This is a genomic window from Microcoleus sp. A6-C6, assembly GCF_036705955.1.
In the GTDB taxonomy this organism is placed as follows: Bacteria; Cyanobacteriota; Cyanobacteriia; order Cyanobacteriales; family Microcoleaceae; genus Microcoleus.
The window spans coordinates 1-44709 of sequence record NZ_JAUBVR010000051.1 but is presented as its reverse complement, the minus strand read 5'-3'; the positions used below and the strand labels follow the sequence as shown (position 1 = coordinate 44709).

Here is a 44709-nt window from a genome sequence, read left to right as displayed (position 1 = left end):
CTATCCTTTCTCTTCGCTGTGCTTATCTCAACGGTCAACTTTCAATTTGATGTATTTGCCAAAGTGAGATGCACCCAGCTTATCTAGTGCGAGCTTAAGAGCTCGCGTGCCTTATCTAGCTCGCGAGCTCTTAAGCTCGCACTCCAAAAAAATGCTTTTTGCACTTATTGAGATGCTTCCCTCAAACTCTTCGACTCTCTCATGCCGTGCGATCGGCTAAGCTTTTTCAATAACCGCAAAATGTTTGTCAATAATTGCTGGAATTTCAGCAGGTTTGATGCGACTGTAGCGAGTTTTGTCCGGCATCAAAACCATATTTGGCCCGGCTTTGCACTGTTTGAGACATCCGGTTCCCTGAACAGTCACTTGCCCTTCTAAACCCCGCGCATTCAAAGCAGTTTCTAAAGCTTTACAGACTGCTGCGCTGCCCCGCTTCTGGCAGTCAGATTTTTGACATACTAATATTTTAGTTTTGGTTTTAGCCGGAGTTTGGACAGTTTGAGTTGCTGTGCAAGTGCTGACTTCGGTTTTATCGTTGGCGAAGCCCTGGAAAAGGATCGCGCCATCTAAGGTCAATACCGCAGCAGGTAAACTGGTAGAGTCGAGCTGTTCGGGCGATCGATCGTTGTTACCTTGAGCCAGCTTGAGACTGCGAGCTTTAAGTTTTATTTTACCATTTTTCAAATTGAGTTCTTTCTCACCCGCAACTTGAACTCTCAACCCAGTCGTCAAAACGGGCCCTAAAAATGACCGCAACTCCTTGCAAAGTTTAACCAGAAACTCTACTCCGCGATCCGTACCAATTCGCAAATATTTAAGTTTGTAACCATCTTCAATAATCAGGCTGAGGATTTCTCCCTCTAAGCTAAATTCCGAAAGTTGCTTACCAGATTGATACATTGTCATAACTCCTTTAAATCCGTGACATCCATTAAATCCGTTAAATAATCCGTTCCCGAACTGCCTTTAGGCGATTTGCCAGCAGCACTCCAGCAAATGCACCAGTTCGCCCCGTGAAGCGCTCAATTGCCTCAAAACACTCGCTAATTGAGCAGCTTGTTTAGCCGTGCTAATTTTGGCCCGCAAAGGTTGATCAACTCCGCACCAGCAGGGAATTTCTAGCTCTTGCAAGCGTTGGTAAACTTGCCATCTGTCTAGCCAACTGACTGGCACGATGTCACAGACTTCTAATTCTGGATCTGCTGGATTCATTTTTTTAACAACAATAATGATTTGCATTAATTTTTGCTCTTGATGTACCCCATTTTCAGGAAGCATTCAGAACGAGCATCTTTTTAGAGGATAACGCAACTGCAAATAATTCTCAATAGATTTTGTAAAAAATTTTTCTACTATACAAAGTCTTCCACTATCGAGGCCGACCCTGCTTGACTGGTAAATCTAGGGTGCTAGAGTGAGTCTATTGGCAACAAAACTGCCTATTGAAAGGAGAACACACATGGCTGAGATTCAGAGTGCATTGAGACCGTTTGGTCACATAGCCGAAAACCCAGTTCTACTAGAACATTCAGTCACAGCACCGATTTGTGAAGGGATGAACGCGCTGCTGGCAAGTTTTCAGGCTTTATACCTGCAATATCAAAAACATCATTTTGTGGTGGAAGGGGCAGAATTTTACTCCTTGCACCAATTCTTTCAAGAAAGCTACGGAGAAGCTCAAGATAGTGTCCACGAATTGGGCGAACGCTTGAACGGGTTGGGCGGCATACCGGCGGCTAGCTTTAGCAAATTAGCCGAGATGTGCTGTTTTGAGCCAGAAGCCGACGGCGTATATTCCTGCCGCCAAATGCTGGAACATGATTTGACAGCAGAACAAGCTATTATAGGTTTACTGCGCCGTCAAGCAGGACAAGCAGAAAGTTTGGGCGATCGAGCTACGCGCTACCTCTACGAAAAAATCCTGCTAAAAACAGAAGAGCGAGCTTATCACATTTCCCACTTCCTCGCCCCCGATACCTTAGTGCAATTGAACTTAAACTAACCCGAAAAAAGCAATTTCCCTAAATCGGAAAAAAGCTTAAAATCCCCTCCAAATTCAAAATTTGGGGGGATTTCAGATTTGGCAGCTTATCTGTAGGGACACAGCACTGCTCAATGCGTGTCAACTGAAGCCTGAAAGCCTTGATAAATCTCGCTCATCATCGAGTCTCGATCCCCCTAAATCCCCCTTAAGAAGGGGGACTTTGAGAATATTCCTGTCCCTCCCATCAAAACGGAACTTTCTGAATACTCCTGTCCCCCCCTTCTTAAGGGGGGCTAGGGGGGATCTCCACTTTTTATACAAAGTGCGATAATTTCCCAGAAATTAAGGAGCCAAAGCACTACCGCGCAACAAGCTACCAATGGTTTTCGCGGTAATCTTCATCTGAATGAAGGGATTAGCCGGCACCACGGTCTTATACAAGTAGCTATCAAATGTGAGTTTCTGCACATCGCGATCGGCACACATTTCCACAAAAGCTTCGCGAGTAGCATCAGAACGGTAGAACACGCGCTGCAAAATGTCAAGCACCTTGTAAGTAATACCGTAAGCCTTATCCCACCGCTTCAGATACAGCTTGATTTCTTGTTCCGTTGGAATCCGCGCGCCATTATTGGAAATCTCCACAATAGTTTCAGCGCACATCCGGCCAGACTTAGCGGCAAAATAGATACCTTCGCCCGAAGACTTGGTAACATAACCGGCAGCATCACCGATGAGGGCAACTCGGCCGACAACCCGGCGGGGACGCGGATGTTCTGGGATGGGGTGAGCTTCCACTTTAATGATTTCACCGCCCATGAGTTTTTTGGCAGCGCGGGCCCGGACTCCGGCTTGGAGCTTTTTGATGCTGGCTTGATTGACTTTCATCGTGCCGGTACCGACGGCTACGTGGTCGTATTTGGGGAACACCCAGGCGTAGAAGTCGGTGGAAACGTCGTCGCCGACGTACATTTCGGCTAAGCCTTCGTAGTAAGCCATTTTATCTTCTGGGAGGCGGATGCGCTCTTGGAAGGCGATCGCATAATTGTAGTCACCAGCATCAATCGCCTTGGCTACGCGGGAGTTAGCGCCGTCAGCGCCGATTACCAAATCCACTTTCAGGGTTTTCTGAGTTCCTACGGCGGTGCCGTTGGAGTGGTCGGCGTAGTGGAGAATGTAGGGGTCGGTGTTGTTCGTAGGAATGTCTAAGGTGTGAACGGTACCGTTAATTAGTTTGGCACCTAAGGAAGCAGCCCGATCGCGCAAAAAGCCATCGAGGACTTCGCGGCGGCACATACCGATGTATTCGTGTTCGTTTTCGATATTGATGTCCACCTCTACGTTGGAGGGGGAAATCATTTTCATTTTTCTGACTTGGCGATCGATAATACTTTGTGGCAAGTCAAATTCTTCGACCATGCACAGGGGAATCGCCCCGCCGCAGGGTTTAGCGTTGTCTAATTTGCGCTCAAATAAATAAGTTTCGATGCCTGCTTTTACCAATGTTTCGGCGGCGCAAGAACCGGCTGGCCCTGATCCAACAACTGCAACCCGTAGTGTCAAAGCTTTTCTCCCCAATTTTTTCTATAGTTTTTACCAGTCAGATGTGATGGTATCACGGAGTTTCTTTGCTGTGGGGTGAGAATGGGAGATTTAAATGAAATGAAACAGAGCTTAACAATTGGATACGAAAATCGGGTTTTAGGTGCTGGTTTGGCGGCAAAATCTTAAATCTTTAACGGTAGATGAACGCGGATTGACGCTGATGTGCGATCGAATTAAATACAGTGCGATCAAATTAAATACAGATGCAGACGGCGGTTGAAACCGCTCCTACACAAACGATGTCCGCCTCCGCGGACTGAAGAAAACAACGTATTTTCACCGTCGGTTCTTCAACCCGCGCACCATCCGGGTTTTGTCTGTGTAGACGCGGTTTCAACCGCCGTCTGTATTTTGCCACCGTGTCCTTGGCCCGATATCTCGACTAAAAACTGCTATGCGTGGGTGCGATCGAACTTCGTGCAATTACGTTACATTGAAGTTACGTAAAGTTCCTATATAAAATTTCAAATTGCTATGCTAGGTAATTTTCAACAAAGTCAACTGCGGATTGAGGTTGAAGCTTCGGAAACCGCGATTCGAGACAGTTTGATGCGTCCTGTGCATTTGCAGCAGTGGCTGTGGCCTCAGCAGTTTTCTAAGGGTTTGCCGGAATTGCTCGATCGCGAATTGACTTTCACGAGTTGGATTGGCCCGGTAGCGGTGCAGCACCATGTGGAGATTGCAGAGTCAAATTGTCTGCGACTGTTGTTGAGTCAGGGAATCGACGGGTTTCACGAGTGGTATTGGGGCGACGGTTGGGTGCAGTCTCGGTTAGAGGGTGTGTCGCTGCTACCGCTGAATTTGGGACAAACCGCTAGTTTGTTGCGTTTGCGGGACTTTTTGGGGAAGGGTAAGGGGAAAAACCCAAACTGATGTGAAGGGCGATCGCTTCATTGAGGACTAGGATTAGGTCAATATCCATCAAAGCAGCGATCGCGGGCAAGGAGGGCAAAAGCAAGAGTAACCGAATTTTTCTGGCATTATCTAAACTTATGTCCCTGTGTAAAAACATACCGGAACATATCCTAGACTTTTCGCCCAATTCGGTATGCAACATTGGCTGTAAGTTTTGGACTAGAAAATTTGGCAACATATTTTCCTAAATCTGACTTTTCCTCATCTAAAGGCAAAGTCATTTTAGTTTCGTTACTGCTTAGTATGTCTATTTTATGATTTTCAGCCAACTTGTCAAACCAATTATAAAATTGGGAGCTATTGTTATCAATAAACAAGAAAAGTGAGCCGATTTTTGCCTGATTAAATAAGTGAGCGAAGTATTCCTCGGCTGAGTCCCGTAAACTAAATACTTCTGACATAAAGTAAATCATTGTAAAAAGGTCTGACTGAAAATACTTTTTGTGAGATTCCCAGTCATCACTTTTAGTGACATCTAGTGGCAGATAAAAAGTTGATATGCGAAATTCGAGGTCTTCTACTTTGTCATCAACGTCACTCCAAGATTCTGCCCAGCTTTTCTCCCGATCGCAGAGTTGAAACTTTATTCTCGGTGACTTTTGGTTGGTCATCAAGTATTTGAGGATTCCCAAGAAATCGCTGCCGGGTCCTCCTCCAATACAAGCTACATCGACTTTTTTGTTGTCAAAAAGATTCCCTAAAACATTATTTTGCTGAAGAATACTACACACCAAATTAGAATGGGATGTTACGTAGGCATAAATATAAGCAAACCTAGTCGTCGGGTCGCTATAATTTATGTTACATTCCTGCGAGAGTTGAAGATATTCTTCTCGCAGGTATTCTAGTGCGGCCTTAATTACCTCATCCTTTTCAGCTTCCTCTCCTGGAATTTGGACATAAGCTTCATCAAGAACAGATTTAATTATTTGAAAGCAATTCATAGTAGATAGCTAATTGACACCAGTCTCATCTTAAATGACGATTCAGGATTTGGTTGGTGAATACATAAAAATTTATGTATGTTACAAAAACTAATTATCCTTGTCTTGTTAAAATGCTAAAATTAGCTTTACATGATTAATGGTAAAGCTGGGCAGTGCTTGTGTCAACAACTGTATATTTATAAATTTCAGTAAAACGTCATCAGCGAGCAGATTTATGTATACTCAACTTTCATTGTGGGAAGAGCCAAAAGCAGAAAGCCAAAAACATGGTCAGCAATTATCTCTGCCAGATGCCGAAATAATCATGTACCGCGACTTCTTCAATAACAATGAGAGCAACCAGATATTTGCGGAATTGTACGGCACTATTAATTGGAAGCAAGAGGTGGCTCTGCTTTTTGGCAAGCAAGTCGCTATACCGCGACTTACCGCATGGTACGGAGATGCAGGTAAATCTTACACTTACTCCAAAATAAAAATGGAGCCTAATCTATGGACACCTACACTCATAACAATCAAATCTAAAATAGAAGCAATAGCAGGTACATTGTTTAACAGCGTGTTGCTTAATCTATATCGCGACGGCAAAGATAGTGTAGCTTGGCACAGTGATGATGAACCAGAACTTGGTGAAAACCCAGCGATCGGTTCTGTAAGTTTTGGGGCTACTCGTCGTTTTGTGCTCAGGCACAAATACCGAAAAGAAATGAAATTTGAAATTCAATTAACCCCAGGAAGCTTTCTGTTGATGAAAGGAGTAACACAGCACTTTTGGCAACACCAAATCCCGAAAGTAGCCAAATTTAACGAACCAAGAATCAACCTTACTTTCAGGAAAGTAAGCTCAATGAATTAATGGTAATTTGTAAGAAAATCTCATATTACTGAGAAGTGCTACAAATAATCAGCTCGATTTTTGACAAATATTAACAACATATTTCCGCATCACAAGCTGCAACCTAAACAAATCCTGACCGACTTCTGTTTCAATCATCGATCGCCAATTAGGCAACTTCAAAACATTTATCTCTAACTAACTAGATATATTTTCCGAAAATTCATCTCGCAATCTATTAGTGAAATAAGTATGTTGGTTGAGGTAAACGCGATCGACTCTTTGATTTACCGCCGCTACCTCGATCGCACCACCAACACCGAACAAGGAGCTTCAGCCACAACCTCAGCACTCACCGAACCCTCCAAAATCCGCTTCAAACCAGTCAAACCCCGACAGCCGATCGCAATTAAGTCCGCTTTATAAATATTCGCCAAACGCAAAATCTCCTGGGCCGGTTCCCCCGAAACAATCTCCAACTCACTCTCGCAAGGCAAAGTTTCCTGATAAGATTGCAATAACTTCTCCACTTCTCGGTAAGCAATCTCATTTCCCTGAGCGTGAGGTCGATCGACCACCGCATCAAAATCCGACATCCCAGAACTCACAACATGAACTAAAATCACCTTAGCCGTCGGTTCTAGCTTAAACTGCCCCACAGCTTGCAAAACCTGTGCTGCAAAATCAGAATTGTCGATCGCCACCAAAACAGTATTCAATATAATGCACCTTTAAATCTCAGAATTTAGTTGACAGTTGACAGTTGACAGTTGACAGCGAATTATACCTGGAAGGAAGAGGATTGGAGTAATGAATAGTCTGATTTTAATTTCTCCGTACAAGCGAGAGGCTTTAAACCAATTTTTTCTGGTAATTTAAGCAAGATAAGCTGTTCTACATTTAAATTGTGTGTCAAAAATCGCTTAAACACTCTTGTGGGATGGGCTTCTAGCCCGTCCCGAATATACAATTTAAATGCGCAACAGCTTATTGGAAGAAACCGGGTTTCTTAAGCCCGAAGTGCGTAAATCTCGATCGCCAAACTCAAACCTACCATCTAAAAATCACCCTCACCCTGTGTCTCAGTGCGTAGCCGCACCGAATCAGCGTGAGAAGGCAAACCCTCAGCTTCCGCCAACACATTAATCGCCCTACTAACCTTTTTCAGAGCAGCCGGCGAATATTGAATCAAACTCGAATGCTTCATAAAAGTTTCCACCCCCAGCGGCGAAGCATAGCGCGGAGCACCAGAAGTCGGCAAAGTATGATTCGGGCCAGCCAAATAATCACCCACAGCTTCCGGTGTCGAACAGCCCAAGAAAATCGCCCCAGCGTGCCGAATTTGGTCAAGCAAAGCCCAGGGATCAGCCACTTGCAATTCCAAGTGTTCGGGAGCAAACTCGTTGGAGAGTTCCGCCGCCGCCTTCAGGGACTCCACCACTACAACTAAACCATAATTGGCGATCGCCTTTTCCGTCAAAATCCGGCGCGGGTGATTTACTAATTGTCTTTCTACCTCAGCCACCACCTTCCTAGCCAGCACCGAATCCGCCGTCAGCAAAATTGCCGAGGCCATCGAATCGTGCTCAGCTTGAGCCAACATATCCGCAGCTACGTGTACAGGATTCGCCGAAGCATCAGCAATAATCAGTACCTCCGAGGGCCCCGCCAGAGAATCGATCCCCACAGTGCCGTAAACCAGTTTTTTCGCCAGCGTGACGTAAATATTCCCCGGCCCAGTAATTAAATCTACCTTGGGAATAGTTTCCGTACCATAGGCCAAAGCTGCGATCGCCTGAGCCCCGCCGACCCGATATATCTCATCAACTCCCGCTTCCTGAGCCGCTACCAGCACCGCAGGATTCATTTTCTTCTCTTGTCCGGGGGGAGTACACATCACCAGTCTCGGAACCTTGGCGACCTTCGCAGGAACCGCATTCATGATCACCGAGCTCGGATAGGACGCTTGACCGCCAGGAATGTAAATTCCCGCGCGATCGACTGGCGTATAGCGCTTACCCAAAACAATTTCGTCATCACCAAACTGCACCCAAGATTTGGGGACACGCTGTCGGTGAAACGCTTCTACCTGTTTGCAAGCCAACCGGATGGCATTTAATAATTCTTTCGATATTTGCTGGTAAGCAGCATCCAATTCGGCGCCACTCACGCGCAACTCTTCCGCATTTAGGGTGATGCGGTCAAATTCAGCAGTATATTGCAGCACAGCCTGATCGCCTTTGCGTCTTACAGCTTGCAGCACCTCGCGCACGGTAGCTTCTTTGTGAATAACAAGTTCGTCGTGGGTGCGATCGCAGATTCGTCGCAGTTCAGCTTGTGCCTCAACCCACTGAGTAATAATTCGCAGCATGGAGATTAGGAATGCCGTCAATAATTCACTAACATTTGCTTGACAATTTGGATTTTTTGTGGGGCTGGAGAATTCGGCCACCACCAGTCCACCAGCTTCAACCGCGAGACTCGCGGCAGTTTCAAAGGCTTCGTTTCCCGGCGTCAGTCCAGCGTTTAAATCTCTGTCGAGGATTTTTTTGCCAAACCGAGGACAAGTCACAACCTTCCTTGAGGAATTGCCTGTCAGAGAACCGGGTGCGGAGGGAGAGGGCGGAGGGGGAGAGGGGGAGAGGGGGAGAGGGGAAGAGAGGGAGAGGGGGAGAGGGGGAGAGGGGGGAGAGGGGAAAAATATTCTCTCTCCCTTCTGCCTTCTGCCTTCTGCCTTCTGCCTTCTGCCCTCTGCCTTCTCCCTTCTGCCTTCTGCCCTCTGCCTTCTCCCTTCTTCCTTCTTCCTTCTTCCCTCTTCCTTCCGTCTTCTGCAAGTGCTTCAAAGGCGAAGCCCAAATAACCCGTACTCTTTGTTATAGCTTAACTTGGATTTTTCCGGGAATGGGATTTTGAGCGGAATCCATGCTATATTAGATTTTTTCACACCTAATAATTTTTTATAAAAAAACGCCAAGTTATTGTATACTTGAAAATTGCGCGCAATAAACCGTGACTTTAACTCGTGACGGTGGAAACCCCGCAAAACGCCTGGATAACACCCGTGTCATACCTTTGGGTATCGTCAGGGGTAAAAAAAAGGTCGTTAGATGAGTCAATTAAAAATTATTGCGCGATCGCCCTTGCAAAAGTAACCGCAGACTCAGCTTAAATCTGAGCGCTCGGCTAATCGCTGACTCAGCTTTAAAAAAAATCAAGCTTTTTGCGGATCGCACCCAAAAAGATTGTCCCTCAAAATCTCCGTGTCTTGAGACTATATCGAGACTATGATGTATCAATCAATACCTACTTCCACAAACTGAACTATGGCAAATATTAAGTCCGCCGTCAAACGAGTCAAAATCGCCGAGCGCAACCGCTTGTACAACAAATCTTACAAGTCAGCGGTCAAAACCCTGATGAAGAAGTATTTCACGACCGTTGAGAAGTACGCCGCATCTCCGACACCTGAATTAATGCAAGAAGTGCAGCAACGTATGTCTGAGGCGTACAGCAAAATTGACAAAGCTGTCAAAAAAGGTGTACTGCACCGTAACAACGGCGATCGCAAAAAGTCCCGTTTGGCAAGAACCCTCAAGCCACACGAAACACAAGTAGCATCCTAAGACAGAAGGAAGAAGGAAGACGGAAGAAGGAAGAAGGAAGAGGGAAGAAGGAAGAAAGAAGGAAGAAAGAGAATTTTTCCTACTACTCTCCTACTCTCCCACTCCCGCACTCTCCCACTCTCCCCCTCCTCCAATCTCTCACTCTCCCATTCGCCCATGCAGCTTATCGACACTCACGTTCATATCAACTTTGAGGCTTTCAAGTCTGAGTTAGAAGCCGTTCGAGCACGCTGGCGCGAAGCTGGTGTGGTTCGATTGGTTCATTCTTGTGTAGAGCCAGAAGAGTTTGCCGGAATTCAAGCGATTGCTAATCAATTTGCAGAAGTTTCCTTTGCGGTGGGGCTTCATCCCCTAGATGCCGCCAAGTGGAAAGACGAAACTGCAAGCCTGATTAGAAAATTAGCAATTTCTGACGATCGGGTAGTGGCGATCGGCGAAACCGGACTAGACTTTTTTAAAGCAGACGATCGCGAACACCAGTTTAAAGTGTTTGAGGCACAGCTTGAAATTGCGCAGGAACTTGACAAACCAGTGATTATCCACTGTCGCGACGCCGCCGCCCCAATGGCCGAAATGCTTCGGAACTTTTGGCAAAAACGCGGTCCGGTGCGCGGTGTGATGCACTGCTGGGGAGGCACACCCGAAGAAACCCAGTGGTTTTTAGACCTGGGTTTCTACATCAGTTTTAGCGGAACTGTCACCTTTAAAAAAGCCTTGCAAATACAAGAATCAGCTTGTATGGTAAATAGCGATCGCATCTTAGTCGAGACAGATTGCCCTTTTCTCGCCCCTGCACCCCAGCGGGGAAAACGCAACGAACCAGCTTACGTCTATTACGTAGCCGAGCAAGTTGCTAAATTGAGAGGAGTTTCTCTCTTAACTTTGTCCCAACAGACAACTGAAAATGCCTGTCAGCTATTCGGCTTTTCAGTTTAGCTAGAGCAAAGAAACGAGGAAAACAGATAGAGTTAAGGGCAGAAAATCGGGAAAATCTCATCTATATCCGGCAACCCAAAACCGGATTCATCCTTAATTTCAGATTCTTTGGGAGTTGCCTGTGGCGATCGGATTTGCGTCCTATAATAAAAAGAACCGACTGATCGGGCGTTGGCTCACTATCGGCACCATCGCCCTGCGCCGAACTGCGAGCTTCGGCGAGTGCCCGCTCACCTTCGGGGCAGGCGAAAACTTCAAGCAATACCTCGAATTTACACAACTTACACATCAGAAGAAATTTGGAAACTCGGCAATTTGGCAATAGCTGTCAAGTCAATTTTAGGAGTCAAATGTGTAGGGGATTTACCCTGAAGCACCAAGAGGTCGAAGCTAAAAGCATCTCGATCCAAGCCAAAATCCGCACAAAAACACTGCGAGCAACCAGTGAAAATAGCCGTTGCAGCAGTTGGCAGGCGATCGAAAACATCATATAAATTCTCTCACACAATCCATCAAAAAAACGCAACAAGGTAAAAACGCCCAGCCTTGGCGCCATGTAAAAAGCTAGAGCCACTGCGGAAAAAGGACACCCATGACCACTAAAGATTACACAGAATTCGCCTTCACCTTGCCCGACCTGATCGAAATCCAGCGGGCAAGTTTTCGCTGGTTTCTAGAAGCCGGACTGATCGAAGAACTAGACAGCTTCTCCCCGATTACAGACTACACGGGTAAGCTAGAACTCCACTTCATCGGCAAAGACTTCAAACTCAAGCGCCCGAAATATGACGTAGACGAAGCCAAGCGCCGGGACAGCACCTACTCAGTGCAAATGTACGTCCCCACCCGCTTGATTAACAAAGAAACAGGCGAAATCAAAGAACAAGAAGTCTTCATCGGCGATTTGCCCTTGATGACCGAGCGCGGCACTTTCATCATCAACGGTGCAGAACGAGTCATCGTTAACCAAATCGTGCGATCGCCCGGAGTTTACTACAAATCGGAAACCGACAAAAACGGCCGCCGTTCCTACAACGCGAGCCTGATCCCCAACCGCGGCGCGTGGCTCAAGTTCGAGACCGACAAAAACGATTTAGTCTGGGTGAGAATCGACAAAACCCGCAAACTCTCGGCCCAAGTTCTGCTCAAAGCCCTGGGACTCACCGACGGCGAAATCTACGACTCCCTGCGCCACCCGGAATACTTCCAAAAAACGATCGAAAAAGAAGGACAATTCGGCGAAGAAGAAGCCCTAATGGAGCTGTACCGCAAACTCCGTCCAGGCGAACCCCCCACCGTGGCCGGAGGCGAACAGCTCCTGCACTCCCGCTTTTTCGACCCCAAACGCTACGATTTGGGCAGAGTTGGTCGCTACAAACTCAACAAAAAACTGCGTTTGACAGTTCCCGATACCATGCGGGTACTGACATCCCAAGATATCTTGACGGCGATCGACTATTTGATCAACCTCGAATTCGACATCGGTTCAACCGATGACATCGACCACTTAGGCAACCGTCGCGTCCGCAGTGTCGGAGAATTGCTGCAAAACCAAGTCCGCGTCGGATTGAACCGCTTAGAACGGATTATCCGCGAACGGATGACGGTTTCAGACGCCGACTCCCTCACCCCCGCTTCCCTGGTCAACCCCAAACCGCTGGTAGCAGCAATCAAGGAATTCTTCGGTTCCTCCCAGCTATCCCAGTTCATGGATCAAACCAATCCCCTAGCAGAACTGACCCACAAACGCCGTCTGTCCGCCCTTGGCCCAGGAGGTTTGACTCGCGAACGCGCCGGTTTCGCAGTGCGAGATATTCACCCATCCCACTATGGCCGGATTTGCCCGATCGAAACACCAGAAGGCCCCAACGCCGGACTCATCGGCTCTTTGGCAACCCACGCCCGCGTCAACTCCTACGGCTTCATCGAAACTCCTTTCTATCCAGTAGAAAAAGGACAAGTATTGCGGGACAAAGCCCCCGTATATATGACAGCCGACGAAGAAGATGACCTGCGCGTCGCCCCCGGAGACATCAGCCTCGACGAAAACAACAACCTCTTGGGCGAAACCGTAGCCGTTCGCTACCGCCAAGAGTTCACCACCACCACCCCGATGCAGGTGGACTACATGGCGATATCGCCAGTCCAAATCGTCTCCGTCGCCACATCGCTGATTCCGTTCCTGGAACACGACGACGCCAACCGCGCTCTGATGGGATCGAATATGCAGCGGCAAGCTGTGCCGCTACTCAAACCAGAACGGCCACTCGTAGGTACGGGCTTGGAAGCTCAGGCCGCGCGAGATTCCGGGATGGTAGTAGTTTCCAAGGTTAACGGCGAAGTAATTTACATCGATGCTACCCGGATTATTGTCAAGCCCCTGGCGGTAGATGCTGAGTCGAATTCCAGCGAGGAAAGTTTCCTGATTCGGGAATACGACGACCTCAAAACCAAACAGCCCTCGGTTTGGAAGCAAAAATACTCAGGCTGTATCGAGCACGAACTGCAAAAATATCAGCGCTCTAACCAGGATACCTGTTTAAACCAGCGTCCTTTGATCTATGAGGGCGATCGAGTAGTTGCCGGTCAAGTCCTCGCCGACGGTTCCTCCACCGAAGGGGCAGAACTGGCTCTGGGTCAGAACATCATCGCAGCTTATATGCCTTGGGAAGGCTACAACTACGAAGATGGGATACTCATTAGCGAGCGTTTGGTATACGAAGATGTGTACACCAGCATCCACATTGAAAAATACGAAATCGAAGCCCGCCAAACCAAACTCGGCCCCGAAGAAATCACCCGCGAAATACCCAACGTCGGCGAAGACGCACTGCGCCAGCTAGACGAACAGGGCATCATCCGCAAAGGTGCTTGGGTAGAAGCCAGCGACATTTTGGTCGGCAAAGTTACCCCCAAAGGTGAATCCGACCAACCGCCAGAAGAAAAACTGCTCAGAGCAATCTTCGGCGAAAAAGCCCGCGATGTGCGCGACAACTCCCTCCGAGTTCCTAATGGCGAAAAAGGCCGCGTAGTAGACGTGCGGGTTTTCACTCGCGAACAGGGCGACGAACTACCTCCAGGCGCCAACATGGTTGTCCGCGTCTACGTAGCCCAAAAACGCAAGATTCAAGTCGGCGACAAAATGGCCGGCCGCCACGGTAACAAAGGTATTGTGTCCCGGATTCTGCCGATGGAGGATATGCCCTACTTACCCGATGGGACTCCCGTTGACATCGTGCTCAATCCCTTGGGTGTACCATCGCGGATGAATGTGGGTCAGATTTTTGAGTGCTTGCTGGGCTGGGCGGGCGAAAATCTATCCATGCGGTTCAAGATGGTGCCTTTTGATGAAATGCACGGTGCTGAAAAGTCGCGGGAAACCGTTCACGGCAAGTTAGAGGAGGCGCGCGAAAAAACGGGTAAACCGTGGATATTTAACGAAAAACACCCCGGTAAGACTATTGTCTACGATGGCAGAACTGGCGAACCGTTCGATCGACCTATCACAGTCGGCATCGCCTATATGCTGAAACTCGTCCACTTGGTAGATGACAAAATCCACGCCCGGAGCACTGGGCCTTACTCGCTGGTAACGCAACAGCCTTTGGGTGGCAAAGCGCAGCAGGGAGGACAGCGGTTCGGGGAAATGGAAGTTTGGGCTCTCGAAGCGTTCGGTGCAGCTTATACTTTGCAAGAGTTGCTGACTGTGAAGTCGGATGATATGCAGGGTAGAAATGAAGCTTTAAATGCCATTGTTAAAGGCAAAGCTATCCCACGCCCCGGTACGCCGGAATCGTTTAAGGTGCTGATGCGGGAGTTGCAATCTTTGTGCTTGGATATTGCCGTGCACAAGGTGAATACGAACGACGAAGGTAGCGAGCACGTTGAGGTTGATTTGATGGCAGACGTTGGTGGGCGGCGATCGCCCTCCAGGCCTACTTATGAATCGCTTTCTCGCGACGAAGACGAGGATTAGGGACTTGAGATTGTCGATTTGAGATTGTTTGACAGCATTCAATCTCAAATCGACAATCTCCAATTAAAATGCCTCAGCAGTGGTATCAACACTGCTGAGGCGAATCAACGCTCTAACAAAGAGAGACGCTGACATGACTATTGTAACAGTCATCCCCGGAATTGAAGGAGCATTAGACCTGGAGACAGGCTGTATTAACTGGCAAGGCAGTAGGTTAAAAAACGGTTACGGGCGTAAGTGGATCGATGGCAAAACGGTATTAGTCCACCGATTAGTCCTCGAATCAAAAATAGCGGGATTCCTCGATTCCGGTTATTTTGCTTGCCACACCTGCGACAACCGAAGCTGCATCAACCCGGCACATCTGGTAGCGGGATCGGCTGCTGAGAATACCGGACAGATGATGGGGCGCGATCGCAAAACTCCCAGACGCAAAAGTATTCCGGGAATTGATAAATTGTCTATCCAACAACTACGAGAAATTCAGACTAAATATTTATCTGGAACAATCAAGAACCATCTAGCAAGAGAGTATGGGGTACAACATGAAACTATTACTAAGATCGTTCAGACAAGTATTCCCAATAACTTCATCACAGTTTCCCCACGTTTTTTAGGAGAAATTCAAGACAACGGCTGCATAATTTTTCAAGGCGGAAAAGATGGTTCAGGCTATGGCAGATACTGGAAAAATGGGAAATCAAAATCAGTTACTCGTGCTGTTTTAGCAGAGAAATTAGGATATGAACTTCCTACCTCTATGGATGCTTGTCATACTTGCGATACTCCCAGTTGTATTAATCCAGAACACCTGTGGGCTGGTACTCGTACTCAGAATTTATTAGATGCTTCCCAAAAAGGACGCACCCAAGGAAAAAGTCATCCCCTTTCCAATGCCAAATTAGACTGGGAAAAAGTGCGAGAAATCCGGCAAAAATTAGCAGCAGGAGACAGAATGAAGGATGTAGCTGAAGCATACGGCGTAAATCCCGCAACTATACACACTATTAAGTATCACCTGACTTGGAAGGAAGAAGGCGAAGAGGTTCCGATTCCTCGCATGGGTGGATATCTCGATCGCAAACTGACTTTTGCTCAAGCGCAAGATGTGCGAGAACGCATTAAAGCTGGAGAATCCATTGCTAAAATTGCTCTGGAATTTGCAGTGTCCACAAGTGTCATTTATGACATTAAAAATAATGTCACATATAAAGGAGTCTGAGATTGATTTAATCACCAAAGAATCAAGCAAAGAAGATAAATTACAGCAAATAATTTCAAGTAAATCATCGATTGGAGTTAAGAATGGCTAAGATAGAACAACGATTTGATTACGTAAAGATTGGGTTAGCTTCACCAGAAAGAATTCGACAATGGGGAGAGAGAACTTTACCCAATGGTCAGATAGTGGGCGAAATTGTAAAACCTGAGACGATTAACTACAGAACATTAAAACCAGAAATGGACGGATTGTTTTGCGAGCGCATTTTTGGGCCTGCAAAAGATTGGGAATGTCATTGTGGCAAGTACAAAAGAGTTCGTCATAGAGGCATTGTTTGCGAGAGATGCGGTGTTGAAGTCACTGAATCTCGCGTCCGCCGCCACCGGATGGGATTTATTAAATTAGCAGCTCCAGTAGCTCACGTTTGGTATCTCAAAGGCATCCCCAGTTACATGGCAATTCTGTTAGATATGCCCCTGCGAGATGTCGAACAAATTGTTTATTTCAACGCCTATGTTGTGTTGAATGCTGGTAATGCTGAAAAGCTCCAATACAAGCAATTACTCACAGAAGATGCTTGGCTGGAAATAGAAGATGAACTTTACAGCGAAGATTCCACCCTAACCGGCGTAGAAGTAGGAATCGGTGCAGAAGCTTTGCAAGTTTTGCTGCAAAATATTCCGCTAGAAAGTGAAGCGGAAAAGCTGCGGGAAGATATTGCTAATGCTAAAGGTCAAAAACGCGCGAAGTTAATTAAACGTTTGCGGGTAATTGACAACTTTATCGCTACGGGTTCTCATCCCGATTGGATGGTGCTCAATGTCATTCCGGTGATTCCCCCAGACTTGCGGCCGATGGTACAGCTAGACGGTGGACGTTTTGCAACCAGTGACCTTAATGACCTTTATCGAAGAGTTATTAATCGCAATAATCGCTTGGCGAGATTGCAAGAAATTCTGGCACCAGAGATTATCATTCGCAACGAAAAGCGGATGCTACAAGAAGCTGTGGATGCGCTGATTGACAACGGCCGCCGGGGCCGGACTGTGGTAGGCGCAAACAACCGTCCGCTGAAGTCGCTGTCAGACATCATTGAAGGGAAACAAGGTCGTTTCCGGCAAAACTTGCTGGGGAAACGGGTTGACTATTCTGGACGTTCGGTAATTGTTGTCGGGCCAAAACTGAAGATTCATCAGTGCGGTTTGCCGAGGGAAATGGCGATCGAGCTTTTCCAGCCTTTTGTCATCCACCGTTTGATCCGCCAAGGATTAGTCAACAACATCAAAGCCGCCAAAAAACTGATCCAGCGCAACGATCCTAGCGTTTGGGACGTGCTTCAGGAGGTGATTGAAGGACACCCTGTCATGCTGAACCGGGCACCCACGCTGCACCGTTTGGGGATTCAAGCCTTTGAGCCGATTTTGGTGGACGGGAGGGCGATTCAGCTTCACCCGCTAGTCTGTCCGGCTTTTAACGCTGACTTTGACGGCGACCAAATGGCAGTGCACGTTCCTTTGTCTCTGGAATCTCAGGCGGAAGCCCGCTTGTTGATGCTGGCTTCTAATAACATTATGTCGCCGGCAACCGGAAGACCGATCGTTACTCCTTCTCAAGATATGGTGCTCGGTTGCTATTACCTAACCGCCGAAAATCTTGATGCTCAAAAAGGAGCGGGTCACTATTTCTCTAGCTTTACCGATGCGGTTGTAGCTTACGAACAAGGAGTGATTAACTTGCACTCTTATGTGTGGGTGAGATTTCAAGGTGCGATCGAAAATACAGAACCGGAAGGGGAACCGCTGAAGACGGAGCGATCGGCAGACGGTACAGTAGTGACGAAAGAATACAAGTTCCGCCGGGTTCGGGAAGATGCGGAGGGCAAGTTGATTACTCAGTTCATTCGCACTACTCCCGGTCGGATTATCTATCACCAAACGATCGAATCGGTAATTAACAACTAGGAATTGGGCATTGGGCATCGGGCATCGGGCATCGGGCATCGGGCATTGGGCATCGGGCATCGGGCATTGGGCATCGGGCATTCATGGGGCATGGGGCATACCTCACCACGCTTGAGAACCGCTATATGTGGCTTGAATCCTGTATTGATTAGCAGTTACCAATGACTAATGACTAATGACTAATGACTAATGACCAATGCCCAATGCCCAATGACTAATGACTAATGACTAATGACTCTTATCAAATTACTAACAGTAGAAAAATGACAGAAAATAAGGAAAATAAGGAAATTGTTTTTCGCAATCGAGTTGTTGACAAAGGTCAGCTCAAAAAACTAATCTCTTGGTCTTTCATGAACTATGGAACGGCCCGCACAGCGCAAATGGCCGACAAACTCAAAGATTTGGGTTTCCGGTTTGCCACAAAAGCCGGAGTTTCAATTAGCGTAGACGACCTGCAAGTACCCCCAATCAAACGACAACTGCTCGATGCAGCCGAAGAAGAAATCCGCATCACCGAACAGAAATACACCAGAGGCGAAATCACCGAAGTCGAACGCTTCCAAAAAGTAATCGACACCTGGAACAGCACCTCAGAAGACCTCAAAGATGAAGTAGTCAAAAACTTCCGAGCCACAGACCCCCTCAACTCGGTGTACATGATGGCATTCTCCGGCGCGCGCGGGAACATCTCCCAAGTGCGGCAACTCGTCGGAATGCGCGGATTGATGGCAGACCCCCAAGGAGAAATCATCGACTTGCCCATTAAAACCAACTTCCGCGAAGGACTCACCGTCACCGAATACATCATTTCCTCCTACGGCGCCCGCAAAGGCTTAGTAGATACCGCCCTGCGTACCGCCGACTCCGGCTACCTGACTCGTCGGTTGGTGGATGTATCCCAAGATGTCATCGTGCGTGAAGTAGACTGCGGCACTCAGCGCGGGATTCGCGTGCGGCCGATGACCGACGGCGCTACCGTGCTGATTCCCCTGAAAGATCGGCTGCTAGGGCGGGTGTTGGCACGAGATGTGGTGCACCCCAAAACCAAAGAAATCGTGACCTATGGCAACGAAAGAGCCGTCCGAAATCAGCCGATTACTGAAGAGCTGGCAGGGGAAATCGGTAAGTCTGGAGTGCCGGAAGTATATTTACGATCGCCCCTAACTTGCGAAGCCACCCGTTCCGTTTGCCAATCCTGCTACGGTTGGAGTCTCGCCCACTTGAAAATGGTAGACATGGGAGAAGCGATCGGGATTATCGCCGCCCAGTCGATCGGCGAACCGGGAACCCAACTCACCATGCGTACCTTCCACACAGGCGGCGTATTTACTGGAGAAGTCGCTAAACAAGAACGAGCACCATTCCCGGGTGTGGCAAAGTTTAAGAATTTACGCACCCGCGCCTTCCGCACTAGACATGGCGAAGAAGCCCTCGTCGCCGAAAACAACGGCAAACTCGTATTGGAGGGTGAAGGCTATGAAGAAGGCAAATCCGGCGCGAAAAATCAGAAGCTGAAAGTTGAATTCGCGATCGTCCAAGGTTCCACCCTAATGGTCAAAGACGGACAGCGCGCTATCTCCGGTCAAGTTTTGGCAGAAGTGCCGATCGTCGGACGCGCCGCCCGCAAAACCACAGAAAAAGTCACAACCGACGTAGCCTCCGATTTAGCAGGCGAAGCCAAGTTTGCGGACTTAGTACCAGAAGAAAAAACCGATCGCCAAGGTAACACCACTCGCACCGCCAGCAGAGGCGGACTGATTTGGATTCTCTCAGGAGAAGTCTATAACTTACTCCCCGGCGCCGAACCGGCCGTCAAAAATGGCGATCGCATCGTGGCAGAAAGCGTCATCGCCGAAACGAAACTCGTCTCCGAACACGGCGGCGTAGTCCGCATCGCCGACGAGCGAGAAATCGAAATCATCACCGCTCAAGTGTTGCTAGATCAAGCAATTGTGCGATCGGAAAGCGCCGGCGGCCGCGAACATTACATCATCGAAACTGCTTCCAACCAACGGTTTTCCTTGAAAACAGCGCCGGGGAGCAAAGTCATCAACGGTGAAGTCGTAGCCGAACTGCTCGATGACAGCTACCGCACCGCCACCGGAGGCATCGTCAAATACGCCGGAGTCGAAGTCCACAAGCGCGGCAAAGCCAAACTCGGCTACGAAGTAGTCAAAGGCGGCACTCTGCTGTGGATTGCCGAAGAGTGCCACGAAGTCAACAAAGACATCTCCCTGCTGCTAGTAGAAGATGGCCAATACGTCGAAGCCGGCACCGAAGTCGTCAAAGATATTTTCTGCCAAACCAGTGGCGCGGTAGAAGTCACCCAGAAAAACGACATCCTCCGGGAAATTGTGATCAAGCCCGGAACCATGCACGCAGTCGATCGCCCACCACTAACCTTGGGCGAAGGTCAAATAGTCAGCGCCGGTCAAGAAATCTTCCCCGGATTAATTGCCGAAGAATTGGGCTATGCCGAATACATCGAAACCCCCGAAGGCCCAGCCTTATTGCTGCGGCCAGTAGTAGAGTTTCCAGTACCCGACAAACCGCCCATACCTTCCCAGACAGCACTCAACGAGTCCATCTCCCTCAAAGCAGTCCAGCGGCTCCCCTACAAAGACGGAGAGCGCGTCAAATCAGTCGAAGGACTCGAACTCCTGCGGACTCAGCTCATCTTAGAAATCGGTTCCGGCGCGCCGCAACTGGCAGCGGATATCGAACTCCTACCCGATGATGGGGACGCTTTGGCTTTTGGAGCCGACGGTTCCGGCCCGGCTTGGGGTCTATCTGATGCGATTGTGCAGTCGCAAGAACTGGCTCTGGTAGAAGGCGAAGAAGCCCCAGCGCCTTCTCGGATTTTCCGCTTGCAGTTGGTGATTTTGGAATCGCTGGTAATTCGGCGGGACGTGTCGGCAGATCCGACTCAAGGTAGTACCCACACCAGACTGTTGGTAGAAGACGGACAGTCGATCGCCCCTGGCGCAGTGGTAGCCCGCACCGAAATTCTCTGCAAAGAAGCAGGTATCGTCCGGGGCATCCGCGAAGGACTCAACGAACCGGTACGCCGATTGTTGGTAATGCGGGAGGCGGATTCTGTGACAGTTTCAGTAGCGGGTACACCAGCAGTCAGCCCTGGTCAGTTATTGGTAGCTGGTACTGAGGTAGCACCGGGAGTGATTCTGGAAGAGTCCGGTCAAGTCGTGAAAGTTATACCAGCCTCCGATAACGGAGAAGAAGCCAAAATAGTCCTGCGGGTAGCCCGTCCTTACCGAGTTTCTGGTGGTGCAGTGCTCCACGTAGACGACGGCGACTTGGTGCAACGTGGCGACAACTTAGTCATCCTGGTGTTCGAGCGAGCCAAAACCGGGGACATCATTCAAGGTTTGCCCCGGATTGAAGAACTACTCGAAGGACGGAAACCGAAGGAAGCTTGTATTTTAGCTAAGCGTCCGGGGACGGCTCAGGTAGCTACCGACGACGATATTGTCGAACTCGCGGTAGTAGAGGATGACGGCAGGATCGAGCAGTATCCTTTGTTACCTGGCCAAAACCCGATCGTCTCTGACGGACAGCGTGTGGGCGTCGCCGAAGCTTTGACCGACGGCCCCGCCAATCCTCACGAAATTCTGGAAGTATTTTTCCAAGTTCTCAAAGAGCGCCAGCCTACCTTTGAGGCAGCTTTGGAGAGCTTCCAGCAAGTGCAGACTTTCTTAGTCAACGAAGTGCAATCGGTTTACCAGTCTCAGGGCGTGGATATTTCCGACAAACACATCGAAGTGATTGTCCGCCAGATGACTAACAAAGTGCGGATGGAGGACGGTGGCGACACTACCATGCTCCCCGGCGAGTTAGTCGAACTGCGGCAGGTGGAACAGGTGAATGAGGCGATGTCAATTACTGGTGGAGCGCCGGCGGATTATACTCCGGTACTACTGGGGATTACCAAAGCTTCGCTCAATACCGACAGCTTTATTTCCGCTGCTTCGTTCCAAGAAACGACGCGGGTGCTGACTGAAGCTGCGATCGAGGGCAAGTCTGACTGGCTGCGCGGCCTCAAGGAAAACGTGATCATCGGCCGCTTGATTCCTGCCGGGACTGGGTTTAATGCCTATGAGGATGCTAGTGTTCAGGATGCTGGTTTTGATGGTGCTGTGTTTGATGACGATATCCACGATTTGCAGGAAGATGTCGTGGTGGACGATCGCACTGCCCGCCGCAAGTATACGATCGAGAGTCCTTTTGATGTCGCCCCTGTCTCTGAAATTGAGGTTGATGTTGATGACGATTTTGAGGAAATTGAAGTTGATGACGACGATTTTGTCCCTGATACTGATGATGATTCCTTAGGACCGATCGATGATGATTTCGACGAGGACTTCGACGAGGACGAAGACTAAGAAGTTTTTTGAGATTGTCGCGCAGACAGCGATCCTGAACTGTGCGGCAATTTTTTTGGTTCGTCCCAACCAACGCTTAGCTAAAGCGTTGGTTGAAAAATCTTAAATTTTTCGCCTCAAAACTTAGAACTCAGAATTCATAGCCGAAAGTGCGATTAAATCGAGGCGAACCGCACATCAACTCGCCCGAAAAAAGAAGGCACGAGATATTCGTCCGAAGGTATAAATCAGAATTCAAGAAAACTTGAAAAGAAAGAGTTTTAATTGTTTGAATTAACAAACAGTTAAAACTCTTTCTTCCTTATAACTTCTCTCGCGACGATAACTAAAACCCAATCGGCTTGGGTTAAGAACAGTCTGAGTTCTAAAAGCTGCCTGTATTTCCCATAAAATAGTAAGAGCGAATTCGTAAAAGACCGCTAACCCAAGCGTATTGAACTAAAATCTTCGCGGCTTCCCGACAAGATTGCATCCATCACATCTCTAGCAGCCGACGAATCCGTTGGCTTTACTTCCTTCTTCAAATATGGTTCGCTCACTCAGGGAGCAAAGCCTTGATCCGATCGACAAACTCTTGATGGTCTACTACGGGTTTAGAGATGTAACCGTCGGCACCGCTTTGATTCAGAAAGGTTTCTTTATCACCCGCCATCGCGTGAGCAGTCACCAAGATAATCGGCAGCGAGGCCGTTTGCGGGTCAGCTTTCAGCAATTGAGTAATCTTAATGCCGTCAACAGATTTTCCCTGGTACACGCTGTGTGAAAGAGACACGTCCATTAAAATCAAATCAGCTTCACCGGCAGCAGCAATCTGCATCACCTCTTCAACATTTTCCGTGTGCTTGACAGCTAAGCCCCCCCGCTTAGTCAGTATTTTGGAAAAAACCCGAGCATTAACCAAATCGTCCTCTACAATCAGAACGGTTTTCATAAATAAATATGGGAAGTATAGAAACTTTGCGACTGGAGTCCAAAGAGGAACACGACACGGGGATTACATTCCCCGTCAAAAATGCAGAGTTTTTATCGCCATCAGCCGGGAACTCTGCAAAACCCGCATATATTCCTTGGGCGAGTAACTGTCAGAGGGTGTACAGATGCCTAGAAGCATCAAGTACCATAATTTAGACTACTACACACAGACAGTTTAGTTGTTTTTTAGCACTAGACCTGACACTGGTGAGAATTTCAAGATTCCCCGGTAGCAGGTTTCTAGTATCCTGTCTTTCGCTTGGGCCTCCGACTTAGAGTTGGTGAGGTGTGACAATCATTTTTTTTTCAGCTCTGAGAATAAAGCAAGGTTTATTCACATACTCCCGCCTCAGCATTCGGAGTAGCGAATCTAGCGGGAGATTGTTGAGATTCCCAATTCTCAGTTTTGACCGATCGATATAGCTGAAAAGATCGACGCTTCAGTCGATCGAGCTGGTGTCAGAGGCTTGAGAGCTCGCGAGCAGAGCTTTTGACGGCGCCCAATTCTGAACGATCGGCATTTGTGAGCGATTATAAGAAAAAGCATGACTGTGAATCAACCTTCTGACGGCGGGCGGTGAATAGACAAGTAGGCGCTCCTGTCGGCAACATAGAGGTTAGTGTAAGAGTGGAGAGTAAGAGGCAAGTGTTGCCCGTCTTCGGCACTCTGATTCTGGTTTCACCTGTTAAATTTATTTTGCTTCTCCCGCTGGGCGGGTCGAACTTTCGGTTCGTCTGCGGCAAACGCTTTTCGATCGAGACAGGCAACCTGAGCATTATTGACCCCGCCCAAAAACGGGTACAAGCCCCCGACAATCGTCGTGGATATCCCAAAATTTTAGACTCTAGTTCCTGCACCCTGATTCAAAGCTGCAAGTAAATCTAAAATCTAAAATCTAAAATCTAAAATCTAAAATCGACTGACAGAGGCTGTCTTCACTCAGGAATTAACGGACACAAGGACTCATGGCTAAACAACTCAACCTACTTTCCGGGCAAGTAATTTCTACGCCTCTGCATACCGAGATGCAGCAATCGTACCTCGAATATGCCATGAGTGTGATCGTCGGGCGAGCTTTGCCTGATGTCCGCGACGGTTTAAAACCGGTTCACCGTCGAATTTTATTCGCGATGCACGAACTCGGTTTGACACCAGACCGACCTTATCGCAAGTGCGCGCGGGTAGTTGGAGATGTTTTGGGGAAATATCACCCCCACGGCGACCAATCGGTTTACGACGCTCTGGTGCGAATGGTTCAGGAGTTTTCGAGCCGCTATCCTTTGCTGGCTGGTCATGGCAATTTCGGTTCGGTGGACAATGACCCGGCTGCTGCGATGCGCTACACGGAAACTAGGCTGGCATCGATCGCCCACGAAGCCATGCTAACCCAAGTCGGCGAGGCAACCGTTGATTTTACTGGTAACTTTGACAGTTCCGAACAGGAACCGACGGCACTACCTGCTCAGTTGCCGTTTCTGGTACTCAATGGCTGTACCGGAATTGCTGTGGGGATGGCAACTAATATTCCGCCTCACAATTTGGGCGAGGTGGTGGACGGTTTAATTGCTTTGATTGAAAATCCAGAACTCTCGGATGAGAAGTTGATCGAATTAATTCCGGGCCCGGATTTTCCAACCGGAGGGGAAATCGTCTCTACAGAGGGCATTGTTGATGCCTACACTAAGGGTCGAGGTAGCATTGCGGTCAGGGGTGTGGCTGGAGTGGAAGAAGTGCCTGGTAATCGCAAGGTGCGGACTAAAACAGCGATTATCGTGACGGAGTTTCCGTTTCAGGTGAATAAGGCGGCTTGGATTGAAAAGGTGGCGGATTTGGTGAATGCCGGCCGTCTTGATGGTATCTCTGATTTACGCGATGAGAGCGATCGCGAGGGGATTCGAGTTGTGATTGAACTCAAGCGGGAATTTACCCCGGAAGCGGTGCTGGCTCGTCTTTATCAACAAACTGACCTGCAAACAAATTTTGGCGCGATTTTGTTGGCAATTGTCAATGGTCAACCGCGACAGTTGACACTTAGACAGTTGTTGCAGGAATTTCTGGATTTCCGAGAAGTGACTCTGACACGCCGCTACAATTACGAGTTGCAGGCGGCAGAACGTCGCTGTCACATTGTCCAAGGCTTAATGTTGGCTTTGACAAATCTCGATACTACGATCGACATTCTGCGAAATTCTCCTGACGGTACTACTGCTAAGCAAACTTTCCAAGTTCGTCTTAATTTGAGCGAAAGTCAATCTGATGCAATTTTGGCGATGCCGATGCGCAGGCTGACTGGTTTGGAAAGGCAACATTTGCAAGCTGAGTTGGATGAGTTGACGGGGAATATTCAAGAATTACAGCGGTTGTTGAGTGACAGACGCGAACTTTTGAAGGCTTTAAAGAAGGAATTGCGATCGCTAAAACGCAAGTACGCTGACCCCCGCCGCACTAAATTCGCCAATGGAACTGGACGCGCGACAACTGCCGAACCACAAGCTTCTGGCAAGAAAAACGCTGGTGTAAAACCGTTGTTGCCGGCAACAATTTCGCCTAACTTATTGCCCGTTCTAGAGCCAGAGGAAACTATTGTTGAATTTTCGCACAAGCAGTATGTGCGACGCTTGCCGGCTGGGGAACGTCCGCGCTCGAAAAGTCGCGAAAAATCGGTTTCAGCTTTAGAAAAAAATGAAGATTTTATTGTGACGGCTAACCTGACGAAAACCGATCGCACTTTGGTAGTCTTAACTCCTAATGGCAAAGCTTACCCGCTAAAAGTGGCTGATATTCCTAGTAGTAGCGCCAAAGACCGGGGAACGCCGATTGTTGGTTTGTTGTCGCCCAGTGCTACTAAAGAAAGTGCAGGTCGTGCTTTCTCGGAAATCACAGTTGCACACTTTATTTTGCCGGACAATTCGGAGGCGGCCGATTTAGTAACTCTGACTCAGCAAGGCAAAATTAAGCGCTTGCCGATGCAGGAATTTGCTGAGTTGACTAATCGTGGCATTACTGTTGTTAAACTCAAGGAGGACGATCGACTGCGCTGCGCAAGTCTTAGCAAAGTTGGCGACCAAGTGGCTGTTGCAACTTCGGGAGGCCGAGTCCTCCGATTTGATATCGATGACGAACAATTGCCGCCAATGGGCCGCACCGCCCAGGGTTCTCAAGTGACTAGGTTGCGGAAGCAGGAACAGTTGGTGGGTTGTATTACGATCGACCGGGAAGACAGTCTGGTACTATTTTCGGAGTTGGGTTGGGCTAAACGAATGCCTGCGGGTTCTGTTAGACTTACTAACCGTGGCGAAATTGGCACTCAAGCTTTTCGCTTTACAGAGCCTAAAGATGCTTTGGTTGGCTTGCTGCGCGCTGTTCCGGGTACGGATGTTAAACTTTTTACTACTTCTGGTCGCTTGCTGCGATCGACTACTGATGCTATAGCTTTTTGGGGGAAAGATGCTCCGGGCGATCGGGTTTTTGACCTCAATCCTGGTGAGAAAATTATTAAGGTTATTAGCAGTCAATAGTCATTGGGCATTGGGCATTGGGCATTGGGCATTGGGCATTGGGCGAAGCGAAGCGGAGGGATTGGGCATTGGGCATTGGGCATTAATCTGATTTGTGACCTCTGACTTCTGACTTCAACATCCATCCGTTAAATCATTTAAATCCTGTACACGGCTCGTTGCCGAACTTCCTCCTTCCTTGAATATCCCAATTACCAATTCCCAATTCCCAATTACCAATTCCCAATTCCCAATTACCAATTACCAATTCCCAATTCCCAATTACCAATTACCAATTCCCAATTCCCAATTCCCCATGCCCTAGTCTAAAATCTAAAATCTAAAATTGTCCGATGGCGAAAGTTGTATTAGAAAATATCTACAAAAGTTTTCCACTCCGCCAAGGAGAACAGGAAAAAGCAGCAAACAACGTCGCAGAAAGTGTATCAATAGAGACTCCTAGCTCTTCGTCTAACACTGTTTTGCGGCGGATTAACCTGACGGTCGAAGACGGAGAATTTATGGTGCTGGTGGGGCCTTCTGGCTGCGGAAAAAGCACTTTGCTGCGATCGATCGCCGGTTTGGAAGTTTTGACAGCGGGAAATATCTGGATTGGCGATCGGCTCGTTAACGATTTGCCTCCTAAAGACCGAGATATCGCTATGGTATTTCAAAATTATGCTCTCTATCCTCACTTAACAGTTTACGATAATCTCGCCTTTGGATTACGTCGCTCACAAACGGAAGAAGGAACAGGGAAGAAGGAAGAGGGAAGAGGGAAGAGCGAAGAAGGAAGAGGGAAGAAGGAAGAGCGAAGAAGGAAGAGCGAAGAAAAGACAGAGACAGAGACAGAAAAAAGCAGCCGGGTTCAGGCAGAAGTCATCCAAAAGAAGCTAGAAGAGGTGATTAATTATTTAGCTTCTAATACTGTAAACAACGATCGCATATATACTTTAGGGGAGGATTTTTTGGTAGGAGCAACTCGCAAGCTTCCTCCGGGTTTGCGCTATTTGTCGGAACGGGAGAAGGCGGTAGGAGAACGAGTTAGGGCGGTAGCTCAATTATTGCAAATAGAACCGCTGTTAAATCGCTTGCCGAAACAACTTTCAGGAGGGCAAAAGCAGCGGGTGGCTTTGGGGAGGGCGATGGCTCGAAATCCCGCAGTGTTTTTGATGGACGAACCGCTATCGAATCTTGATGCGAAGTTGAGGGCGGAAACTCGATCGCAAATTGTGCAGTTGCAGCGCCAGTTGGGCACTACCACTATTTATGTGACTCACGACCAAACTGAGGCGATGACTATGGGCGATCGCATTGCTATTATGAATGCAGGTCAGCTTCAGCAAGTCGCTCAACCTCTGGAGCTTTACAACAAGCCGGCTAATCTGTTTGTGGCTGAGTTTATCGGTTCTCCGCCGATGAATTTTTTCCCTGTGCAATTTACCGCCCCGTTGTTGATTTCTCACCCGCAATTTCGCTTTACTTTACCTGATATTTGGGCGAAAAATCTACAAAAATATGACGGGCGAGGGCTAATTTTGGGCATCCGCCCAGAACATCTGAGCATTCACCCTCCTGCTACCAAAAATCTGTCTGTACAAGTGGAAATTGTGGAGGCTTTGGGACACGAAACTTATTTGCGGGTGTGTTTGACTGATGCTCCGGCTGTGCGGATGCAGGTGCGGGTTCCTCCTGAGCGATCGATCCGTGTTGGTGAGGAGCTTTGGCTGGCGATCACCCATGACAAGATTCACTTGTTTGACCCGGATACCGAGTTGGCGATTTTTCCTCGTTAGGGAACATGAGAAAGGTCGATCGACCTTTATGACAAATATCACGCACCACACAGTTGCATTTTATTCAAGTGAATGTTATATTAATTTACATAAGCCTTACAAAAGTTAACGAAGGAAGTTCATACTATGCAAGAACAAAAACGCAACGCTTGGAACTGGGGCTTCAGCGAAGGAGCTGAAAATTGGAACGGTCGTTTAGCAATGATTGGTTTCTCTGCCGCTGTCGTCATTGAATTGGTTTCCGGTCAAGGCTTGCTTCACTTCTGGGGCCTGATCTAATTTTCTAGTTAAGACTTTTCAGACACTGCAAAGCTTGGGGGTTCCATCAGGGACTCCCAAAATTTTTAATGGCAATTGACTATCTACTAATCAGGAATTACCACGATGTATGTAGTAGTACAAATTTAGAAGCGATCGCTCTTTTGGGATGGGGGTTCCACCCCAAAAGAGCGAATCACTCTTTTGGGTGATGCTAGAAAATTACTCTAGCGGATATATTCTTTCAAGATGCTGTTACGGTTGGGATGGCGCAACTTCCGCAGAGCTTTAGCCTCGATTTGGCGAATCCTCTCGCGAGTGACGTTAAAGATTTGACCAATTTCCTCTAAGGTCTTCATCCGCCCGTCGTCTAAGCCGTAACGCAGCCGGAGTACATCTCGTTCTCGTGGGCTGAGGGTATCTAAAACGCTTTCCAAATCTTCTCTGAGCAAGTTTTTCGAGACTTGATCTTCTGGCGTTTCCCCGTCAGATTCAATAAAGTCTCCTAAACGCGAGTCTTCTTCTTTGCCGATCGGAGTTTCTAAAGAAATAGGCAACTGTGCGGATTTAGCAATGAAGCGCAACTTCTCGATCGTCATCTCCATCTTAGTGGCGATTTCTTCTTCCGTAGGCTTGCGACCCATTTCCTGAGAAAGCAGTTTGGTGGTTTTCTTAATCCGCGAGATGGTTTCGTAAAGGTGAACCGGTAAGCGGATAGTCCGGGATTGATCGGCGATTGCTCTGGTGATGGCTTGACGTATCCACCAAGTTGCATAGGTGGAAAATTTGTAGCCTTTTTCGTGATCGAATTTTTCAGCAGCCCGAATCAGACCCAAAGAGCCTTCCTGAATCAAATCTTGGAACGACAAACCGCGATTCATGTACTTTTTGGCGATCGATACCACCAAACGCAGGTTTGATTGCACCATTTTCTCCTTCGCCCGCCGACCGACGTGGAGTCGGTGACGAAATGCAGGTAGTGCCATATCTACAGCATTAGCCCATTCATTATCTTTGGGTTCGCGGTCTAACTCTTCGAGAAGTTGTTCTCGAACTCGCTCTAATTCCAGCAAATCTGCAATCTTACGGGCGAGTTCAATCTCTTCGTCGGCTCGCAACAGTCGAATCCGACCGATTTCTTGCAGGTAAAGACGAATAGAGTCTTCAGTATAATGCTTTTTCTTTGCCTGAGCCCGACGACGAGCTTTGACACCTTTGGCAGATTTAGTGTCTTCTTCCTCAGATGGATTTTCTAGAAAATCTTCTCGATCATCTTCTTCGTCGATAAAGAGTTCTAACTCGCTCTCAGGTAGAACGCTTTCGGGGCTCCGAAGCAAATCGATTGTTTCCATTTTGGGTTTGATTTTGGTTTCTAGTACGGTGTTAGTCTGGATCATGCCGCCTTCCTCATGCTCCTAAATTCAAGAATAAATAACAGTGGAATAGTGTCTGTTTGTAGTTTAGACAAGTTAGCCAGTATTGACATTCCCGCAGGAAGAAATAATGGGTTTTTGGTCTGTAACTGAAGTTGTTACCGAAATTGCACCAGTTCTGGGTCAAAGTTCAAGTTCTGGTTTGAAGTAGCGATCGCATTTATTGATCCCAGGGTTTTATGTCGCAACCTTAGATTGAGCGTGTGGCTACTGCAAAGCAACGAGTTACCGCATCATCTGCGATACCGGGCAAGCGAGAATTGAACCCAGAGATGCGATCGCACCTCAACAAATACTGGCTTTTTTTACTCGGTACTTCGATTTTTCACCCGTACAAGTTTTCCGGCACGGAGCCCTCTAACTTTTTTGTTATGGGGTGTCCCACTTTTGATTTGCTTGCTGCTTTCACGATGTCGTCAGACATCACAGTTGCACGGCAAACTTTCGCCACCTTGGATGCGGGTCTGCTGTCAAATGTAACAGCAGAGGGTCGGAGTACCAAACGGTGAGAATCGGATCTTACAAAGACCCTTCCGATTGTAGCCGTTCTCACAAAAAATGGAAGTTATTTTCCGTTTTTTGTCAAGAACCAGAAGAACTTTGTCAGCTTAGCTTAACAATACTGACTGATATCGGGCTCAGTTAAATCCTGAGAACGGCCCGCAAAAACTTGGACGCGATCGAACGGCGCTGTTTGCTGCGCATATCTGGGTGAACGGCTGCGGCGTAGTTGGCCAGACAGTTAGCAGACAATTGTTGACTTGCCGGAATTAGGACCAATACAATCCGTGTAGATGCACCCATCATTACCCTGTTTCCCTGAATTGAATCATACGCAATGTGCGATTGAATAAAGCTTACGAGCTTTCGTTGTAAGTCGGCAACTCCAGATTAGAGACCGACTATGACCCCAAATGAAGCGTTGCGGGTTTAGTAGTGCAACAGGGGCTTTCTTTGTTAAGTTAGCTCAAATCTCAGAAATTGGGTTTAATTTTGACGTTAAATCACATTAAGTTCTTAACGTCACATTCTCATTTAAGCAGTTCCACACGAATTTGTCGCGGAGGGTGGCAAAAACCACCCGGATAAATTGTAATCAGAGTTAACCCGCCACGCAACTCCCGGCTGCAAACTTCTCTAAAATTTGTTGGCTTTCGGCTCGCACTTGCGCGATCGCACATTCTCACAAGCAAGACAATTCGCTATTTTCCGGAACCACAACTTCATATTTACTTTAAATATATCCTAACAGTGTGAAGCTTTGACAAAGCAAATTCATCAATTTTAAGTAAAATTACTGGTGTTGTGTGAAAAATTTCCAGCAGACAGAACAAAGCCCCAGCAGACGCTGCTGCAACGGAGGGCGGAGGATAACTTTAAAAAAAAAGAAACTTACCCAGTGTAGCGATGTGCTTGCTGTTTGACCGGACAAAAGCTGCCGAGTTCGTTCAAAGCTTTTAAGCAATACGACTCTGGTGCTATGTTAAGATTTTTGTTACATTTATTTACAGCCTGTCCTCCGAAAGCAGGTATCCGGGCTCGATCCCCCACTCTGGTTTAAATCATGCGGCTCGATAGCTAGGGTATTTCGCTATCAGGAAAAAATTTTGCTCCGTGTCTGTACTGAAAACCCTGGCCAAGTTGATTAGACCTGTTGATTATTGATGCTGCATATCCCTTAAATTTTTAATTTTTTCGTTGCTTTTCTCTTCCTTTTTCAGGTTGTTGAACTATTAAGATGGGTTTTCCCTGAGACGATCGCCTAAATCGTCCAAGCAACTCAGAGAAGTTGTTTCAGTTGTAGCGGCATTCATCTAAATACACCACATACATTGCAGGCACACAACAAAGTGAATGGTCTCCTGTAGACTCAAACAGTAGCTAAGCTCTCAATTTCTGTGAGGCAAGCGAGTTTATTGGAGGAGTATCAATGATGGAGTGGATTATAGCGCAACAGACCCCCTTGGGCAACAATCCTGCTGCAACAGATAGCCAAACGGCAGGGAGCATTCCTGAATTAGTCATTATCCTAATCATTCTGCTGATGATTGCAACAGCGGTTGCACTGATCGCTCAGCGACTGCGAATTCCCTATGTTACGGGTTTAGTGCTAGCAGGTTTGCCAATTACAGAACTCTTGTCGCGTCGAATTGGTTTAGACCCTTCTTTAGTGTTGAATCTTTTTTTGCCCATTCTGATTTTTGAAGCGGCAATCAATACGGATATCAGCCGTCTGCGAAGCACCTTTAAAGCGATCGCAATTCTAGCGGGACCAGGCTCGATCTTTTCGTCGGCAATTATCGCTGTTCTGGTTAAATTTGGACTGGGGCTAAACTGGATTCCCGCATTACTGATCGGAGTCATTTTGGCAAACACTGATACTGTCTCGATGATCGCGGTTTTTAAGGAGATCCGCGTGCCTTCGAGATTATCCACCATTGTCGAAGGAGAAACCCTGTTCAACGATGCGGCTGCTCTGATTTCATTCAATTTGGTTTTGGTCATTTATTCGACAGGATCTCTCACCGCTATGCAAGGCCTGAAGGAACTACTCCTAGTCGCCTTGGGTGGGGCACTCGTGGGCGCCATCTTCGGCTACTTGAGCCTACCGATATTTGTTCGTTTAAACGATCCGTTGAGTAGTCTCTTGCTAACCGTCGCTCTAGCATTAGGAACCTTCCAGATCGCGCAATTTTTGGGAGTGTCGGGTGCGGTGGCTGTGGTCATCGCCGGACTCATTTTTGGCAACCTTGGGCTTCCTCGCAGTTCGTCTGCCTCGGATCGAATCACGTTATTGAGTTTCTGGGAATATGCGGGGTTTAGTGTCAACACCTTTATTTTTCTCCTGATCGGCATCGAAATTAACCCAGGCACTTTGTTGAGCATTTTGCCATCTATTCTGTTCGTCATCCTAGCCTATCAACTGGGACGGATTCTTTCGGTCTATCCGTTGTTAGCGGGTCTGCGGTGGTTCGATCGTCCGATTCCCCTACGCTGGCAGCATATTTTATTTTTAGGGAACATTAAAGGCTCTCTTTCAATGGCATTGGCTGTAAGTATTCCGCTGACTTTGCCAGGACGGGATAACATTATTGCGCTGGTTTTCGGTGCTGTTCTGTTCTCTCTGGTTGGGCAGGGATTAAGTTTACCTTGGTTTGTCAAACGGCTGAAAATTAGCGGTGTTTCTGATGTCACGCAGGAAACTGGGCAGTTACAGATTCAGTTGATTGCTTGCAAGGCCGCTCAAGACGAGCTAGATAGTTTGCTGAAATCAGGCGTATTGCCCAAGGCAGTCTACGAAGAGCTATGGGCATCCTATCAGGCACGGGTGGCACAGTCGGAGCGTGTGCTGCGCGAACTCTACAATCAACATCGAGCAAGTCACATCAAGGGCGATCGGGCTGGGTTAGATACAATTCGACGGCGATTGCTTTTAGCGGAAAAGGGGGCCGTTAGCGATGCGCTGCGGAAGCGCATCATTCCCGAAGAACTGGTTGGGCCCTACATTAAAGATTTGGATGAGAAACTTCTAAAATTGGAAGATGACTAGCGCGAATGCCCAAATAATCAATTATGGGGTGAACTAGCTCAGGACGGGTAACAACCAGGATCGTAGAACCTGCTTCAAGAACGGTGTTGCCGTTTGGAATCTCCAAATTGGCGCAGGCATGGCATTGATAACCAATGATCAGCGAACCTGTTGGAAAGCGGGGGTCTTGAGCAATGTGGGCAACGGTGCGACCGGCCACATAACAATCGCCTGGAACGGGCAGCTTCAGCACCTCCACTTGTCCTTGCTCAAAGTGCATCATCGACTCAACTTCCGGGTATTCGATCGCATTTGCCATTGTTGCGACTGCTAAATCAGTGGTGCTGATAATGTGGCTGGCTTGAGCGAGGCGATAGGCTTCTAGGAATTCGCGATCGCGCATTCGCACCACAATATGGGAAATGCCATAGCTTCTGGACAATGTGATCAACGCTAAATTCAAGGCATCATCTCTGAGGGCTGTAACGACTGCGTTGGCTTGTTTGATTCCTGCTTCGATCAGAACCGTTGTACTGACTGCACTGCCCTCAAATGCCATCACCCCAATTTTTTCACGGGCAAAGCGACACGCAAGGGGGTCGGTATCGACGATCGCAACTGTGTGACCGAGTTTTAATAACTGCTGGGCTAAATCCAGCCCCATCATTCCTGCTCCACCAATTAATACATACATAACTAACTATCGCCCTAAAAATGAACACTACTGATTTAGCACTATAAGCTTCTCAATGGTGCAAGTCACAGCAGGTAAATTTTACGCTTTTCACTTGGGAAACGACTACCTGATTCGCTTTTCTCAAGCTAGAGTCGATCGTTTGTTGGAAGTAGAGACTTCTTGCTTAAGTCACGGGATCGATCTACAAACCGCAGATAAAAAGCAGATAAACACAGATAAACGCAGATGTTTGTAAAGATAATTTGTAAATTTTGCAAGAGGTTTATCCTTTGTATTATCGTATTATTCGATTTTTCTATATAGTTGGTCTTTCCAGTATCCTTTCCAACTGATTGGTGTCTTTTGTTGGTGAAAACTATTCAGTCAGCACTCCCAAAGTTTGGATAATTGACATCACATTGACGATATAGCAATTCTCAAGTAAGCTGTTGTTCATATAGATTGTGTATGGCGATTGAGGGGGAGAGGGGGAGAGGATTTGACAAGTTTTTGATTGTCATCAAAATATACAATTTAAATGCACAACAGTTTATAGATTTAGATTTTCGATTTGAGATTGGGTAATTATGGAATTAGTAATTAACTGGCGAGTACCTCACCTGATTCTGAACCGCCAGTTCGTTAAATAATACCTATTTAACGAACCGCGAAGACGCAAAGAACGTGAAGGAAGAACACAGAAGAATAAAAAACTAAAGTCCTGACGGGGAACTTAATTTAACCGCGAGACAAATTACTGTTGATTCCGCAGCCGAGGATTGACAAATTCGTTCAATCCTTCTCCTACTAAAGACAGCCCGACTACCATTAAAGTCATGGCCAAACCGGGAAACAAGGCTGTCCACCAAATGCCGGTGGGTAGCGCATCTAAGGCTAAACGCAAATCGTGTCCCCATTCTGGAGTTTCTTCGGGGAGTCCTAAACCGAGAAATCCTAAGCCTCCTAATGTTAGAATTGCATCAGCGGCGTTGAGCGCAAATAGCACGGGTACACTCTGAATCACATTCAGAAATAGGTAGCGCGAAAGGACTGTCCAAGTGTCAGCACCCATTGCTCGTGCGGCTTCGACGAATAATTCGTTTTTGACGCTGGTGGTGTGATTCCTGACGACGCGGTAGTATTGAGGGATATAGGAAATGCTTAGGGCGATCGCAGCATTGAAAACTCCTCTTCCCACTACAAACGCCAGTGTCAGAGACAGCAGCAGCCCCGGCAAAGTATAAATTGTATCCATTAAAAATAACAACACGCGATCGAGCTTACCGCCCAAATAACCGCTAACCAAACCCAAAGGTACACCGATAAACAAGCTCAAAGCTGTGGCTAAAATCACCACTTGCCAAGCCGCCCGCGAAGCAAACAGGGTGCGGGAAAAAACATCGTAGCCACTGCGGCTAGTCCCAAACCAATAATTCGCCGACGGCGGTTCGTGGATAGGATTAATCAAAGCATCGGTAGGATTTTGCAGCCATCCCCAAGTCTGCATAGCCGGAGACAAGGTGGCTACCAATATAAACACGGCAGTTATTGTTAAACCCGCCCACATCATTTTCATTGACAGGCTTGACGGTGAGGCAGTGTTGAGAAATCGTGGCAGTCGGAGGCGGCTTTGAGTCATATTTATGAAGGAAGAGGGAAGAAGGAAGAGGGAAGAAGTCAACCCCCCCCTGCCCCCCCCAAGGGGGGAAATTCAGGAAGAGGGAAGAAGGGGTTTTAGCAATTCAGAAGGTTTTAAGCGGTGGGTGTGGTTGCTATAATTGCGATCGACAAATATGAGACTTTTAGATTCTAGTAGCAGAAAGCCTCACAAAACCTGAAATAGCCGAACATTTTCTCCATTACGCCCTTAATACTGGTTAGAAACCGGGTTTTTTACGAAAATGTGGCGCGGAGTCCGGGATAGCGCTAAAAACCCGGTTTCTCGCCTCAAAAGTGAGCTGACGATTGTGCAAGCTAGAAACTGGATTGTCGATCGCTGGCTGTGACTAAAGAAACCGGGTTTTTTGTAGGTTATCGGGCTACAACAGGTATTTTCGTGAAAAACCCGGTTTCTGACCACGGCTACTATAAATTACTCTCAATCAATTGCCGATACTGACTTTTTGGCTTAACTCCTTTGAGTTCGACTACCAATTCTTTGTCTTTGAAATACTGAATCGTCGGCGTACCAGTCACGCCAGCATTTTCAGCAATTTCTGGATCTTCTTCAATGTCGATTTCCACATAGTGAATTTTGCCCTCGAACTCATCTACTACTTTACTCAAAATCGGTTTGAGACTGTGACAAGGGCCGCAAGTCGGAGCGGAGTATTTGACCACAATTAGTCGATCGCTATCGTGGAACAACTTCCGCAAAGCATAACCTCCTTCATGGCGCGTGTCTTCGATATCAAAATTTTCATCGGTTTTGCGGACTTTTGGAGCTTCCGGCGCAGAGGCTGGCTGCTCGGATTCCTCGGTTTGATGAAATTCCTGTGTTAAAGCATTGACCGAGAGCCAACGCTCTGCTAACATCGCCCCCATGCAGCCGCTACCTGCTGCAGTAATGGCTTGACGAAACTCGTGGTCTTGCACGTCGCCCACAGCGTAAACTCCCTCGACGCTGGTTTCTACCCCACCGTGTTTGGTGGCGATGTAGCCTACTTCGTCGAGTTCTAGCTGACCTTGGAACAGTTGAGTGTTGGGAGTATGACCGATCGCATAAAACAATCCCTTCACCTGCAAATCACTCTCAGCGCTAGTCTGAATATTTCTAATTTTCAACCCATCCATTTTGCTCCCCGGCACTCCCAAAACATCCACAGCTTCGGTGTTCCAGTGGACGGTAATTTTAGGATTGCTCAGCACTCGGTCTTGCATAGCCTTGCTAGCCCGCATTCGATCGCTGCGCACCAGCATATGTACGTGAGAGCCGTATTTTGTCAAATAAATAGATTCTTCCGCTGCGGTATCGCCCGCGCCGATGACAGCTAAATCAACTCCTTTAAAAATTGGGGTAGCACCGTCGCAAATCGCACAGGCAGATATTCCCAAATTCCAGTAAATATCTTCGCTAGGCAAGCCCAATCTTTTTGCAGTTGCGCCTGTAGCGATTACTATGGTGTGGGTTTTGATTTCTCTATCTTCCGATCGCACTGTAAACGGACGCTGAGTTAAATCAACGTAAGTTACATCTTCCGTGTATAATTCTGCACCCCAGCGCACTGCTTGAGCTTTCATCCGATCCATCAGTTGCGGCCCGGTGATACCTTCGGGAAAGCCGGGGAAGTTTTCGACTTCTGTGGTGGTCATCAGTTGACCGCCGGGAATGCCTCCCATTTGGTAGCCTTCAAAGACTACGGGTTTTAAGTTTGCTCTCCCGGCGTAGATGGCTGCGGTGTAGCCTGCTGGGCCGGAGCCGATAATTACTAGGTTTTCTACGGTTTCGTTGGTCATAATTATTTATTTGAACTCATAACGACTTCGTTTTATCAATTCTAGCAGCGATCGAGCATATTTCTATTTTTGAGGGGTTGAGGGCGATCGGGACAATTAAAGCTAATTTGATAAGCAAATACGATAAGAAAACTAATTTAGTTTTAAATGTTCAATCAATCTCCGAAAATCCCCAAAAATTACCATCCCTCACTATTGATTCCATTCTCATTTACTTGACGAAAGTGCGCCGTTTGAGATATTATACAATTCCGATACTCAAGCGGTGCTATGACTATTTTTTGGCGAGTAGGCTGAAACCCTTTCAGGACATGGAAGAAGCAAAATCTATAAAGGCAATAATCACAATTTCTTATGCAAAAGTCGCCTTTTCAAGTTTAAGAATTGTAAATAAAACTTTGGCGGATTTGACAAGGTACAGGTATTGTGATATGTAAGGTGCGATCGGACAAAAATGCGATCAAGATTTTTACTTTCTTCCCAAATTAACAGAGAATTTTGTACTTGTGTCTGATGGATAAAATCAAGATACTGTTTGTATGCAGCCAAAACAAGTGGCGGAGTTTAACGGCCGAGAAGATTTGCGAGAAAATTAGCGGGTACAGTGCGCGATCGGCTGGCACGGAAAAAGGTGCGAGAATTAGAGTAACTGAAGGCTTGCTCGGCTGGGCTGATTTGATATTTGTGATGGAAAAGAAGCATGAATCTCGACTTCACAGCAAATTTCCCGAAACTCTCACAGGCAAGAAGGTTATTTGCCTGCAAATCGCCGATAATTACAGATATATGGAGCCGGAGTTAGTAGAGCTTTTGCAGGCGAAACTCAGCCCGTATCTGGAAATGTCCGACAATCAGACAAGTTTTATGCAGCGAGTTTTGGAACCGGAGGTTATGGATACTTGGGAAGAAGCTGTTGAGTATGACTCGATGGATTTTTCTGAGGTGAATGCGGCTTTTGCTAAAAGTGCGATCGCCATCGGGCCGATATGTGGGAAAATTTTAGATGCTGGAACAGGTACGGCGAGAATCCCGATCGCCATTGCTCAAATGCGTCCGGCTTGGGAAATGACTTGCATCGATTTGTCGGCAAATATGCTGAGATTAGGACTGGAGAATGTGGAAAAGGCGGGCGTGCGATCGCAAATTCAGCTAGAATTAGTTGATGCTAAAGCCATGCCCTATCCAGACAGTTATTTTGACATGGTGATTTCTAACAGCATTATCCACCATTTGCCCGACCCCTTGCTATTTTTTCGCGAAGTCCAGCGAGTCTTAAAACCGAACGGAGCAATATTTTTACGAGATTTACTGCGGCCTCTGGATGAGACAATCAGGGATAATTTGGTCGAGATGTACGCGGGAGATTGTAACTCGCATCAGAAACAATTGTTTAGCGATTCTCTGCACGCGGCTTTTTCCCTAGATGAAGTTGAGACAATGGTGGAAAGCGCGGGGTTGGAGGGTTTGAGAATTTATGAATCTTCGGATAGACACTGGACGGCGGAGCGGGCTTGGATGTAGAATTGGGATTTAGTCTAACTTTATATTACCTAAAATTACTCGATCGCGCCCTCCGTCTTTAGCTTGATAAAGCGCACGGTCTGCTGCTGCAATCAAATCTTTTTTGGAAATTTCCAGTCGAGGAACCGTACTCGCTACTCCCAAACTCAGTGTAACATAAGAAGACACCGCCGAATTAATATGTTCGACTTTTAGTTCTTTCAGCCAGACTCGAATTTTCTCGGCAATCCACAAAGCTCTTTCAGGTGAAATCCGGGGCAAAATTACCACAAACTCTTCGCCTCCATAAGGCTATAACAAAGTTGTGCTTCATTCAGTTGACAGCTCTTGACAAAAGAAGGAAGAGGATTGGAGTAATGAATAGTCTGATTTTAATTTCTCCCTACCAGGGTTCCGGCTTTCAACCAATTCTTTGGAGTAAAAAACGCGGTTTCTGTGCCAGTCCTCAACTCAAAAGCCAAAACCGCGAATCGTTGTGAGAAACGAAGCAATTTCACAATTTTCTCACCAACCCCAAGTTCCGACTCCTCCCTTAAACGGGCCGACAATATCTTTGGTAATCCAACCTCCGTAAAAATCCCCTGGTTGAGATTGCACTAATTCCCCGTCTACATAACAAGCATCCATCTGGCTAGGATAAAAAGCCACGTAATCTTTGATAGCTGCAAAAACCTGATTGGGATTAGGATAAAACCAACCAGCATTTATAACTTCCTTCGAGCCTACCGTCACAGTGTAATAACCCGCTTGTCCTTTCCACTCGCACCACGAGCCCCGTGAAGTTTTGTGTAAATATTCCATTTGGATGTCATCGGGGGAGATATAGTAGACAGGAGGGTGACTTGTCTCTAACAACCGCTGAGCGCGCCGCGTGTCGGCGATCGTCACTTCATTAAAAACAATCTGTACGTGTTTGGTCAATTCCTCAAGGCGAGGAGGACGCGGGTAATCCCAAACAGACTCTTGACCAGGGCCTGGTTCTATGCGATCGAGGTTCACTTGTACAATCTCCCCTACAAAAAAACAATTAGCGGCTGAAGATTACAATTTAATGTATTCTAAGTCTAGTTGCCAATCCAGACAGTCCTCAGCTTTTCTCTATTCTCCGTAATATGAGCATTCGCCACATCGGTGAGGACATAAATAACTTCCTGAATAGAGCCGATACTCGTCAAGCATCAATGGTTTGATTCCCGTCATGCAACTGTCAACTGTCCACTGTCCACTGTCAACTGCTATATGAGCATTCGCGGTATAGATGTTTCCGACTACCAGCCCAATGTCAATTGGCAAGCCGTTGCCAAGGGAGGCATTCTGTTCGCATTTGTCAAATCGACGGAAGGTGCAACGTTAGTTTCTCAAACTTTCGCCCGGAATTGGGCGGGAATGAAAGCGGCGGGGATTCAACGCGGTGCTTACCATTTTTTTCGACCGACAAGCAGCGTTCAAGGACAGATAGATTTGTTCCTGAAAACTGTCAAACTGGCAGCGGGGGATTTGCCGGCAGTTTTGGATTTGGAAACTACAGGCGGTTTGAATGCGGACGAATTGTGCGATCGCGCGACAATTTGGCTCGAAGCAGTCGAAAAAGCCACCTTGATGCGACCAATTATCTACACTTACCCCGGATTCTGGGACAACCTCGGCACACAACGGTTGGCAGATTACCCACTGTGGATTGCTCACTATACCAGTGCCGAGGAACCTTGGGTACCAGGAGGCTGGAAGACTTGGACTTTTTGGCAGTACAGCGACACTAGCAGTGTGTCCGGCGTTTCGGGTAATGTAGATGCCAATATTTTTGAAAGCGTCCGAGAAGGCGCGATCAATTATAAAGTTGCAGACATCCAGAAGCAATTAAGAAGTAAAGGTTTCTATCAAGGCGCGATGGATGGCAAATTTGGAACCTCTACCACAGCCGCACTCATCTCGTTTCAAAAATCTCAAGGTCTCAATGCAGACGGCATGGCAGGTATCAAAACCTGGGCCGCTTTGATGAAAAAATCTCCAAAAGTAATAGTTCCCCTTCCACCGCCGACACCAACTCCAATTCCGACACCCACTCCGACACCCACTCCAGTATCGGCTGTGCAACTGACTAAGCTATTCTCGTCTTATCAAGCTAATGCTGCTCAAGATATTGCCTTGATTTGGCTGCAAAGTCAAGTTTCTACCTCTGTTTTAGGAGAATTTGCTCAAAAGTGGCGGACAACTGCCGTACCTCCAGACACTAATTTGAGATTAATAGATGTCGGCAAATTTTATCGCGGTTTAGCAGAACAAGACCAAGCTTTAGATTGGCTGCAAAAACAAATTTCTCCGACTGTGATTGCCGAGTTTGGGCAAAAGTGGCGTGCTCAATCTACTGCCCCAATTTCTCCGATTCGGCTGATAGACACCTGCAAATTTTATCGGGCTGCACCAAACCAAAATCAGGCATTAGATTGGCTGGAAGGGCAAATCTCGCCGGCAATTTTATCTGATTTTCGGCGCAGGTGGCAGAATGCCAAATGATTTGAGATTTGAGATTTTTATTATTTCCCCACTCGTCAAATCCTCTCCCCTTCTCCCCCTCGAACATAACAGACAATTTAGGCGCTACAGCTTGTTCCCATCTTTGACGCTAAGAGAATTATCTGATAAAGTTATAGCCAATATCAAGGTTTTTTAATCTTATTCGCAAAAAAACCAGGGCCGTGCCGAGTTTGTACCAGCGCCAAATATAGCGCCTGTACTTAAATTACTCGCGATCGCACTTTTAAAACCCAGCGGGCAGCCTGTAATAATTGTATCTATGGAAATCCCCTTTAACATCACCCTGTTGATGGTCATGACCGTCACCTGTGGTATCAGCGCTCAAGTTCTGGCCGCTTATCTGAAAGTTCCGGCGATCGTATTTTTGCTGCTGTTCGGCATTTTAGCAGGCCCGGATTGCTTGGGAATCCTGCATCCGAGTCTGTTGGGCAACGGCTTGGAAGTTATGGTATCCCTTTGCGTAGCCTTAATTTTGTTTGAAGGCGGCTTGAATTTGGAATTGCGAGATTTAGGCAAAGTTTCCGGCAGCATCCGCAATTTAGTTACGGTAGGTACTTTAATTACGCTGATTGGCGGCGGAATGGCCGCGCATTGGTTAGGAGAATTTCCCTGGCCGATCGCATTTCTGTATGCTTCTCTAGTAGTCGTCACAGGCCCGACAGTCATCGGCCCTTTGCTCAAACAAGTACCCGTAGACAAAAAAGTCGCCGCCTTGCTAGAAGGCGAAGGTGTTTTAGTCGATCCCGTTGGGGCAATTCTGGCAGTATTGGTACTGAATATTATTTTAAACGGCAATACCGACTTGCTGATTTTGTTCAGAGATTTAATTGTGCGGCTGGGTATTGGCACAGTCATCGGAGTTACCGGCGGTTGGCTGCTGGGACTGATTCTCAAGCGAGCGAAATTCCTGTCAGAAGACCTCAAAAATTTAGTAGTTTTAGCCGGTTTGTGGGGATTATTCGGCCTATCAGAAGAAATCCGCAGCGAATCAGGACTAATGGCAAGTGTGCTGTCAGGTATTGTCCTCAGAGCCGCTGCTGTCCCGGAAGAAAGGCTGCTGAGAAGGTTTAAAGGTCAGCTCACAATCCTGGCTATATCCGTACTGTTCGTGCTGTTGGCGGCCGATTTATCCCTCGCTAGTGTGGTCGCCCTCGGTTGGGGAAGTTTTTTTACAGTTTTAGCTTTAATGTGGATAGTGAGGCCGATTAACATTTGGGTTTGCACCATCAACAGCGGGCTAAACTGGAGGCAAAAATTATTTGCTTCTTGGGTAGCGCCGAGGGGAATTATTTCAGCTTCGATCGCATCTTTATTTGCAATTTTGCTCACCCAGCGAGGAGTCAACGGCGGTGACTCAATTAAAGCCTTAGTTTTCCTGACAATTATCATGACAGTTTTCGTGCAGGGGCTGACAGCGGGATGGGTCGCTCAAATATTGGGTGTCACCTTAAAATCGGCAACCGGTGCTGCAATTGTCGGGTCAAATCCTTTGAGCAGATTAATTGCTCGCTTATTTCAAGAACGCGGAGAATCTGTCGCAATTATCGACACCAACCCGGAAGCTTGCGCGCAAGCAGAAAGAGAAGGTTTGCGGGTGTTTTTGAGCAGCGCTCTGGATCATAGCGTGTTAGAAGAAGCCGGACTGGATTCGATGGGAACATTTTTAGCAATGACCAACAACGGCGAAGTAAACTTAGTGTTAGCTCAACGAGCCGCCGAGGAGTTTGCACCGCCGCGGGTTTTGGCAATCTTCCCCAAAGACCAGCAAGCAAACTCGCCTGCAAATAACAGTAAAATCAATCAAGCGTTTGTATCCGATTTGTCGCTGAAGGATTGGAACGAATATTTGAGCGACAACGAAGTAAAATTGGGGGAAACCGAGTTAAAAAGCGAGGGATTGCAGTTTCAGATTGCTCACTTGCAAGCTTTGGTTCAGGCTGGGGAGTTAGCGCCGCTGTTGCTGGAAAGACAAGGATACTTGCAAGTAGTATCAGCGACCGAGATTTGGGAAGCAGGCGATCGCATTATTTATTTACTTTACGATCCTACACCGAAATTGTTGAAAAGATTGTCAGGTTCGTCGCAATCTCGCCTGACTTTGGAAAAGCATCAGGTAGTCGAGGAAGTGCCGATTCCCGATCCGGCTTTAGAGTCGGTTTTGAAAGAAGCGGAAATAGTAAAAGAGGCTGAAATTTTGCCGCCACCGCCAGTTTCGCGCTAGGGGCAGTAAGCAGTGTTGCATCTAGATTGTCTATGGTATTAGAGGGGAAGAGCGGGAGAGGGGGAGAAGATTTGACAATTTTTGATATGGGATTGAAATATACAATTTCAATGCACAACATATACCAGATCGATCGCGACAAGCGGATTAGGGCGATCGTCCTTACTCAGCCTCCCCAATTAACGTGAACGCCGCCCAATTTCGCGGCTGGGGATGAGTTTTCATCGTGGTTAACATTGCCTGCCGAAGTGCCTGTGCTTTGTCGGGATTATTTTGCAAGTTTTGATAAAATGCTTTCATTAATTCGGATGTCGGCGCATCGGGAACTGACGGGTGCATCTCACTTTGGCAAATACATCAAATTGAAAGTTGACCGTTGAGATAAGCACAGCGAAGAGAAAGGATAG

36 protein-coding genes and 2 pseudogenes are annotated in these 44709 nt (G+C 47.4%); 21 read left to right on the top strand and 17 right to left on the bottom strand.

All coding sequences use genetic code 11. The annotated features are described in order from the left end of the window. Window positions 1–216: 216 nt before the first annotated feature. Window positions 217–906 (bottom strand): (2Fe-2S) ferredoxin domain-containing protein, encoded by a 690-nt coding sequence (locus tag QUB52_RS19665; RefSeq protein ID WP_332975526.1) that lies wholly within the window; start codon window positions 904–906, stop codon window positions 217–219. A 60-nt stretch (window positions 907–966) separates the two neighbouring features. Next, window positions 967–1239 carry an Asr1405/Asl0597 family protein gene (locus tag QUB52_RS19660; RefSeq protein ID WP_321161501.1) on the bottom strand — a complete coding sequence of 91 codons (273 nt, stop codon included), beginning with the start codon at window positions 1237–1239 and terminating at the stop codon, window positions 967–969. Window positions 1240–1459: 220 nt separating this feature from the next. On the opposite strand from QUB52_RS19660, the gene QUB52_RS19655 reads away from it, so the two are divergent. Beyond that, window positions 1460–2002 (top strand): Dps family protein, encoded by a 543-nt coding sequence (locus tag QUB52_RS19655; protein ID WP_265233574.1) that lies wholly within the window; start codon window positions 1460–1462, stop codon window positions 2000–2002. A 324-nt stretch (window positions 2003–2326) separates the two neighbouring features. On the opposite strand, the gene chlP is transcribed toward QUB52_RS19655, so the two are convergent. Next, window positions 2327–3547, bottom strand: a complete 1221-nt coding sequence (gene chlP, locus QUB52_RS19650; protein ID WP_332975527.1) for a geranylgeranyl reductase — start codon at window positions 3545–3547, stop codon at window positions 2327–2329. A 516-nt stretch (window positions 3548–4063) separates the two neighbouring features. Between chlP and QUB52_RS19645 the strand changes: the two genes are divergently transcribed. Beyond that, window positions 4064–4462, top strand: a complete 399-nt coding sequence (locus tag QUB52_RS19645; protein WP_332975528.1) for a hypothetical protein — start codon at window positions 4064–4066, stop codon at window positions 4460–4462. 152 nt (window positions 4463–4614) lie between these two features. On the opposite strand, the gene QUB52_RS19640 is transcribed toward QUB52_RS19645, so the two are convergent. Then, window positions 4615–5448 (bottom strand): hypothetical protein, encoded by an 834-nt coding sequence (locus tag QUB52_RS19640; RefSeq protein WP_332975529.1) that lies wholly within the window; start codon window positions 5446–5448, stop codon window positions 4615–4617. Window positions 5449–5665: 217 nt separating this feature from the next. Between QUB52_RS19640 and QUB52_RS19635 the strand changes: the two genes are divergently transcribed. Further along, window positions 5666–6307 carry an alpha-ketoglutarate-dependent dioxygenase AlkB family protein gene (locus tag QUB52_RS19635; protein WP_332975530.1) on the top strand — a complete coding sequence of 214 codons (642 nt, stop codon included), beginning with the start codon at window positions 5666–5668 and terminating at the stop codon, window positions 6305–6307. 275 nt (window positions 6308–6582) lie between these two features. Here QUB52_RS19635 and QUB52_RS19630 read toward each other — a convergent pair whose 3' ends face one another. The 3 genes from QUB52_RS19630 to QUB52_RS19620 all read right to left on the bottom strand — a co-directional run bounded on the left by QUB52_RS19630 (window position 6583) and on the right by QUB52_RS19620 (window position 9142). Beyond that, on the bottom strand, window positions 6583–7008 hold the full coding sequence (locus QUB52_RS19630; RefSeq protein ID WP_332975531.1) for a universal stress protein: 426 nt from the start codon (window positions 7006–7008) through the stop codon (window positions 6583–6585). Window positions 7009–7343: 335 nt separating this feature from the next. After that, window positions 7344–8657 carry a histidinol dehydrogenase gene (gene hisD / locus QUB52_RS19625; protein ID WP_332975532.1) on the bottom strand — a complete coding sequence of 438 codons (1314 nt, stop codon included), beginning with the start codon at window positions 8655–8657 and terminating at the stop codon, window positions 7344–7346. Window positions 8658–8881: 224 nt separating this feature from the next. Continuing rightward, the gene (locus QUB52_RS19620; RefSeq protein ID WP_332976243.1) at window positions 8882–9142 is read right to left on the bottom strand and encodes a hypothetical protein; all 261 of its coding nucleotides are present in this window, start codon (window positions 9140–9142) and stop codon (window positions 8882–8884) included. Window positions 9143–9609: 467 nt separating this feature from the next. Here QUB52_RS19620 and rpsT point away from each other — a divergent pair, with 467 nt between their 5' ends. The 7 genes from rpsT (at window position 9610) to QUB52_RS19585 (ending at window position 22407) form a co-directional block, all read left to right on the top strand. Further along, a complete protein-coding gene (gene rpsT / locus QUB52_RS19615; RefSeq protein WP_265238602.1) occupies window positions 9610–9909 on the top strand; it encodes a 30S ribosomal protein S20 in 300 nt (99 codons plus the stop codon). 156 nt (window positions 9910–10065) lie between these two features. Then, window positions 10066–10845 carry a TatD family hydrolase gene (locus QUB52_RS19610; protein WP_332974710.1) on the top strand — a complete coding sequence of 260 codons (780 nt, stop codon included), beginning with the start codon at window positions 10066–10068 and terminating at the stop codon, window positions 10843–10845. A 121-nt stretch (window positions 10846–10966) separates the two neighbouring features. Continuing rightward, complete coding sequence (locus QUB52_RS19605) at window positions 10967–11170, top strand: hypothetical protein (protein ID WP_332974709.1); 204 nt, start codon at window positions 10967–10969, stop codon at window positions 11168–11170. A gap of 267 nt (window positions 11171–11437) precedes the next feature. Next, window positions 11438–14821, top strand: a complete 3384-nt coding sequence (rpoB, locus tag QUB52_RS19600; RefSeq protein ID WP_265238607.1) for a DNA-directed RNA polymerase subunit beta — start codon at window positions 11438–11440, stop codon at window positions 14819–14821. A 133-nt stretch (window positions 14822–14954) separates the two neighbouring features. Further along, window positions 14955–16043 carry an HNH endonuclease gene (locus QUB52_RS19595; protein ID WP_332967569.1) on the top strand — a complete coding sequence of 363 codons (1089 nt, stop codon included), beginning with the start codon at window positions 14955–14957 and terminating at the stop codon, window positions 16041–16043. A gap of 83 nt (window positions 16044–16126) precedes the next feature. Continuing rightward, on the top strand, window positions 16127–18004 hold the full coding sequence (locus QUB52_RS19590; RefSeq protein WP_265238611.1) for a DNA-directed RNA polymerase subunit gamma: 1878 nt from the start codon (window positions 16127–16129) through the stop codon (window positions 18002–18004). Between the two features lie 224 nt (window positions 18005–18228). After that, window positions 18229–22407, top strand: coding sequence for a DNA-directed RNA polymerase subunit beta'' (locus QUB52_RS19585; protein WP_332967570.1), 4179 nt, complete (start codon window positions 18229–18231; stop codon window positions 22405–22407). Window positions 22408–22942: 535 nt separating this feature from the next. On the opposite strand, the gene QUB52_RS19580 is transcribed toward QUB52_RS19585, so the two are convergent. Continuing rightward, window positions 22943–23338, bottom strand: coding sequence for a response regulator (locus tag QUB52_RS19580; RefSeq protein WP_265238613.1), 396 nt, complete (start codon window positions 23336–23338; stop codon window positions 22943–22945). A gap of 618 nt (window positions 23339–23956) precedes the next feature. Between QUB52_RS19580 and QUB52_RS19575 the strand changes: the two genes are divergently transcribed. Next, on the top strand, window positions 23957–24259 hold the full coding sequence (locus QUB52_RS19575) for a hypothetical protein (RefSeq protein WP_332967573.1): 303 nt from the start codon (window positions 23957–23959) through the stop codon (window positions 24257–24259). Window positions 24260–24345: 86 nt separating this feature from the next. Continuing rightward, a complete protein-coding gene (locus QUB52_RS19570; protein WP_332967575.1) occupies window positions 24346–26898 on the top strand; it encodes a DNA gyrase/topoisomerase IV subunit A in 2553 nt (850 codons plus the stop codon). 133 nt (window positions 26899–27031) lie between these two features. Here the strand turns inward: QUB52_RS19570 and QUB52_RS19565 are convergent, their stop codons facing one another. Next, window positions 27032–27166 carry a hypothetical protein gene (locus QUB52_RS19565; protein ID WP_332967576.1) on the bottom strand — a complete coding sequence of 45 codons (135 nt, stop codon included), beginning with the start codon at window positions 27164–27166 and terminating at the stop codon, window positions 27032–27034. A 64-nt stretch (window positions 27167–27230) separates the two neighbouring features. Here QUB52_RS19565 and QUB52_RS19560 point away from each other — a divergent pair, with 64 nt between their 5' ends. Beyond that, on the top strand, window positions 27231–28673 hold the full coding sequence (locus tag QUB52_RS19560; protein WP_332967577.1) for an ABC transporter ATP-binding protein: 1443 nt from the start codon (window positions 27231–27233) through the stop codon (window positions 28671–28673). A 126-nt stretch (window positions 28674–28799) separates the two neighbouring features. After that, on the top strand, window positions 28800–28952 hold the full coding sequence (locus QUB52_RS19555) for a chlorophyll A-B binding protein (protein ID WP_265238621.1): 153 nt from the start codon (window positions 28800–28802) through the stop codon (window positions 28950–28952). A gap of 206 nt (window positions 28953–29158) precedes the next feature. On the opposite strand, the gene rpoD is transcribed toward QUB52_RS19555, so the two are convergent. Continuing rightward, window positions 29159–30328: an RNA polymerase sigma factor RpoD gene (gene rpoD, locus QUB52_RS19550; protein WP_265238623.1), complete on the bottom strand. Its 1170-nt coding sequence runs from the start codon at window positions 30326–30328 to the stop codon at window positions 29159–29161. Window positions 30329–30567: 239 nt separating this feature from the next. On the opposite strand from rpoD, the gene QUB52_RS19545 reads away from it, so the two are divergent. Next, window positions 30568–30873, top strand: coding sequence for a hypothetical protein (locus QUB52_RS19545; protein WP_332967578.1), 306 nt, complete (start codon window positions 30568–30570; stop codon window positions 30871–30873). Between the two features lie 133 nt (window positions 30874–31006). Here QUB52_RS19545 and QUB52_RS19540 read toward each other — a convergent pair whose 3' ends face one another. Continuing rightward, the gene (locus QUB52_RS19540; RefSeq protein WP_265238627.1) at window positions 31007–31171 is read right to left on the bottom strand and encodes a hypothetical protein; all 165 of its coding nucleotides are present in this window, start codon (window positions 31169–31171) and stop codon (window positions 31007–31009) included. Window positions 31172–32294: 1123 nt separating this feature from the next. On the opposite strand from QUB52_RS19540, the gene QUB52_RS19535 reads away from it, so the two are divergent. Beyond that, the gene (locus QUB52_RS19535; RefSeq protein ID WP_332974707.1) at window positions 32295–33914 is read left to right on the top strand and encodes a cation:proton antiporter; all 1620 of its coding nucleotides are present in this window, start codon (window positions 32295–32297) and stop codon (window positions 33912–33914) included. On the opposite strand, the gene QUB52_RS19530 is transcribed toward QUB52_RS19535, so the two are convergent. After that, window positions 33871–34587, bottom strand: a complete 717-nt coding sequence (locus QUB52_RS19530; RefSeq protein WP_332974706.1) for a potassium channel family protein — start codon at window positions 34585–34587, stop codon at window positions 33871–33873. The two genes, QUB52_RS19535 and QUB52_RS19530, sit on opposite strands and share 44 nt — an antisense overlap. 55 nt (window positions 34588–34642) lie before the next feature. On the opposite strand from QUB52_RS19530, the gene QUB52_RS19525 reads away from it, so the two are divergent. Beyond that, window positions 34643–34825, top strand: a complete 183-nt coding sequence (locus tag QUB52_RS19525) for a hypothetical protein (RefSeq protein ID WP_332974705.1) — start codon at window positions 34643–34645, stop codon at window positions 34823–34825. 498 nt (window positions 34826–35323) lie between these two features. On the opposite strand, the gene QUB52_RS19520 is transcribed toward QUB52_RS19525, so the two are convergent. Continuing rightward, entirely contained in the window at window positions 35324–36208 is an 885-nt protein-coding gene (locus tag QUB52_RS19520; RefSeq protein ID WP_332967584.1) for an ABC transporter permease, read from the bottom strand. A 4-nt stretch (window positions 36209–36212) separates the two neighbouring features. Between QUB52_RS19520 and QUB52_RS19515 the strand changes: the two genes are divergently transcribed. Further along, window positions 36213–36347 carry a hypothetical protein gene (locus QUB52_RS19515; RefSeq protein ID WP_332967586.1) on the top strand — a complete coding sequence of 45 codons (135 nt, stop codon included), beginning with the start codon at window positions 36213–36215 and terminating at the stop codon, window positions 36345–36347. Window positions 36348–36654: 307 nt separating this feature from the next. On the opposite strand, the gene trxB is transcribed toward QUB52_RS19515, so the two are convergent. Beyond that, window positions 36655–38025 carry a thioredoxin-disulfide reductase gene (gene trxB / locus QUB52_RS19510; protein WP_332974704.1) on the bottom strand — a complete coding sequence of 457 codons (1371 nt, stop codon included), beginning with the start codon at window positions 38023–38025 and terminating at the stop codon, window positions 36655–36657. Window positions 38026–38538: 513 nt separating this feature from the next. On the opposite strand from trxB, the gene QUB52_RS19505 reads away from it, so the two are divergent. Further along, window positions 38539–39546, top strand: a complete 1008-nt coding sequence (locus tag QUB52_RS19505) for a methyltransferase domain-containing protein (protein WP_332974702.1) — start codon at window positions 38539–38541, stop codon at window positions 39544–39546. 9 nt (window positions 39547–39555) lie between these two features. Here QUB52_RS19505 and QUB52_RS19500 read toward each other — a convergent pair. Together QUB52_RS19500 and QUB52_RS19495 are read right to left on the bottom strand one after the other, a co-directional pair. After that, window positions 39556–39822: pseudogene (locus tag QUB52_RS19500) on the bottom strand (diguanylate cyclase domain-containing protein); the annotation flags it as partial. Window positions 39823–40050: 228 nt separating this feature from the next. Continuing rightward, window positions 40051–40545 (bottom strand): DUF427 domain-containing protein, encoded by a 495-nt coding sequence (locus QUB52_RS19495; protein WP_265238637.1) that lies wholly within the window; start codon window positions 40543–40545, stop codon window positions 40051–40053. Between the two features lie 240 nt (window positions 40546–40785). Here QUB52_RS19495 and QUB52_RS19490 point away from each other — a divergent pair, with 240 nt between their 5' ends. Further along, window positions 40786–42060, top strand: a complete 1275-nt coding sequence (locus tag QUB52_RS19490; RefSeq protein ID WP_332974701.1) for a GH25 family lysozyme — start codon at window positions 40786–40788, stop codon at window positions 42058–42060. Between the two features lie 280 nt (window positions 42061–42340). Next, window positions 42341–44302, top strand: a complete 1962-nt coding sequence (locus QUB52_RS19485; RefSeq protein WP_332974699.1) for a cation:proton antiporter — start codon at window positions 42341–42343, stop codon at window positions 44300–44302. 162 nt (window positions 44303–44464) lie between these two features. On the opposite strand, the pseudogene QUB52_RS19480 reads toward QUB52_RS19485, so the two are convergent. Beyond that, window positions 44465–44632: pseudogene (locus QUB52_RS19480) on the bottom strand (CHAT domain-containing protein); the annotation flags it as partial. Between the last annotated feature and the right edge of the window lie 77 nt (window positions 44633–44709).

Excerpts from the sequence above, each read along its gene's own strand:
- QUB52_RS19665 (WP_332975526.1), bottom strand. The coding sequence starts at position 906 with ATGACAATGTATCAATCTGGTAAGCAACTTTCGGAATTTAGCTTAGAG.
- QUB52_RS19660 (WP_321161501.1), bottom strand. The coding sequence starts at position 1,239 with ATGCAAATCATTATTGTTGTTAAAAAAATGAATCCAGCAGATCCAGAA.
- QUB52_RS19655 (WP_265233574.1), top strand. The coding sequence starts at position 1,460 with ATGGCTGAGATTCAGAGTGCATTGAGACCGTTTGGTCACATAGCCGAA.
- QUB52_RS19645 (WP_332975528.1), top strand. The coding sequence starts at position 4,064 with ATGCTAGGTAATTTTCAACAAAGTCAACTGCGGATTGAGGTTGAAGCT.
- QUB52_RS19640 (WP_332975529.1), bottom strand. The coding sequence starts at position 5,448 with ATGAATTGCTTTCAAATAATTAAATCTGTTCTTGATGAAGCTTATGTC.
- QUB52_RS19635 (WP_332975530.1), top strand. The coding sequence starts at position 5,666 with ATGTATACTCAACTTTCATTGTGGGAAGAGCCAAAAGCAGAAAGCCAA.
- hisD (WP_332975532.1), bottom strand. The coding sequence starts at position 8,657 with ATGCTGCGAATTATTACTCAGTGGGTTGAGGCACAAGCTGAACTGCGA.
- rpsT (WP_265238602.1), top strand. The coding sequence starts at position 9,610 with ATGGCAAATATTAAGTCCGCCGTCAAACGAGTCAAAATCGCCGAGCGC.
- QUB52_RS19610 (WP_332974710.1), top strand. The coding sequence starts at position 10,066 with ATGCAGCTTATCGACACTCACGTTCATATCAACTTTGAGGCTTTCAAG.
- rpoB (WP_265238607.1), top strand. The coding sequence starts at position 11,438 with ATGACCACTAAAGATTACACAGAATTCGCCTTCACCTTGCCCGACCTG.
- QUB52_RS19595 (WP_332967569.1), top strand. The coding sequence starts at position 14,955 with ATGACTATTGTAACAGTCATCCCCGGAATTGAAGGAGCATTAGACCTG.
- QUB52_RS19590 (WP_265238611.1), top strand. The coding sequence starts at position 16,127 with ATGGCTAAGATAGAACAACGATTTGATTACGTAAAGATTGGGTTAGCT.
- QUB52_RS19585 (WP_332967570.1), top strand. The coding sequence starts at position 18,229 with ATGACTAATGACTCTTATCAAATTACTAACAGTAGAAAAATGACAGAA.
- QUB52_RS19580 (WP_265238613.1), bottom strand. The coding sequence starts at position 23,338 with ATGAAAACCGTTCTGATTGTAGAGGACGATTTGGTTAATGCTCGGGTT.
- QUB52_RS19570 (WP_332967575.1), top strand. The coding sequence starts at position 24,346 with ATGGCTAAACAACTCAACCTACTTTCCGGGCAAGTAATTTCTACGCCT.
- QUB52_RS19560 (WP_332967577.1), top strand. The coding sequence starts at position 27,231 with ATGGCGAAAGTTGTATTAGAAAATATCTACAAAAGTTTTCCACTCCGC.
- QUB52_RS19555 (WP_265238621.1), top strand. The coding sequence starts at position 28,800 with ATGCAAGAACAAAAACGCAACGCTTGGAACTGGGGCTTCAGCGAAGGA.
- rpoD (WP_265238623.1), bottom strand. The coding sequence starts at position 30,328 with ATGATCCAGACTAACACCGTACTAGAAACCAAAATCAAACCCAAAATG.
- QUB52_RS19540 (WP_265238627.1), bottom strand. The coding sequence starts at position 31,171 with ATGATGGGTGCATCTACACGGATTGTATTGGTCCTAATTCCGGCAAGT.
- QUB52_RS19535 (WP_332974707.1), top strand. The coding sequence starts at position 32,295 with ATGATGGAGTGGATTATAGCGCAACAGACCCCCTTGGGCAACAATCCT.
- QUB52_RS19530 (WP_332974706.1), bottom strand. The coding sequence starts at position 34,587 with ATGTATGTATTAATTGGTGGAGCAGGAATGATGGGGCTGGATTTAGCC.
- QUB52_RS19525 (WP_332974705.1), top strand. The coding sequence starts at position 34,643 with ATGGTGCAAGTCACAGCAGGTAAATTTTACGCTTTTCACTTGGGAAAC.
- QUB52_RS19520 (WP_332967584.1), bottom strand. The coding sequence starts at position 36,208 with ATGACTCAAAGCCGCCTCCGACTGCCACGATTTCTCAACACTGCCTCA.
- QUB52_RS19515 (WP_332967586.1), top strand. The coding sequence starts at position 36,213 with ATGAAGGAAGAGGGAAGAAGGAAGAGGGAAGAAGTCAACCCCCCCCTG.
- trxB (WP_332974704.1), bottom strand. The coding sequence starts at position 38,025 with ATGACCAACGAAACCGTAGAAAACCTAGTAATTATCGGCTCCGGCCCA.
- QUB52_RS19505 (WP_332974702.1), top strand. The coding sequence starts at position 38,539 with ATGGATAAAATCAAGATACTGTTTGTATGCAGCCAAAACAAGTGGCGG.
- QUB52_RS19490 (WP_332974701.1), top strand. The coding sequence starts at position 40,786 with ATGAGCATTCGCGGTATAGATGTTTCCGACTACCAGCCCAATGTCAAT.
- QUB52_RS19485 (WP_332974699.1), top strand. The coding sequence starts at position 42,341 with ATGGAAATCCCCTTTAACATCACCCTGTTGATGGTCATGACCGTCACC.